53 protein-coding genes, 4 tRNA genes and 2 pseudogenes (1 of these 59 running past the window's edge) are annotated in these 57,671 nt (G+C 45.6%); 29 read left to right on the top strand and 30 right to left on the bottom strand.

Translation table 11 applies throughout. The features are described 5' to 3' along the window. A protein-coding gene (miaA, locus tag F4V45_RS06240) for a tRNA (adenosine(37)-N6)-dimethylallyltransferase MiaA (RefSeq protein WP_150337537.1) crosses the window boundary here: on the top strand, positions 1-907 show its 3' portion. Its footprint begins 50 nt before the window's first position; the window shows 907 of its 957 coding nt (coding positions 51-957); its start codon lies off the left edge, out of view; its stop codon occupies positions 905-907. A gap of 198 nt (positions 908-1,105) precedes the next feature. On the opposite strand, the gene F4V45_RS06235 is transcribed toward miaA, so the two are convergent. Next, the gene (locus F4V45_RS06235) at positions 1,106-1,444 is read right to left on the bottom strand and encodes a hypothetical protein (RefSeq protein ID WP_150337536.1); all 339 of its coding nucleotides are present in this window, start codon (positions 1,442-1,444) and stop codon (positions 1,106-1,108) included. 81 nt (positions 1,445-1,525) lie between these two features. Here F4V45_RS06235 and F4V45_RS06230 point away from each other — a divergent pair, with 81 nt between their 5' ends. Both F4V45_RS06230 and F4V45_RS06225 read left to right on the top strand, forming a co-directional pair. Next, the gene (locus F4V45_RS06230) at positions 1,526-2,554 is read left to right on the top strand and encodes a S6 family peptidase (protein ID WP_170235195.1); all 1,029 of its coding nucleotides are present in this window, start codon (positions 1,526-1,528) and stop codon (positions 2,552-2,554) included. 23 nt (positions 2,555-2,577) lie between these two features. Further along, entirely contained in the window at positions 2,578-5,655 is a 3,078-nt protein-coding gene (locus F4V45_RS06225; RefSeq protein ID WP_150337534.1) for an autotransporter outer membrane beta-barrel domain-containing protein, read from the top strand. On the opposite strand, the gene F4V45_RS06220 is transcribed toward F4V45_RS06225, so the two are convergent. Then, positions 5,652-5,837, bottom strand: coding sequence for a hypothetical protein (locus F4V45_RS06220; RefSeq protein WP_150337533.1), 186 nt, complete (start codon positions 5,835-5,837; stop codon positions 5,652-5,654). The genes F4V45_RS06225 and F4V45_RS06220 overlap by 4 nt on opposite strands. Positions 5,838-6,147: 310 nt before the next feature. On the opposite strand from F4V45_RS06220, the gene F4V45_RS06215 reads away from it, so the two are divergent. The 4 genes from F4V45_RS06215 (at position 6,148) to thiF (ending at position 9,776) form a co-directional block, all read left to right on the top strand. After that, positions 6,148-6,456: an ATP-dependent Clp protease adaptor ClpS gene (locus F4V45_RS06215; RefSeq protein ID WP_150337532.1), complete on the top strand. Its 309-nt coding sequence runs from the start codon at positions 6,148-6,150 to the stop codon at positions 6,454-6,456. Positions 6,457-6,460: 4 nt separating this feature from the next. Then, positions 6,461-8,683, top strand: a complete 2,223-nt coding sequence (locus tag F4V45_RS06210) for an AAA family ATPase (RefSeq protein ID WP_150337531.1) — start codon at positions 6,461-6,463, stop codon at positions 8,681-8,683. Positions 8,684-8,754: 71 nt separating this feature from the next. Continuing rightward, entirely contained in the window at positions 8,755-8,946 is a 192-nt protein-coding gene (gene thiS, locus F4V45_RS06205; RefSeq protein ID WP_150337530.1) for a sulfur carrier protein ThiS, read from the top strand. A gap of 29 nt (positions 8,947-8,975) precedes the next feature. Then, positions 8,976-9,776, top strand: a complete 801-nt coding sequence (thiF, locus tag F4V45_RS06200; RefSeq protein ID WP_246145244.1) for a thiamine biosynthesis protein ThiF — start codon at positions 8,976-8,978, stop codon at positions 9,774-9,776. A 22-nt stretch (positions 9,777-9,798) separates the two neighbouring features. Here the strand turns inward: thiF and F4V45_RS06195 are convergent, their stop codons facing one another. Further along, positions 9,799-10,215 (bottom strand): restriction endonuclease subunit S, encoded by a 417-nt coding sequence (locus F4V45_RS06195; RefSeq protein ID WP_150337528.1) that lies wholly within the window; start codon positions 10,213-10,215, stop codon positions 9,799-9,801. On the opposite strand from F4V45_RS06195, the gene F4V45_RS06190 reads away from it, so the two are divergent. Both F4V45_RS06190 and F4V45_RS06185 read left to right on the top strand, forming a co-directional pair. Next, positions 10,209-10,796 (top strand): cytochrome b/b6 domain-containing protein, encoded by a 588-nt coding sequence (locus F4V45_RS06190; RefSeq protein WP_246145230.1) that lies wholly within the window; start codon positions 10,209-10,211, stop codon positions 10,794-10,796. The two genes, F4V45_RS06195 and F4V45_RS06190, sit on opposite strands and share 7 nt — an antisense overlap. Positions 10,797-10,906: 110 nt before the next feature. After that, positions 10,907-12,013, top strand: coding sequence for an SLAC1 anion channel family protein (locus tag F4V45_RS06185; protein ID WP_150337527.1), 1,107 nt, complete (start codon positions 10,907-10,909; stop codon positions 12,011-12,013). Here F4V45_RS06185 and F4V45_RS06180 read toward each other — a convergent pair. The 11 genes and pseudogenes from F4V45_RS06180 to F4V45_RS06135 all read right to left on the bottom strand — a co-directional run bounded on the left by F4V45_RS06180 (position 12,010) and on the right by F4V45_RS06135 (position 19,450). Continuing rightward, positions 12,010-13,083 (bottom strand): glycosyltransferase family 9 protein, encoded by a 1,074-nt coding sequence (locus F4V45_RS06180; RefSeq protein ID WP_150337526.1) that lies wholly within the window; start codon positions 13,081-13,083, stop codon positions 12,010-12,012. The genes F4V45_RS06185 and F4V45_RS06180 overlap by 4 nt on opposite strands. A gap of 11 nt (positions 13,084-13,094) precedes the next feature. After that, positions 13,095-14,138 (bottom strand): 7-cyano-7-deazaguanine synthase, encoded by a 1,044-nt coding sequence (locus tag F4V45_RS06175; protein WP_150337525.1) that lies wholly within the window; start codon positions 14,136-14,138, stop codon positions 13,095-13,097. Continuing rightward, positions 14,135-15,766, bottom strand: coding sequence for a DNA primase (gene dnaG / locus F4V45_RS06170; RefSeq protein ID WP_150337524.1), 1,632 nt, complete (start codon positions 15,764-15,766; stop codon positions 14,135-14,137). The genes F4V45_RS06175 and dnaG overlap by 4 nt, the downstream gene beginning before the upstream one ends. Before the next feature lie 118 nt (positions 15,767-15,884). Next, complete coding sequence (locus F4V45_RS06165) at positions 15,885-16,463, bottom strand: HNH endonuclease (protein WP_150337523.1); 579 nt, start codon at positions 16,461-16,463, stop codon at positions 15,885-15,887. 129 nt (positions 16,464-16,592) lie between these two features. Then, positions 16,593-16,745: pseudogene (locus F4V45_RS09770) on the bottom strand (site-specific DNA-methyltransferase); the annotation flags it as partial. A 31-nt stretch (positions 16,746-16,776) separates the two neighbouring features. Further along, positions 16,777-17,484: a type II restriction enzyme NmeDI-related protein gene (locus tag F4V45_RS06155; RefSeq protein WP_150337522.1), complete on the bottom strand. Its 708-nt coding sequence runs from the start codon at positions 17,482-17,484 to the stop codon at positions 16,777-16,779. A 9-nt stretch (positions 17,485-17,493) separates the two neighbouring features. After that, the gene (locus F4V45_RS06150) at positions 17,494-17,901 is read right to left on the bottom strand and encodes a PD-(D/E)XK nuclease superfamily protein (RefSeq protein WP_246145221.1); all 408 of its coding nucleotides are present in this window, start codon (positions 17,899-17,901) and stop codon (positions 17,494-17,496) included. After that, on the bottom strand, positions 17,877-18,017 hold the full coding sequence (locus F4V45_RS09765; RefSeq protein WP_246145214.1) for a hypothetical protein: 141 nt from the start codon (positions 18,015-18,017) through the stop codon (positions 17,877-17,879). Before F4V45_RS09765 ends, F4V45_RS06150 begins: the two co-directional genes overlap by 25 nt. 20 nt (positions 18,018-18,037) lie before the next feature. Next, positions 18,038-18,184: pseudogene (locus F4V45_RS06145) on the bottom strand (adenine-specific methyltransferase EcoRI family protein); the annotation flags it as partial. 129 nt (positions 18,185-18,313) lie between these two features. After that, complete coding sequence (locus F4V45_RS06140; protein WP_246145212.1) at positions 18,314-18,544, bottom strand: hypothetical protein; 231 nt, start codon at positions 18,542-18,544, stop codon at positions 18,314-18,316. A 6-nt stretch (positions 18,545-18,550) separates the two neighbouring features. Continuing rightward, positions 18,551-19,450, bottom strand: a complete 900-nt coding sequence (locus F4V45_RS06135) for a class 1 fructose-bisphosphatase (protein WP_150337521.1) — start codon at positions 19,448-19,450, stop codon at positions 18,551-18,553. A 120-nt stretch (positions 19,451-19,570) separates the two neighbouring features. Between F4V45_RS06135 and rpe the strand changes: the two genes are divergently transcribed. From rpe to F4V45_RS06110, 5 genes are read left to right on the top strand one after another with little or no spacing between them, the layout of a single operon-like run. After that, the gene (rpe, locus tag F4V45_RS06130) at positions 19,571-20,212 is read left to right on the top strand and encodes a ribulose-phosphate 3-epimerase (protein ID WP_150337520.1); all 642 of its coding nucleotides are present in this window, start codon (positions 19,571-19,573) and stop codon (positions 20,210-20,212) included. A 9-nt stretch (positions 20,213-20,221) separates the two neighbouring features. Further along, positions 20,222-20,983: a 3'-5' exonuclease gene (locus F4V45_RS06125; protein ID WP_246145210.1), complete on the top strand. Its 762-nt coding sequence runs from the start codon at positions 20,222-20,224 to the stop codon at positions 20,981-20,983. A gap of 51 nt (positions 20,984-21,034) precedes the next feature. Continuing rightward, positions 21,035-21,727 (top strand): RICIN domain-containing protein, encoded by a 693-nt coding sequence (locus tag F4V45_RS06120; protein ID WP_150337519.1) that lies wholly within the window; start codon positions 21,035-21,037, stop codon positions 21,725-21,727. A gap of 15 nt (positions 21,728-21,742) precedes the next feature. After that, positions 21,743-22,597 (top strand): cytolethal distending toxin subunit B family protein, encoded by an 855-nt coding sequence (locus F4V45_RS06115; RefSeq protein WP_150337518.1) that lies wholly within the window; start codon positions 21,743-21,745, stop codon positions 22,595-22,597. Continuing rightward, positions 22,587-23,120 carry an RICIN domain-containing protein gene (locus tag F4V45_RS06110; protein ID WP_150337517.1) on the top strand — a complete coding sequence of 178 codons (534 nt, stop codon included), beginning with the start codon at positions 22,587-22,589 and terminating at the stop codon, positions 23,118-23,120. The genes F4V45_RS06115 and F4V45_RS06110 overlap by 11 nt, the downstream gene beginning before the upstream one ends. Here F4V45_RS06110 and F4V45_RS06105 read toward each other — a convergent pair. The 7 genes from F4V45_RS06105 to F4V45_RS06075 form a co-directional block, all read right to left on the bottom strand. Further along, positions 23,117-23,911 (bottom strand): histidinol-phosphatase, encoded by a 795-nt coding sequence (locus tag F4V45_RS06105; protein ID WP_150337516.1) that lies wholly within the window; start codon positions 23,909-23,911, stop codon positions 23,117-23,119. The genes F4V45_RS06110 and F4V45_RS06105 overlap by 4 nt on opposite strands. A 3-nt stretch (positions 23,912-23,914) precedes the next feature. Continuing rightward, entirely contained in the window at positions 23,915-24,247 is a 333-nt protein-coding gene (gene rsfS / locus F4V45_RS06100; protein ID WP_023930165.1) for a ribosome silencing factor, read from the bottom strand. 19 nt (positions 24,248-24,266) lie between these two features. Next, positions 24,267-24,905 (bottom strand): nicotinate-nicotinamide nucleotide adenylyltransferase, encoded by a 639-nt coding sequence (locus F4V45_RS06095; protein ID WP_150337515.1) that lies wholly within the window; start codon positions 24,903-24,905, stop codon positions 24,267-24,269. A 12-nt stretch (positions 24,906-24,917) separates the two neighbouring features. Beyond that, complete coding sequence (nikR, locus tag F4V45_RS06090) at positions 24,918-25,352, bottom strand: nickel-responsive transcriptional regulator NikR (protein ID WP_150337514.1); 435 nt, start codon at positions 25,350-25,352, stop codon at positions 24,918-24,920. After that, the gene (gene murI, locus F4V45_RS06085) at positions 25,353-26,156 is read right to left on the bottom strand and encodes a glutamate racemase (protein WP_150337513.1); all 804 of its coding nucleotides are present in this window, start codon (positions 26,154-26,156) and stop codon (positions 25,353-25,355) included. It abuts the gene before it with no gap. An 8-nt stretch (positions 26,157-26,164) separates the two neighbouring features. Further along, positions 26,165-27,466, bottom strand: coding sequence for a transcription termination factor Rho (gene rho / locus F4V45_RS06080; RefSeq protein ID WP_150337512.1), 1,302 nt, complete (start codon positions 27,464-27,466; stop codon positions 26,165-26,167). Between the two features lie 164 nt (positions 27,467-27,630). Further along, positions 27,631-28,266 (bottom strand): superoxide dismutase, encoded by a 636-nt coding sequence (locus F4V45_RS06075; RefSeq protein WP_150337511.1) that lies wholly within the window; start codon positions 28,264-28,266, stop codon positions 27,631-27,633. A 187-nt stretch (positions 28,267-28,453) separates the two neighbouring features. On the opposite strand from F4V45_RS06075, the gene F4V45_RS06070 reads away from it, so the two are divergent. The 6 genes from F4V45_RS06070 to F4V45_RS06045 all read left to right on the top strand — a co-directional run bounded on the left by F4V45_RS06070 (position 28,454) and on the right by F4V45_RS06045 (position 31,285). Then, the gene (locus tag F4V45_RS06070; protein WP_150337510.1) at positions 28,454-29,650 is read left to right on the top strand and encodes an MFS transporter; all 1,197 of its coding nucleotides are present in this window, start codon (positions 28,454-28,456) and stop codon (positions 29,648-29,650) included. 67 nt (positions 29,651-29,717) lie between these two features. Beyond that, positions 29,718-29,795, top strand: a tRNA-Pro gene (locus F4V45_RS06065). 41 nt (positions 29,796-29,836) lie between these two features. Continuing rightward, a tRNA-His gene (locus tag F4V45_RS06060) sits at positions 29,837-29,913 on the top strand. 6 nt (positions 29,914-29,919) lie between these two features. Next, positions 29,920-29,996: transfer RNA gene (locus F4V45_RS06055), tRNA-Arg, on the top strand. Positions 29,997-30,006: 10 nt separating this feature from the next. Continuing rightward, positions 30,007-30,083 (top strand) — tRNA-Arg (locus F4V45_RS06050). A gap of 20 nt (positions 30,084-30,103) precedes the next feature. After that, positions 30,104-31,285: a glycosyltransferase family 9 protein gene (locus F4V45_RS06045; protein WP_150337509.1), complete on the top strand. Its 1,182-nt coding sequence runs from the start codon at positions 30,104-30,106 to the stop codon at positions 31,283-31,285. Here F4V45_RS06045 and F4V45_RS06040 read toward each other — a convergent pair. The 5 genes from F4V45_RS06040 to F4V45_RS06020 form a co-directional block, all read right to left on the bottom strand. Next, positions 31,274-32,587 carry a sensor histidine kinase gene (locus F4V45_RS06040; protein ID WP_150337508.1) on the bottom strand — a complete coding sequence of 438 codons (1,314 nt, stop codon included), beginning with the start codon at positions 32,585-32,587 and terminating at the stop codon, positions 31,274-31,276. The two genes, F4V45_RS06045 and F4V45_RS06040, sit on opposite strands and share 12 nt — an antisense overlap. Before the next feature lie 2 nt (positions 32,588-32,589). After that, positions 32,590-33,306, bottom strand: a complete 717-nt coding sequence (locus F4V45_RS06035) for a response regulator transcription factor (protein WP_150337507.1) — start codon at positions 33,304-33,306, stop codon at positions 32,590-32,592. 4 nt (positions 33,307-33,310) lie between these two features. Continuing rightward, entirely contained in the window at positions 33,311-33,775 is a 465-nt protein-coding gene (locus F4V45_RS06030; protein WP_150337506.1) for a DUF1104 domain-containing protein, read from the bottom strand. A gap of 161 nt (positions 33,776-33,936) precedes the next feature. Beyond that, complete coding sequence (ftnA, locus tag F4V45_RS06025) at positions 33,937-34,431, bottom strand: non-heme ferritin (RefSeq protein ID WP_150337505.1); 495 nt, start codon at positions 34,429-34,431, stop codon at positions 33,937-33,939. Between the two features lie 121 nt (positions 34,432-34,552). Then, on the bottom strand, positions 34,553-35,869 hold the full coding sequence (locus F4V45_RS06020; protein ID WP_150337504.1) for an MATE family efflux transporter: 1,317 nt from the start codon (positions 35,867-35,869) through the stop codon (positions 34,553-34,555). 509 nt (positions 35,870-36,378) lie between these two features. On the opposite strand from F4V45_RS06020, the gene F4V45_RS06015 reads away from it, so the two are divergent. The 4 genes from F4V45_RS06015 (at position 36,379) to F4V45_RS06000 (ending at position 39,551) form a co-directional block, all read left to right on the top strand. Beyond that, on the top strand, positions 36,379-36,693 hold the full coding sequence (locus F4V45_RS06015) for a hypothetical protein (protein WP_150337503.1): 315 nt from the start codon (positions 36,379-36,381) through the stop codon (positions 36,691-36,693). Continuing rightward, positions 36,641-37,333 (top strand): hypothetical protein, encoded by a 693-nt coding sequence (locus F4V45_RS06010; RefSeq protein ID WP_246145209.1) that lies wholly within the window; start codon positions 36,641-36,643, stop codon positions 37,331-37,333. Before F4V45_RS06015 ends, F4V45_RS06010 begins: the two co-directional genes overlap by 53 nt. A gap of 63 nt (positions 37,334-37,396) precedes the next feature. Further along, entirely contained in the window at positions 37,397-38,773 is a 1,377-nt protein-coding gene (gene coaBC, locus F4V45_RS06005) for a bifunctional phosphopantothenoylcysteine decarboxylase/phosphopantothenate--cysteine ligase CoaBC (protein ID WP_150337502.1), read from the top strand. Next, positions 38,766-39,551, top strand: coding sequence for a hypothetical protein (locus tag F4V45_RS06000; protein ID WP_150337501.1), 786 nt, complete (start codon positions 38,766-38,768; stop codon positions 39,549-39,551). The genes coaBC and F4V45_RS06000 overlap by 8 nt, the downstream gene beginning before the upstream one ends. A gap of 189 nt (positions 39,552-39,740) precedes the next feature. Here the strand turns inward: F4V45_RS06000 and F4V45_RS05995 are convergent, their stop codons facing one another. The 3 genes from F4V45_RS05995 to F4V45_RS05985 are packed head-to-tail and all read right to left on the bottom strand — an operon-like array spanning position 39,741 to position 47,382. Then, positions 39,741-41,012, bottom strand: coding sequence for a DNA cytosine methyltransferase (locus F4V45_RS05995; protein WP_150337500.1), 1,272 nt, complete (start codon positions 41,010-41,012; stop codon positions 39,741-39,743). Then, complete coding sequence (locus tag F4V45_RS05990) at positions 41,002-42,114, bottom strand: hypothetical protein (protein WP_150337499.1); 1,113 nt, start codon at positions 42,112-42,114, stop codon at positions 41,002-41,004. Before F4V45_RS05990 ends, F4V45_RS05995 begins: the two co-directional genes overlap by 11 nt. A gap of 33 nt (positions 42,115-42,147) precedes the next feature. Next, positions 42,148-47,382, bottom strand: a complete 5,235-nt coding sequence (locus F4V45_RS05985; protein WP_150337498.1) for an alpha-2-macroglobulin family protein — start codon at positions 47,380-47,382, stop codon at positions 42,148-42,150. 134 nt (positions 47,383-47,516) lie between these two features. On the opposite strand from F4V45_RS05985, the gene pbpC reads away from it, so the two are divergent. From pbpC to pta, 5 genes are all read left to right on the top strand, one after another. Continuing rightward, entirely contained in the window at positions 47,517-49,685 is a 2,169-nt protein-coding gene (pbpC, locus tag F4V45_RS05980) for a penicillin-binding protein 1C (RefSeq protein ID WP_170235194.1), read from the top strand. A gap of 160 nt (positions 49,686-49,845) precedes the next feature. Next, a complete protein-coding gene (locus tag F4V45_RS09605; protein WP_211362729.1) occupies positions 49,846-51,174 on the top strand; it encodes a polyprenol monophosphomannose synthase in 1,329 nt (442 codons plus the stop codon). Further along, positions 51,171-51,608, top strand: coding sequence for a GtrA family protein (locus F4V45_RS05970; RefSeq protein ID WP_170235193.1), 438 nt, complete (start codon positions 51,171-51,173; stop codon positions 51,606-51,608). Before F4V45_RS09605 ends, F4V45_RS05970 begins: the two co-directional genes overlap by 4 nt. Then, a complete protein-coding gene (locus F4V45_RS05965; RefSeq protein WP_150337495.1) occupies positions 51,599-54,382 on the top strand; it encodes a glycosyltransferase family protein in 2,784 nt (927 codons plus the stop codon). The genes F4V45_RS05970 and F4V45_RS05965 overlap by 10 nt, the downstream gene beginning before the upstream one ends. 104 nt (positions 54,383-54,486) lie before the next feature. Then, a complete protein-coding gene (gene pta / locus F4V45_RS05960; protein WP_150337494.1) occupies positions 54,487-55,515 on the top strand; it encodes a phosphate acetyltransferase in 1,029 nt (342 codons plus the stop codon). Between the two features lie 289 nt (positions 55,516-55,804). Here the strand turns inward: pta and F4V45_RS05955 are convergent, their stop codons facing one another. After that, positions 55,805-57,010: a hypothetical protein gene (locus F4V45_RS05955; protein WP_150337493.1), complete on the bottom strand. Its 1,206-nt coding sequence runs from the start codon at positions 57,008-57,010 to the stop codon at positions 55,805-55,807. Positions 57,011-57,671 lie beyond the last annotated feature (661 nt).

The raw sequence follows: 57,671 nt of genomic DNA, 5'->3' as shown, positions 1-57,671 counted from the left end.
TAAGCCCAAGATTCTAGCCCTAGTCGCCCCCACCGCAAGCGGCAAAACAGATCTCGCCCTAGAGCTAGCCACTGCCTTAGACGCAGAGATTTTCTCCATAGATTCTCTAAGCATTTATAAAGAGATCAATATCGCCTCTGCCAAGCCTAGCCAAGCAGCCCTAGCCCAGATCCCCCACTATGCTATCAATGTGCTTGAGCCAAGCGAGCACTGCAGTGCTGAAGTCTTCCGCACACTTTTTGCACAAGCACTCAAGCAGTGTAAAAAAGAGTTTTTACTCATTGTAGGTGGAAGTGGATTCTACCTAAGCTGCCTATATGAAGGGCTATCTGCTATGCCTAGCTTAAGCCAAGAAGAGCAAAGTGCTATACAAAAGCGCATAGAAGCCCTGCCCAATCCCTACGCATTTTTAGCAGAGATTGACCCACAAAGCGCACTACGCATAGCACCTACTGACACCTATAGAGTGCAAAAGCTACTCTCTCTCTACTTTGCCACACACATCGCCCCTAGTGTGTATTTTGCCACCCACGCCAGATCCCCCCTAATCCAAAAGCCTAGAATCTACACCATACACACGCCCAAAGCTGAGCTACACGCACGCATACAAGCGCGCACAAAAGCTATGCTAGATTCTGGGCTACTTGATGAAGCAAGATATTTGCTAGAGAGCTATGGGCGCGCCATTGAGCCATTTAAAGCCATAGGGCTAAAGGAATGCCTGCGCTACTTTAATAGAGAGCTAGAATCTAGCGAACTAGAGCCACTTATCACCACCCACACGCGCCAGCTAGCCAAACGCCAAGCCACCTATATCCGCGCCAAATTCCAAGACGCACAGATAGAGTCTAGGGAGCAGCTTTGTGAGCGGATTTTGCACGATTGTGCGCAAAAATATCGACTATAAACAACCTCCCTAGAATCCACTTTTGGCAAATGGATCGCCACGCCGCTAACGCGGCTCGCGATGACGGAGGGGCTGTCATTGCGCGCGGTGCTTGTGTAGGTGTTGTTTTTCTGTCATTGTGAGCGAAGCGAAGCAATCCACTCTCCACACTCTCACTCCCCCACTAGAATCCACTTTTGCGTTTTTTTGTGCTTTTCTTTATATGGATTGCCACGACTTCCTTGCGGAAGTCTCGCAATGACAGAGAAACAAACGCAAAGTCGCAAAAGTGGATTCTAGGATTAAAGCAAGAATTGTAAAAAAACTAGCAAAGGATTCTAGGATTTCTAAAGAAACATCGGCTAACGCCGAGCGGTGTCCCTTGTTTTGCGATGAGAAATTGGGGTTTTTCAAGCGCGTGCAAGGGCGCATACTAAAGCGTATGTAACCGCAGCACGCGCGCAGAAATCCACGATTTATCGCGCAAAGCCGAATCCTTACCCCTAGAATCCACCACCCTAGAATCCACTTTTTATACTTCACGCTTTTTTCTGTCATTTTATGCTTGGCTTAAATTTGCGTGTGCTAGGATTGCGGCTCTCTAACGACAAACAAGGAATATCAATGCAAGGATTATCAATGAAAGCAAAGGTGCTATGTGTCTCTCTTGTGGTGGCACAGGGCTTGTGGGCGATGAATGTGGATAGATATAACTTCTACACGCGCGACTACCTAGACTTTGGGCAAAATCTAGGGCAATTTACTCCGGGGGCGAAAAATCTCACAATCACTAAAAAAGATGGCGTAGTAGTTGATCTGCCAGACTTACCTTTCCCTGATTTTTCTAAATTTAATGGTGCAAATAAAACTTCAGTCGGTGGGGCTTATATGGCTTCATCAAAGCATATCGTGCATCCAAATGGCAGACCACAAGTCCTAGACTCAAATATTAGAATCGGCGATTCATCGTATGCTGATAAAAGCGTTACAACATACGCAAATGACTCGGCATATACAAGAGTTAATAAATTTATCGTAGAGGGGGGATATAAAGTTATAAGTTTTAATGAGTTGAAAAACAATGCAGAAAATTATATGACTCGCTATAAAGATGACAATCGCATTGTTATTTATAGAAGTGGCAGTGGGATTATGAGCTTTCAACATTGGGATGGTAGCCCTAATGCTAAAGAGATGGTAAGAACAGGAGCTAGAGCAGGAAGCTTATTTTATGTCAAGCCAAACGATATTGGCGGCAATCAATTAGTGGTAAGACCAAATGGCAATCATTATGGACCTATTAAGGGCGTGATTAACTCAGGCGATAGCGGAAGCCCTATTTTTGTCTTTAATAACAAAACGCAAGAATGGGAGCTTGTAGGGACTACTCACGGCGGGACACCAAGCGGACAAAAAGTTGTAAATACTTTTTGGGCTATTACTGATCCTAGTCGGCTTGATAATTTTAAAAAACAATTTGAAGTGCAAAGGGTTGCAAATGGTGAGACATATCAAAATGAACAAAATAAAGACAGCGTATATACTGAGAGTGGGACAATAGTTATCAATAACGAAGTGCAGCAGGGAATGGGGGGAATAATCTTAAGGGGGGGGGGGGTAAAACGCTTAACATTACAGGCAGCGGCTCTTTTAAAGGTGCGGGGATAGATATAGATGAGAAAGATTCTAAAGTGGTATGGGATATAGAAGTCAAAGGGGATTTACATAAAATCGGCAAGGGGGAGCTAGAAGTAACTAAGCAAACAAATGGTGCTTTGCGTATGGGCGAGGGCAAGGTAAGGCTAAGGGCTGAAAATAGCTTTAAAAGCGTATATCTAGGCAATAGAGAGGGTGAGCTGATAATTGAGAATGACAAGGCGATAAGCGATTATAATCAAGTGAGCTTTAGCAAAAGTGGAGGCACACTCAATCTCAATGGCTTTAATGCTACGATGAGTGGGGTTAGAGCTTATAATGCCGCAGCATTGATAACTAATAGCAATGAAAACACACTCTCTACACTCACACTCAATAACACAAGCAAAACGATGATACACGCCCATATTGACGGCAATACCACCATACAAGCACAGGCTGCTAGCAATGGCACAAATGGTAAAAGTGGGAGTAATGGGGATAGTGCAAATAGAGCAATCATCTTTGATGGGGGCTTTGCTATAAAAGAGCTAAAGGGGAGCGGTCAGCATATCGCTTTGCAGGGCAAACCTGTGCCACACGCGACTTGGAGAACAGGCTGCCAAGGTCCTGAATTCTTGGGTATTTGTGAAGTAGGGTATTACATCAATAAATACGATAGGAAAGATCCCAATAAAACAAGAAATGAAACCGTCTCTTTTGAGCAGCCCGATTGGCTGCAAAGGGAGTATCGCGGGAATATCAGCCTTGATAACGGCTCAAAGCTCTATATAGAAAAAAATGCCGATGTCAAAGCAAATATCACACTTGATAACTCTACCCTAGAGTTTAATAGTAAAACGCTCTATCTTGATAGCAACGATAGCAAAAACCTTAGCCAAAGCATACAAAGCAAAAGCCTTAACAATGGCGATCCAAAAGACACTATCACCTATAAAGGCGATATAATCGCAAAAAATAGCTCAAAGATAGAATCTAAAAATAATGGCATTAAAAGCTTTGAAGCAAGTGTGTATTTAGATAGCAACTCCACCTTTGACGCCAAGCAAGATGACATCAAGCTCCTAGCAGGAGGCTTAACTCTACTTAATGGCAGCACCTTTACCGCAAAGTCCTTGAGTGTTGATAAGGTAGAAAGCTTGATATGGATAGATAAAGATTCTAGCCTAAGCGTAGAGAGCATTAGTATCAAAGACAGCCCCTTTACTGCGCTCTACACCGCTAAAGAAGACTTTGGCAAAAGCAACACCACAACACCTACTGCTAGAAGCACGACTCCTAGCCAAACTACAACACCCACAATCACTGTCAGCGGCTCCACACTCTATATCGCTAAAGACTCTCAAATCCCTAGCATAAGCTTACAAAACAACTCAAAAGTATGGTTTGAGTATATGAACGATAGCACAAGCTTAAACAATATCAATTTCTCTAGCAATGGCGGTAGCAACAACATAATGGCACAAACGCTCCACCACGAGCAAGGCAAATCTATCGCGTGGAATGGAAATGGTAACACAGGCAGCGGTAGCAATGGCACGATAGCAAGCCTTACAATCACAGATATGCTACACCTTAGCAATGTCGGCAGCACAAATAACACAAGCACAAGCAGCAGCGATCAATCAAGCAGCGGCGCAACCACTAGCGATGACAATCGCTTCCTAGCCCTAGATTTGAGTAATACGAACTTGACTTTTGAAAACAACGCCCGAGTGAATGTGAAGTTTGCTAACTCACACGATGAGCTTTTTGCCGATACGACTTTAAACCACGATGGCAGTAAATCCTACCCAATGGTAAAGGCAAAAAAGCTAGAGACAAAGGGCGATCTCATCGTGGGCTTTGAAGGGCAGACTAGCCGCAGCATACGACAGGCTGTGGCTACGCACACAGATAAAGGCATAGACATAAGCTTCACAGATATAAACCAAGTCGATCCTAGTAAAATCCTAGCCGACATCAGCAAAACACTGCCAAGCATAAATGACATAGATTCTCGGCAGAAAACACTGCTAGATAGCCTGCTGCAAGCACAGAGAGATCATTATCTAGTGCTTGATGCAGCGTTTAACAAGCATAGCGTAGCCGCTGCTTCTCAGCTGCTGCAAGGTGTCCAAAAGATTGATGACAATGCCAAGCAAATCGCCAAAAATGTCAGCCAAGATGCCAACCTAGCCCTAATCAACGAGCAGCACAATGTCATCACAAACCGCATAAGCCTACTGCGACTTAGCCGCAAAGACGCGCCGCTAAATCAAGCTGTCCGCCTTGCCGCGCTTAAAAGCGATGTGCTAGATAAATCGCTCACAAGGGCGGCTTTAAACAAGCTGCCGCGTAATAATGCGTGGATCAACGCTGGGGGTGGGTATTTCAATGGCGCAGGTGGTAGCACAAGCAGCGGCTATCTCGCATATGCTAGCACGAGTATGGGCTATGACAGGAGCTTTGGCAGTGGGGAGAGAAGCTGGGTAGCAGGGGGGCTACTAAGCTTTGGCGCAAGCTTTGGGAGCAATAGCGCGTATAGGGAAAATGCGATGAACTATGGGGCTGGGCTGTATAGCGCGATGAAGCTTGGGGCAAATGAGCTGCAGCTTGATGGCAGCTATGTCGCAAGCCTAAGCCAAAAATCCGCACAAAATGTGGATAGGATCGAGACGCTTAATCATAGCGTGGGGGTCAATGCGACTTATAAATACGCACTTGAGATAGACAGAGGCAATGCGATAAAGCCGGTGCTAGGGCTAGAGTATGTGGCAAATATGATGGCTGGGTATGCGCTAGATCTACTAAGGGTCAATGACTATACCTACTACGCGCTAAGTGGGCTAGCAGGGCTAGAGTATGCCTACACAAATAAGAGCTTTTTCTTTAGCATTCGGGGGGCTGGGAAAAAGGCTTTTGCAAGGGCTGGCGATGTGCAAGTGGGGATAGATGGGGCGAATCGCTTTATCGGCTATGCCTTGCAGGGTGATGAGATGATATATAAGCTTGATTGTATGGGGGACTATAAGGTGGGTGCGCTGACTTTGGGAGCTGCGGCGAACTTGCAGGCGACTATGAGTGGGAGAATGGGAGTAAGCGGGCTGGTGAAAATAGAATATAGATTTTAGGGGTTGGTAGGCGTTGGCTTTGCCGCGCTTTTTGGGGATTCTGCGCGGTGGGCTTGCTCATTACCGACTAGGTAAATCCCTGCGCCCACCGCTTGAAAACCCCAAAAATCATCGACAAATCCTGCCGCCTGCGACTCTCCTAATTTTTCAGGCTTTTTAATTTTCAGCCGTTTCTCCGTCATTGCGAGCGGTGCTTGCACCGCGTGGCAAAGCAAGGCGCAGCCGCAGCTTCTTTAGTAATCCATAAATTTTGCGATAGCAAAATAGTCTTTCTTAACATTCCCTAGAATCCACTTTTTGAAAATGGATCGCCACGACTTGCTAGCGCAAGTCTCGCGATGACAAGAAAAAGGCAAGGCTCGCTAGATGAAGCGACCTACGATTCTAGCCCACAAGCTGAATCCCTTTAGAAAAAGTGGATTCTAGGTAATTAAGCATAGTTTGTGCTACTTTTTGGCTACAATTAGCCCCAAAATCACAAAGGATCGCCCAATGCCAGAAGCAAACGCACAGCAAGCCTGCAATACTTTTACCAATATTGAGCTAGAGACGCCAAAAATGGTGCGTGTGGTGCTGCTCAATGACAACTACACGACACAGAATTTTGTCATAGAAATTTTGCAAAGTATTTTTGATAAGAGCCTAGCAGAAGCCCAGCAGATTATGCTAGAGGTGCATAACCACGGCAAGGGTGTATGCGGGATCTACCCTTATGACATCGGCGAGACCAAAGCACAAGAGACCATCCAAGCCGCTCAAAAAGCCTCCTACCCGCTTAAAATCTTCACAGAATCTATCTAGCATAATGACAAGCCCCACTTTTAAAGACATTATAAATCGTGCGGTAGAGATTGCTAGAGAGCTGCAGCACGAGTATTTAACGATTGAGCATATATTTCTAAGCCTATTAGAGCACCCTAGTGGCAAGGAGTTTTTGCAGCCCTTTTGCGAGATTAGCACAAGCGAGCTGACAAAGCCCCTGCGCGCTTATCTAGCCAGCCATATCCCCACTAATGCCAATATTTCTCTGCCCAAAGAAACTCTAGCCTTACATCGCGTGTTTGAAGCGATGCTACATCACGCGCGCTCCTCTGGAGATGAGCATATAGAGCTATGGGACTTCCTAGCCTTTGCCATTGAAGAGAAGGACAGCTATTGCGCCAAGCTCCTTAAAGCCGCCAATATCACACGCCTTGATATTTTGCAACATATCCCAAGCAGCACCCCACCTAGCCAAGACATCATCCCCAAACGCCAAAAAGCCCTAGAGACATTTGCTAAGGATCTAAACGCCCTAGCAAAAGAGGGCAAAATCGATCCACTCATCGGGCGCGATGATGAGCTTATAAGAATGTGTGAGATCCTCTGCCGCAGGAAGAAAAATAATCCCATTTTACTCGGTGAGCCCGGAGTCGGCAAGACTGCCATAGTAGAGGGGCTAGCCCTTGCCATTACGCAAAATCGCGTGCCCAAAAAGCTTGCAAATGCGCAAGTGTATGCGCTTGACTTAGGTGCGCTGGTAGCTGGAAGCAAGTATAGGGGAGATTTTGAAAAACGACTAAAGAGTGTGCTAACGGAGCTAGAAGGCTTGCCTAATGTGATTGTCTTTATCGATGAAATCCACACGCTTGTAGGAGCTGGCGGGACTATGGGCGGCACAATGGACGCAGCAAATTTGCTCAAACCCGCACTAGCAAATGGGACATTTAAGTGCATTGGTGCTAGCACCTTTAGCGAGTATAAAAGCTCCTTTGGCAAGGACAAAGCCCTTTCACGCCGATTTTGCACCATTGATGTCAAAGAGCCAAGCCTAGAATCTTGTTTAGAGATTTTACAGGCACTTAAGCCATTATATGAGAGCTATCATAATGTGCGCTACGATGAGAGCGCGCTGCAAGCCTGCCTTGATCTATCCCACCGCTATATCAATGACAAATTTCTCCCAGATAAGGCGATTGATCTGCTTGATGAAGTAGGGGCTAGCCTCACGCTTAATGCCCCCTTAAAGCGCGTCATCACAAAAAAAGAGGTCGAGCACACCATAGCCAGAACCTACCATATCCCAAAATCCCAGATAAATGCCAGCGAGCGAGCGCAGGTCAAAACACTAGAATCCAAACTCAAAAGACGCATTTTCGCCCAAGAGCAGGCAATAGAAAAGCTCGCGCGCGCGATCAAAATCGCCAAGGCAAACCTCACAGAATCTAATCGCCCCATTGGCAGCTTTCTTTTTAGCGGTCCTAGTGGGGTGGGCAAAACAGAGCTAGCAAAAGAGCTTGCCAAGCATTTAGGGATGCACTTTGAGCGATTTGATATGAGCGAGTATTCCCAAGCCCATAGTGTCGCCACGCTTATTGGCGCACCTGCTGGCTATGTGGGCTATGAAAATGGCGGGATTCTCGTAGATAAAGTGCGTAAAAATCCCCACTGCGTGCTAGTGCTAGATGAGATAGAAAAGGCGCACAGCGATATTTATAATATCTTGCTGCAAGTGATGGACAATGCCACGCTTACTGACAATATGGGCAATGTCGCGCATTTTGAAAACGCTATTCTTATCCTTACTTCTAATGTCGGCAGCAAAGAGGGCAATGCCATAGGCTTTACCAAAGATAGCTCCCTGCGCCAAAATGCCGCGCTAAAGGACACATTTAGCCCAGAGTTTCGCGGCAGGCTTGATGCAATTGTGCATTTTAAGCCTTTGGATAAGGCAGCCTTTAAGCAAATCGCACAAAAAGTGCTTAGCGATATGAACGCCCAGCTACACGCGCGCAATATCGAGCTCAAGCTAGAATCTAGCGCGCTTAATGCCATTATCAACCAAAGCTTTGAGAGCGCGCTTGGGGCTAGAGAGATCAAAAAGATCATAAACACGCACATAAAATCCGCTTTAAGTGATCTTATCATCAATGGGGAGCTTGATAATGGCGGGGTCGTATCAATCGCCTATAAGCACAATCACTTTGTGCTCACACCCAAGCTAGCCACCAAGCGCACACCCAAACCCCCTAGGCAGACAAAGCCTTGATAGATTCTAGTAAGCATAGATTGCTAGAATCTATGCTTTAAAGCTTTTGCAAACCCATTGTAAGGAACACTATGACAATAAATGGAGAAAAATTCACACAAGACTCGCTACCACTCCTTGACTACCTTAAGCAGCGCGATCTGCAAATCACACACATAGCCATAGAGCTAAATGGCAAAATCGTGCCTAAAGATGAGCTTGCCACGCTTGTGTTTAAACAAGGCGATGTCGTAGAAATCGTAAGCTTTGTAGGAGGAGGGTGATGCCAAGCCCCAAAGATCTAGCCCCACTTTTGCATATCACGCTAAATGGACAGCCCTTAGCCACGCAAGCAAGCACAAGCCTAGAGCTTTTCCAAAGTCTTGGGGGCAAGGATAGTGATGTGTGGATTGTCAATGGCTTTGCTACCAAAGAGCCTGTGGCACTGCAAAATGGCGATGAGCTCTTTTGCATACAAAAGGGCGTGCTACCGCCAGAAGATGCGCTAGACTCTATGATGAGAGCGCGGCACACGCCAAAGCTGCACGACAAACTAAAGCAAGCAAAAGTCGCTATCTGCGGGCTTGGCGGGCTTGGCTCTCACATAGCCATAATGCTTGCTAGAAGTGGGGTGGGCGAGCTAGTTCTCATAGACTTTGATGTGATAGAGCCTAGCAATCTCAACCGCCAAGCCTATGAGATAAGCGATCTAGGCAAATACAAAACCCACGCGCTAAAGCAGCATATCGCCCAAATCAACCCCTACACCACCATACATATCCACACGCTAAAGATTGATGAAGCTAACCTCCCCACGCTTTTTGAGGGCGTAGATATTGTGTGTGAAGCCTTTGACAACGCCCTAGCTAAAGCAATGCTAGCCCAAAACTTCCACAAGCACTACCCGCGCACCTTTCTCATCTGTGCTTCTGGGCTAGCAGGCTATGGTAATAGCAACGCAATCCAAACCAAGCAGTTCGCGCCCTATCTCTACATCTGCGGCGATGGAGTGAGCGCGGCGCAAGTGGGACAGGGGCTAATGGCACCAAGAGTGAATATCTGCGCGGCACATCAGGCAAATCTCGTGCTAGAGCTTATCGCGCAAGGCGAGTAGCTTCAAATCCTAGAGCTAGAATCTACTCTACCCTTAAGCCCTTTTTGAGTGTGAAAAGGGTGTCTAAAGTTTGCACGATGTGTTCTTGTTCGCATAATGGCGGCAGGGGGGTAGTGAAGTTTTTTAAAATATCTAGCGGTGGAATATTTTTAATAGCTGAACCTTTGCTGTTTTCTTGAGATTTTTGCTTAATAAGAAAATCAAAAAAAATCATAAAATATGGTATCCACTCTTCATTGACTAGCTTGATTTTCATTAAGGCTTGATTGATAATTCCTTTTGGTGCATTTTTTGGAATTCTAAAAATTTCGCCTATCGTCCCCGCACAACTTACAATAATGTCATTTTCAAAAACTTCAAATTGCTTTAGTTTTTCAAAATGTTCTAATGATATTGCGTCAAAGTCTGCAAAATCGTATCGTGCATTGGGGTGTGGCATTTAGCACATTTATTTTGATTGCAAGTGGGATTTTCCAAATGCCTGTGTCAAAGCGATATATGATAAATGAGCTGCCTTTAATGGCGTGGAGTGGGGACTATCATATAAGCTTAATGCTGCATTATGTAGGGGCGTTTGGACTAATCTTTTTTGTGGCGTTTCACTTGTATTTTCATATCGCAAGGGCGGAGTTTGATATTTTCCCTAAAAAAGGCGATGGAGTGAAAAGTCTTAAAATCATCAAGGCTATGCTATTTGGAGGAGTTGAGCCAAAGAGTGAAAAATATCTGCCTGAACAAAGACTAGCGTATTTTTTCATCGGGCTTGTGCTGCTGCTTTTAATCGTTACTGGTTTAGTAAAAACAGCGAAAAATCTTGCTGGGTGGAATATAAGCGATAGTTTATATCTATGGAGTGCGCAACTGCATAATCTTGGAATGTTTCTTATCATACTTGGAATCATCGGGCATTTAGCGGCATTCATTTTCAAGGCAAATCGCCCGCTTTTACGCGCAATGTTTAGTGGCAGGGTAGATTCAGCTTACATTGTGGAGCGACATAGCTTGTGGCAAGAGGGGTGAAAATGGCTAGGGATAAAGTAGCGGAAAATAATCTAGATTCTATAAGCTGTCATACTAAGCCTTTAGGCGAAGTATCTCACATAGAATCTACACAAAATAAGGACTAAGCTATGCAAAATGTAAATACAGAATCTAGCCTAGATTCTACAAGCCAAACACAAGACAAAGCAAAATCTAAACTTGCTAATTTGCCTATCGCATTATTTGCTTCAGTTATGGGGATAGGCGGACTTAGCCTTGTATTAAAAAAAGCAAGTGTGGCATTTTGGAGTGGGGCAGAATCTACTTTAGATTCTACATTAGAATCTAGTTGGCAAGGGGCAGTCGCACCATTTCTATGGTGGGGAGCGTATGGCTTTGCGGTGTTGGCAGTGGTTGTTTTCGCCCTTTTGCTTGTGTGTTATGGTGCGAAAATGCTTTATCATTTCAATGCGTTTAAAGCAGATTTAAAACATCAAGTAAAGATTAACTTCCTATCAAGCATTCCTATTAGTATGCTTATCATCGTAGCATTTTGGAGTGATTTAAGTAGCGGGGTAGATGTGCTATGGCAAGGGATTTTGGGGCTTTTTTATGTGGCAAGTGCCTTGCAGCTCGTGCTTAGTTTATATGTGATGAGCTTTTGGTTTAGGGAGAGTATGAAGAGTGCTTTGCTATCCCCTGCGTGGTTTATACCGATTGTGGGCAACTTAATCGTGCCTTTAAGTGGTGGCTTAATCAACGCTCCAAAGGAATTATTACTCTTTTTCTTCTCAATTGGTTGCTTTTTTTGGATACTTTTGAGTGCGATGATAATGCAGCGGCTCATCTTTGAGCAGAGTTTGGAATCTAAATTTATCCCTACACTTTTTATTTTTATCGCTCCACCTAGCATTTTTGTGGTGGATTTTCATAGCCTTTTTGGATTCCATAATGCGTTGAGTTTTGTGGGCTTTAATGTGGCGTTGTTTTTCGTGCTATTGCTTTTAAGTTTAGGGAATATTTTTACTAAGCTTAGTTTTGCGCCATCGTGGTGGGCTTTTACCTTTCCGCTGTGTGCCTTTGGGATAGCGAGTTTTGATTTATATATGATTGATTTTAAGTGCTTTTATGGGCTTTTAGGGATTTTAGGGATTTTAGGGATTTTAGGGCTTGTGATGGCATTTTTTGCGGTGGTGTTTATCTCATATAAGACCTTAAGGGCTGTTGCAAGTGGAGCGATTTTTAGAGAGCCTTAAGTTTCCCTTAGGCATTGCTTAAGCAGGGCTGTGGTAGCTTGGATAATTTTTTGGCATTGGGCTTTGGTGAGCTGATCCCTTGGAGCTTCTAGGGTGATGTAGTGGAGATCTTTATGCCCCCAGCGCGGCTTGTCATACTCGGCATAGAGCCCAATGCTTGGCACTCCTAGATTTAGTGCTAGGTGCGTTGTGCCTGTGCTTGGGCTAATGCACAAGCTCGCGCGAGTAATTAGCGCGATAAGGTGGGGGAGTTTATTGTTGGCAAAAATGATGAGATTGCGCGAGTTAAGCTCCCTGCATCGCTTGTGGTCTCTCAAAGCTTGCATAAACTCTCTATGCACGGCAGGATAGGTGATCACTAGCACTTGGTGGGTTTTGCACACTTGCGCTATAAGCTCTAGCCACGCGTGCTGTGGGAGTGAGTAAGCGTTATTGACATTAAAGGGATTGATCACAATTAGCCTAGAATCTTCTAACCCCCCCCCCAAACACGATTTGGCAAAACGCTTTTTATAGATATAGCGCAGGATTGTATCAGCTTGGGCTTGGATAGGCTCTGGCGCACAGAGCCTAGCAGGAGAGAAGTCAAGCCTTGCGATACTAGTATCAAAGGCTTTGGGGTTAATGAGTCGCACCAAATGCAGCAGTATATTTTCAAAGCTCATTTGCTTATAGGTCTTGCTTGCATAAATAGGCAGAGTCCTTGCACGCCACGCAAAAAGGCTCACAAACTTCCTAGCGCATAGCACACGCCTAGCATTGGTAGCAAGCCCAAAGCGCAGAAATGAGCTTTTGCTATCACTTAGGATAAGATAGTCGCAAGCAAAGCTATTGATTGCAGCAATTTGCTTACTAATACTCTCTTTGGGGCTAGAATCTAGCTGCCATACATCAAGCCCAATATCTAGCAGTGTGTCAATATGGCTTGCTTGTGAGTAGAGTGCGGTGGTCGTGGCATTGCCAAAGACTATAAGCCTGCAAGAAAACAACGCCTTAATCGCATACAAAGCTTTAGCATAGATGACATTTGAGCCAAGCTCCCTTGAAGCGCAAACAAACCCCACAACCACGCCAGCGACCCCTATGCTTTGAAAAACAAAAACTCTTGCGCTTTTTGCTTATCAAGCGGCTCTACTTCTAGGATAGATTCTCCCACTTGCACGCGCTCCTTTGCCCCACTATGCTTAGCATAAGCAAGCGTGAGCCTAGCTGCTAGGATTCTATCTTCATCACTTGCGCTAGATTCTACAAGCCCAAGCGGTCCTTTAGAATCTAGCAGGGTAATATGCGACATTTTTGGGTTGGGGGCGGAGAGCTTTTTGTTTTCTTCTTCGTTGCGAGCGATCACACAGCGTGCGCCATCTGGCAGCACCATATATCGCCCCACTTTTACCAACGCCACATCTTCTAGCACCATTTTTCTATGCGCACTTAAATCTTTGATTTTATTTGCCACGCTTATATCTGTGAGCAAGCAGCCTCCGCCGGGGTTTTCATAGTATTTAAAGTCCCATTGCTTCACTAGCTCAAGCTGCCTTGTGCGCCCCCTGCCGCTTATATCAAGGAGTTTTTCTCTATCGACCCAGCCCATTTTCTCTGGGAAGCTTGGCTCTAAAAGCTTGGCGCACATCGGGCGCAGGAGTAGCTCATCTAAATACTGCGGCTTGCTAGAATCTTGCCCCTGTGCTAGCAAATGCGCAAATCGCTCATCACTCCCAAAGCCTCGCACAAGCCTTTTTACTTGATCTAGGGCTTCTTTGCGCTGGGATTTTGGACGCTGCCCTAGCACTTCCCCGCTTACTACAAAGCTAGCTCCCAGCTCTTCAAGGCGCAAAAATGCTTGGGCAAACATATTAGCGTGGCAGTCGATACAGGGGTTAAAATACTTACCATAGCCATATTTAGGCGCAAAAAGCACATTGTCAAAAAACTGCTTTCTAATGTCGATTAAAACAAGCTCCGCGCCGACTTGCTCTGCAGCATTGCGCAAATACTCACTCTTGTCTTTATTGCCTCCAAAGCCTATATTAAAATGCACGGCTTTGACTTTGATCCCTTGGAGTGTGAGTAGCTTCATTGCAATGAGACTATCACACCCCCCACTAAAAAGTGCCAATGCTGTCATATTGGTTGTAGTTTCCTTTCTGTTGATTTGGTAGTTTTAAGGCGTAGAATTTTAGCGCGAAGTTGCGTGATTTGGGCTATATCTTTGGTCTGCTTGAGCTTAGATTCTAAAAAGCGCAGGATAAAAATGCGCAGCTCTGCTTCAAAGCCCCCTTCACACAAGGGCAGCGGGTCAAGGGCTATGCCCAAAAGCTTTGGGTGGCTAAGGTTATTAGCACATAGAGCGTCAAAAGCATCTTGATAGTCTGTGAAAATACTTCTATCAATATAGAGCAAGGCTTGATTAAGCAGGGTTTCATCTTCAAGCATATAGCGCAAAATGAGCCGCTCGAGTTTATCGCCGCTGGATTCTGGAGCGTGTATGGGGGCTGGCTTTTTCGCCCCCTTTGTAGCGCGTAAAAACTGCAATGGCACTTGGATCAAATCTGCGCTAAATTGGGCGTATTCATCTTGCATAAGGGGACTAAGTGTAGTGAGAAATGCTTTGACTTCTTTGAGTGCGTCCTCTTTGCTAAGAGGGTTGGCGAGATTGTGCTTGCTAGCAATCATTGTAAGACAAAATTCAATAAAAGGCTTAGGTCTTGCAAAAAGCTCTTTTACTTCCTGCTCTCTGCCTGCTAGGATCATATCTGCTGGGTCTGCACCATCAGGGAATATCACCACCCCACCCTTTTTGCTTAAAGGTGCTAGCATACTGCTTGCACGAAAAGCTGCGTTAATGCCAGCTTTATCGCCATCATAGCTTAGGATAATCTCTGGCTCGCCTTTGTTAAGTAGGGGAATATGCTCTTTGGTAAGGGCAGTGCCAAGCGTGGCTACGGCGTTGTTAATGCCAGCTTTATGGAGCATTATTGTATCAATATAGCCTTCTGTGATGATGATTTGCTTGCTAGCAAAGATTGCTTGCTTGGCAATGTGGTAGCCATAAAGCAAGCGCGATTTATTAAAAAGTGGGCTTTGGGGGGAGTTTAGGTATTTCGCTGGCGCGCCATCTTTGAGACTGCGCCCACCAAAGCCTACGACCTTGCCATTTGGCGAGTAGATAGGGAACATCACTCGCTCACTAAAGCGCGCATAAAATGGAGCAGACCTAGGCTGATCATTCTTACCAATAATGCCATTTTTTAGCAGCTCATCTGTGGGGAGATTGTGAGCGTTGATAAAGGCTTGGTGTCTAGCGTGGCTTCCACAAAGCCCTAGATTCCACTGCGCAATGAGCCTATCATCAATGCCACGCTTATGCAAATACTCTAGCACAGAGCTAGAATCTAAAAGGCTTGTGTGGTAAAAAGCCGCGACTTTCTCTAAGGTATCGGTGCGCTTTGCACGCTCTTTGTTGTCGTATTCTAAGCGGAAGTCAAGCATATCGGCGATTTTTTCAATCGCTTCTACAAAGCTTAGCTTCTCATACTCCATCACAAACTTTATGCTATCTCCGCCTATGCCGCAGCCATAGCAGTGGAAGATCCCCTTGCTAGGTGAAACCATAAAGCTTGGGGATTTTTCATTATGGAAAGGACAAGTAGCAGCATAGTTGCTCCCCACGCGCTTTAGCTCAAGGTAGTGGGTGATGATTTCAAGAATATCAATGCGGTTTTTTAGATTCTCAATTGATGCGCTTGTGATCATTGTATGCCTTTGTTAAAAAGTGGATTCTAGCATAATCTTTCTTATCACTTATCGCACTCCAGCCTAGCTAGGGCTACTTAGATTCTAGCTAGCTCACAAAATCGCACTTATGTAGAATCTACTTAGCACTCTTTGCCCTATTGCACTTTACACAAAGCATTTGGCAGTTTTCTTTCTCTGTCTTTCCGCCTTTGCTCCACGCTAAAATATGATCAGCCTCCATTTGCTCTAGCTCTAGCTTTTCATTTTCGTGCGGACATTTCACGCCCTTTATATGTCCATCGCTATTGGCACACACGCCCCCTTGCTTCTCATACACCGCCCTTTTGATACTATCGCTAAACGCCCTTAGACTTAAATGCTTTTCATCACCACTTAGCACATACGCATACACGCCCTTTTTACTTCCCACCTCATCATCTTGCATAAGCTCTATAATTTTAGATTCTAGCTCTTTGGCATCTAGTGGCTTATCTTTATATGTATTATAGAAAAGCCCCCATTCTAAGCCTTTCATCTCTTTGCGATATTTTTCAAACTTCATCTCCACCCAGTCTATCACCTTTGCAAAATACTCCCACAGCTCATCAGCATTTTTAGAATCTTTGGCATTTTTAGCCATATACTCGCAAATCTTTTCATCTTTCCTAGAATCCACTTTCCAAGCAATAGCACTCTCTAAAAACTCCTGCCGCAATGCACTGCCATTTAGATATTTAGCTCCCTTTAATATATTCGCATATACTTATAGTCCTTTGCTGTCCATCTAGCACTTCATATTCACACTCCGCACTAGAATCCACATTTTTCACCCCTTATCGCACCCTTAATGCCGCAGATCTGCTACTCTAAGATAAATCTCTTTAAACTTAGAATCTAATTCGCCTTTGCGTTTTATGCTTAAATTTATAAAGCTAGATTCTCTCTCAATGCCTACAAACCGCCTGCCTCAAAGATTTGCGGCAATCCCTGTGGTGCTATAAATGGATCGCAAATTATAAAATTTGCTATTAAATGCCCATTTCATATTTCATACTTTCATTTTCATATTGTTTTACAATGCTTTCATAATCTGCAAAATTCACAAAATCTTTAATGGGTTTATAAATAGAATTTTCCATTATAGAAAGAAATTGTGCCTTGCGTTTTTTATCAGCGACAATATAAAATTTTGAGCGAAAATCTTGTAGCTCAAAAAATTTATTTAAAGAATTTTTAAAATCTGTTGAATGCTCCACCTCATAAAATGCGTGAGGCATTTTGCGTTCATTAAACCATATACTATCAATAGTCTTTGCCTTATTTACTAGCTCCAAATAAGTGAAGGTATGGATTGTATCCAAAGTGGCTATGTCTTTTAGCGGTTTATTGATAAAGAGCTTGTTTTTATCCTGTGCTGGTATAAATGTTTGAAATCCTCTTAAAGCCCCTAATTCAGTAATAATTCCTTGATAATATGCATGAGTAAAATGCGGGTTTTCAGTAGTATTTGTAGTGATGTGTAGATTTTTTATAATCATATCTTTTTGGTGAGATAATCCCCAAAGTCCGGGCTTAATTTTGAAAAACTCTTTGTTTGTTTGCACTATTCTCCTTATGGAAGCATAAGGCGTTTTAGTTTTCCATATTGAAGTATCTACAAGAGCATAGAGCTGTCCTAGTGTTGCCACACCCTGTAATGTTTCAAATATGTGGATTACACATTCTTTTTGCGACATAGTAAGCCTTTATAAATTTGATATTGGTAAGCCAAAAATTTGCAATGGAATATACTCAAAATAATATCTACAATTCACGCTAATAATATAATCTAAAACATCTCTATATTCCGGCTTTCTAAACCAATCACTTAGCAAATACACATACTCCACTTCCATATTAAGACTAGAGAGAAGTTTTTGATATTGTTTCTTTTTAAAATCACAAGTTTGTAATTTCTCATCAACCGATCCTGCAACTCGCTGAAATTTACACTCAATGATAAAAAATGTGTTATTGATAATAATATAAATACTATCATCAGGCAAAAGCTTTTTAGAGATAATATCTCGCCAATTTAATCCACGCTCTTGTAAAAAGCTATAAAACTTATGCTTTTTAAAGATTTGCGCTACCAATTCATCGCAATAAAACACTTTTCCATCGCTATCAACGACATATTTTGCTGGGATAAAAATGTCGCTAAATCCACTTTGCCTTCAAAAACTAGCCCCGTTCTTGTATTTGCTCCACCAATGCCATTTGCAATCATTTACACTCCTTGTATGATTTTTCATCACAATTACAATAGACAATTTTATCTTTAAAATGCTCTTTGTAGTGTTGCAGCTCGTTTTCTATATCGCTTAGTTGCGTGTAGAACTCATCTTTTTTATTTTTCTTGGCATCGTGGAGGTTTGTGTTGGCTACTTTTTGCATTGTTACTCCTTGTTGTATTGATAGCTTAGGATCTACTTTTGTCATTGCGAGCCGACAACGGCGGCGTGGCAAAGCAAGGCGCAGCCGCAGCTTCTTTAGTAATCCACCCTATAATCCACACTAGAATCTTTAAAACGCGAAGTCCCCGGCTTCGCCTTTGTTCATACTTCTATACACCGCCTTGACATAGCTCTGCCGTATCTCGCACTGCTCCATATCCGCACAGCCAAAGCAGCCTTGCTTGTGTGGGTCGCTTGCATCTGGCAGCAGCCCCCTAGCCTCTTGGCACTCTTGTAGCAGCTTAAGCTGCTCCTCTAGCTCTCTTTCAAACACATCTTCACTAGGATTCGCACTCATCATTTCTCCTTATTTCATATAGGTTGTGCGCACTTGGGCTATCTCCTCCTTGCTTCCTAAAAAGCAAGGCGTGCTCTCGTGCAGACTATCACAAGGCAGAGAGAGCAGCTGCCTTTGCCCATCTATCGCTTCTCCGCCAGCTCTTTCATAGATAAAGGCAAAGGGGAAAACTTCAAAGAGCTTCCTTAGCTTGCCACTTGGCGCATCGCTTGTAGCAGGGTAGCTAAAAAGCCCGCCCCTTTTGCATAAAATCTGGTGCAAATCTGGCACCATACCCCCAGAATAGCGCAGGCGATACCCTTTGGCAAACAAGCTCTCCACTAGCTCTTTGTGCCTTGCCTCCCAATTCTTTTGCGTGCCGCCGGGGGCATTAAGCTTGCCCCTAGATTCTAGCTGCAATGCGCCCTTACTGCGCCACTGCTGCTCATTACAGACATAGTGCTTTGCTTCCTTGTAAGCTAGCACGACTTCTAAGCGTGGTCCATACACGATATATGCAGCTGCCACAAGTGCGCTCGCACCAAATACGCTATCATAAATCCCAAATATGCTCCCCACGCTTAAATTTGAGTCAAAGAGACTTGAGCCATCAAGTGGGTCATAGGCTACAAGCAAGCCGCTCTCTAAAGCGTGTAAAGAAGTGGATTCTACGATGTTTGCGCCCTGCTTATAGAGTGCGCTTGATTTTTCTTCCGAGCAAACACCCTTTACACAAGGGAGCTTTAGCAAGGCTTGCTCTAGTAGCATATCTGTGCGCACATCAACGGCTAGCTGTGTATCGCCACTAGCATTGGTGCTAGCTAGGTAGCCACTATCATCGCGTTGTAAAAGCTCTTGCACTCTAGTAGCGCACTCTTGTATGCTGGAGAAAATCTCTGTAATCATAGATTCTAGCTTGGATTCTGTCATTGTATGTCCTTGGTTGCTTGGGTGTTGTGAATTTCGCTGTGATTATAAACTAAAGCAAATTATGCTATGCTTTAAGCATATTTACTTAATCTACAACTCCATATTTTCTAAAGGTCTTTTATGCTTGTTTCTCCTAGTTTGTTGTCTGCGGATTTTTTGCGGCTTGGTGAAGAAGTGGATTCTATCTGCAAGGCTGGTGCAGATTATTTGCATATTGATGTGATGGACGGACATTTCGTCCCTAATCTTACCTTTGGGCTACCTATCATCTCGCAAGTCGCTAAGCGCGCGAGTATCCCGCTTGATGTGCATTTAATGGTGGAGAGAGTCGAGTGGTTTGTGGAGTATTTTTTGCCCTTGCACCCAGAATTTATCAGCGTGCATATTGAAGCAGTGGCGCATTTGCATAGGCTCATCACTCATATCCGCGCAAATGGCGTGCGCCCCGCAGTCGTGCTAAATCCACACACAAGCGAAGAGAGCTTGCGCTATATTTTGCCAGATGTGGATATGGTGCTTTTAATGAGTGTGAATCCGGGCTTTGGGGGGCAGAGCTTTATCCCAAGTGTGCTTGACAAAGCGCGGCGATTAAAAGACTTGATAGAGTCCAAAAACCCTAGCTGCTTGATTGAAGTTGATGGCGGGGTCAATGCAAGCAATATCAAAAGCCTGCAAGAAGCGGGCGTTGATGTCGCTGTGGCAGGGAGCTATATCTTTAATAGTAGCGATTATGCTAAAGCTATATGCTCGCTAAAGCCTTAAAGATTCCCATTGATAGCCAATCTAACACCACTTGCCAAAGCCCTAGATACAAGGCTACATAGCCACGCGCTCGCACACGATGATATGCAAGCACTCCTAGAAAGCTTTGGGGCAGATATGCTAGAGCTAGAGCTGCTAAAAGCCCAAGGCTTCCCACTAGAATCTAACGCGCAAGCCTACTTCCTCCACACTGCTAGCACGCCTTATACCAAGCAGAAATTTTGCTTTGTTGATATAGAAACCACAGGCGCGCGCCCACAAGAGTCCCAAATCATAGAAATTGGTGCGATTATGTATGAAAATGGCGCGATTGTGGGGGAGTTTGATGAGTTTATTTACGCGCCATTTGTGCCAGAGATTATCACAGATATTACAGGCATTACTGCTGATATGCTGGCAAATGCGCGCAAAGTGCAAGCGGTTTTAGAAGATTTCCGCGCATTTTTGGGGCAGAGTGTGTTTGTCGCGCATAATGTGGGCTTTGACTATAGCTTCATTAGCCACGCGCTAGAATCCTGCGGACTTGGAAGCTTGCTCAATCACCGCCTATGCACAATCGATTTAGCCAAAAGGACTATTCTCTCCAAGCGATATTCCTTGCAATATTTAAACGAATTTTTAGGGATCAACACGCCAAAGGCACATAGAGCCTATGCCGATGCACTCACCGCGCTAAAGGTATTTGAGATCGCGTGCCTCTGCCTCCCTAGCTCCATTTGCACAGCAAAAGACCTAATCACTTTCTCACGCAGCAAACATAAAGGATTCTAGGCATAGTTTTTGCTTACTTAACTAGAATACCATAAGTTATAAGGAGTTTGTGTGCCGCATCTACCATTTTCACCTACTCTTATGCGATCGCTATTTGCGCTAGCATTTGGCGTGCTTACCCTAGCTAGCTGCGCCAAAAATACAGCAAATCCGCTTGCAGCAAATATCAATGGCAAAATCCCTGATCAAATCGATGACCCACTAGGGATAGGCACAAAGCCCACCGCCCCAGCCAAGCAGGCAGCCCCAAGCTTTATCCACAATGCAAAGTCTCGCCTTAGCCCACTCTCAGGCGATGCTAGAGACTTTGTCGCACTGCTCAATCAAGGTGGCGGCGTGGTGAGTGTCTGGGCTAGCGCACCTGCTAGCTGGGTCTGGGCGCACTCTGCGGCATTAAATGCAAGCTTTGGTGATGCGTTTAACTGGGCTATGCAGCCCATTGGCGATGGGCTTTTCCGCTTTGTTAATAAGCTTACGCGCACTTGCTTAAATGCCTATGGGCAAGGTGTGATACACTATCCGTGCGACCCCAATAACCCTAATCAGTTTTTCCGCATACTGCCTATGGATAATGGCGCAAGTGCTATCCAAAGTGCTAGCACAAATCTCTGCTTGCAAACAAGTATGCACACCAAGGCAAACCACCCAATCACGCTTAATAAATGCCTACAAGTGGCAAACTCCGAGCAGCAGTGGTTTATTATCCCGCCTTTTCTCAAGCCCACGCCAATTATCTACCCATAGTTTGAAGGAGATGCTATGCCCACATCATCGACCATATCCCACAAGATTCTACTTATAGCCCTAGTGGCGTGCTTTGCCATTACACACGCGCTAGCTGATATGCGCAGATACAAAATAGGCTCGTGGAATCTAAATGACACACAAATGCCCATCGAAGAAAAGTGGAACAACACAATCCGCAGCCTACTTAGCGGGAGCAATGGTGTAGATATTTTAGCACTACAAGAAGTCGGCGGGCTTCCTACAAATGTGGAGTTTCTCAATACCTTCACCCTGCCTTATGCGACCACACTTCCTATCCAAGAATACCAATGGGATCTAGGCAGGGGACAAGGGAGAGTGTATGTGTATTTTATGCGCACAGATACTGATATGCGTGGGATCAACCTTGCCATAATCACCAAAAAGCGCGCGAGTGAGATCTTTGCCATTAAGCCAAGCAGTAAAATCTCCTTACCAATGCTAGCCATAGCTTTGGGTGATGATGTCTTTATCACGATGGATTCTATCGATAGAAAGGGGGCAGACACTCTAGCTAATATCACTAATGTGTTTGACTACTTTAGCAAGCACCAAAGAGCGCAATCGCTGCAGTGGCTTATCCTTGGAAGCTTTAATATCCACCCCCAAGCCCTGCAATCATCTATCCCACCAAAACTACAAGAGCGCATAGCTATCATCGCACCATCTGTGGCGACTAGGAAAAGTGGCGGCATCTTAGAATACGCCCTTAGTGGGAACTCTGGTGAGTCTGCATACCTAGCCCCCACGCTTAATGCCTATCTAGGGTATGGCAATGTAAGGCAGCAGTTTGACTCCGTGTTTATCCCCATTATCTTTAGCAAGTTAAGGATTATCTATGACTTTTAGCAATCTCTCTAGGCTGTGGATTCTAGCTAGCGTGCTAGTGCTTACCCCATCACTTTATGCTAAAAAGCTTATCACCAATCAGTCTGTCTCTATCCGCACTATGAGCACAGGAGAGTCTCTCTATGCTGGCGGTGGTGTCGCAGAGCTAAGCTGGAATCTTGTAGAAGTAATGCTGCCGGGCTATTTGACTAGGAAATTTCCCTTTGGCGCGGTGCAGTTCCGCCATATTAGCAAAGATGATAAATGCCTTATGAGCAATGGGTTTTGGCTTAGTGTGGGTGAGTGCTCGGCAGTTAGGCTCGGTGATCACCGCACGCTATTTTCCCTACTGCCAACTTCTAGCGGTGCCTTGCAGATACAATCAATCGCCACTGAAGGCTGCTTAGTAGTAGAATCTAATGGCAAAAAAATCGCCCAAAGCATACGCCTACAACCTTGCTTCACTAACGCACACGCACCGATAGATTTGCGCTGGCTCTGGGTGCTAACTCCCCCAGTCATTGACGCCAAGCTAGCACCCTAGCCTTTAAGCCCCAAAGTGATCGCGCGCTTTTTGCGATAGATCACACACTCTGTATAGCCCACCGATCTAGCCAGCTCTAAGCACTGCCCATAGCCAGCCCCCACCTGCTCTATACTATGCGCATCTGAAGAAAATGTAATAGGGATTTGATATGCAAAAGCACGCGATAAAATCTCCTTGCTAGGGTAGGCTTGCGCGATTGTCTTACGCAGTCCTGCGCTATTTATCTCAATGCTCATTTGTGCTTTTGCGATAGATTCTAGGGCAGATTCTAGCTCATCGCCCACGCACTCTGGCATTGTGTGTCCAAATACTTTTAGCAAGTCCAAATGCCCCACGATTTGAAACAGCCCGCTATCAGCCATAGCCTTTATCGCCCTCAAATACTCTCTCCAGCATTGCACCATATCACGCTTGGCATACTCTGCTATAAAGGCTGGATTATCAAACCCCCAAGTATCTAAAAAATGCACCGAGCCTATGAGATAATCCACACTAGCTTGCAGCACACGCTCTTCTAGCAAGCTCTCCTTGCCCTTGATAAAATCCACTTCAAGCCCGCATAGCACTTCAATCGCGCCTTGCTCTGCTTGGGCTAGCTCTCCAATCTCTGCAAAATAAGATTCTAGCTCATCACTACCCATACGATAGGCTTCATCAAACTTCATTGGCGCGTGGCAGGAGAATCCATACACATCAACCCCAAGCTCCTTAGCACGCGCGATAAACTCACTTGGACTTCCACTTGCGTGCTTGCAGCGCGGCGTGTGGTTATGCAAATCTACGCGCATAGCCTACCCGCGCACAAAGTGATTGCGCAAGAACTCTTCAAGGTTAAAGCGTTTGCGAGTATTGTCTGTAAAAATATGCACCATAATCTCCCCCAAATCCGCGACAATCCAGTCTTCACTCTCATCATCAACATAGTAAAACTCTTCATCACTACACGCAGTCTTTAGATGATCAAGCAAGGCATAAGAATGCTTGCCAGCTAGTGCTGTGGCAATCACCACGCTATCGGTGATATACTCGCTCTCTTCTACATCAAAGATCTCAATATCTTGGGCTTTTTTCTCATCAAGTGCTTGGACTATGGCTTGTGTGCGCTTGGATAATGCCTGATTCATCTTGCTCCTTTTAGCAAAGTTAGCGGGTATTGTAGTATATTTTTCGCATACAAGGAACAATGCTTGGCGGGACCCAGTGTGCTACTTGCTCAAACTCGCCGCGTGCAATTGCAGCACGGATTTGCGTGGAAGATATGGGGAAGCCTGTGATATGCAAGGGCTTGGTGGTGCTATACCTAGAATCTAGCTTTTGTGTTTGTGTGGCTATCTCTGTTTGGGAACTGCTTGTTTGAGTAGTTTCACAAGCCCCAAAATCCCGCATAAGTGGCACAATCTTAGCAAGCTGCGCTAGCTCGCTAGCTTCCTTCCACCTAGGCAAAGACTCTAGCGCATCACTCCCTAATGCCAGCCCAATCTCCCCATATTTACTAGCATAATAGCGCACATACTCAATGGCATATACCACGCGATTAGCTCGTGCCTCAAAGTCGCTAATCTCCACACGCAAATAATCTGCGCAAAGCTCTTCTAGCCACGCTATGCGCGTATGTATCGAGGCTAATGGCATAGATTTAAATGGATTGCAAAATGCAGGGATTACAATCACGCGCTTATAGCTAGAATCTAGCCTTTTTATAATCTCCAAATGCCCTAAATGTGGTGGGTCAAAGCTGCCGCCAAAAAGCACTACCATAGAGTGCTGCGAGCTAGAATCCACCTTTACACCCCGCTACTGCTGCATATCAAATGTGCTAGCGCGCGTAAGCTTACTAAACTTCACACCTTTAAGCCCAGAGAGATCAAGTGCAAACTGCTGTATCTGCCCGCCCATTCCACGCAAGATAATCGTCTCAAGGCAATTATGCGCATCGATATGGATATGCGTTGTGCAGAGGATCTCTAGTCCATTGTGGCTGGCGTTATGCCCTATGTCGATGATCTTTTGGTTCAGCTCTCTTTGATGGTGGTCATAGACAATGACTAGCACTGCTGTTTGTAGATTGCCATCATCTTGCCACTGCTCTTGGGCGAGCTTCTGGCGGATTAGATCACGCACAAGCTCGGAGCGCGAGGTATAGCCCTGCTTGATAAAGCGCATATCCATAGCTTCTAGCAAGCTTGGCTCTAAAGACACAGAAAAGCGCACTACTTTACGATCTCTCACTTACTTCTCCTTGTCATAGAGCCAAATTTGCGCGCGCTTTTTTAGTCCATTCACATCGCTTGAAGCAAAAAACTCTATCTCCGTTTTTCCATAAGTATTGGGCTTAAGCTCGAAATGCTCCACCAAATACTCCACAATCGCATCGCCTGAGTGGATCAGCGTGCTTTGGTGCTGAAAATACGCGCTAATTTCTTTGGCGATAAGTGGGAAATGCGTGCAGCCTAGGATAATTGTATCAGGAGCTTCGCCGCCAAACTCACTTGCTTGCAAAAATGGGTGCAAATAGTGGTGCAAACACGCTTGCAAGATGGGCGCGCCACTTGGTGTGCGATAGCTGCCCTCCTCTACAATTGGCACAAAGAGCCCTGTCGCCACCGCGCAAAGACGCGAGAATCCAGCTTTTTGCAGCAGCGTTTGATAACGCGCTGAAGTGATAGTCGCCTGTGTGCCGAGGATTAGCGTGCTAGAATCTAGGGCTGGATTAGCATTGATCCTAGCTAGCACGCCCGGCTCTATCACACCGATAATGGGAAAGCTCGCATAAGCGCGCATAGATTCTAGCGCGTAAGCACTCACAGTGTTGCACGCCACAAGCAGCATATCCACTTCTTGCGCACGGAAAAACTCTAAACACTCTAGCGCAAAAGCCACAATGGTCTTCTCATCTTTGACACCATAGGGCACGCGCGCTGTATCACCAAAATACACCGCACTCTCAAATAGCTTAGATTCTAGCACGCTTTTTGCGACACTAAGCCCCCCCACTCCACTATCAAAAATCCCCACACGCTTAAGCGACCCCATAGGCTTGCCTACTCTTTTTCATTCATTTTGTTTAAAAACTCTTCATTGTCTTTTGTTTGCTGCATTTTGGCGTAGATAAAAGATAGGGCTTCAATATCGTCCATCTGCTGCATTACATTGCGCAGCATCCATACTTTTGTGAGCTTATCTTTGCCAAGCAGGAGATCGTCTTTTCTTGTGCCAGATTTTAGAATATCAAAGGCAGGATAGATTCTGCGATCTGCGATATTGCGCGCCAAGACTATTTCGGCATTTCCTGTGCCTTTAAACTCTTCAAATATCACCTCATCCATTCTTGAGCCTGTGTCAATGAGTGCAGTGGCGATGATAGTAAGGCTACCACCTTGCTCGATATTGCGCGCCGCGCCAAAAAATCGCTTAGGCTTATGCAAGGCATTGGCATCAACGCCCCCGCTTAGCACCTTGCCGCTTGCTGGAGTTACCGCATTATAAGCGCGAGCAAGACGCGTGATAGAATCTAGTAAAATCACCACATCTTTGCCATTTTCTACTTCGCGCTTAGCGCGCTCTAGCACAAGCTCTGCTACGCGGATATGGCTGCTTGATGGCAAATCAAAAGTCGAGCTATATACGCTACCTTTAACACTGCGCTGCATATCAGTAACCTCTTCTGGTCGCTCATCGACAAGCAGCACCATAAGCTCTACTTCTGGGTGGTTGGCACTAATGCCGTGCGCTAGCTCTTTCATAAGCTCAGTTTTACCTGTGCGAGGAGGAGCCACGATCAAGGCGCGCTGCCCCTTGCCAATGGGACTAAAGAGATCAAGCATTCTACCTGTAACCTTTGTGGGCTGGTATTCTAGGCGTAGCTGCTGGGTGGGAAAAAGTGGGGTGAGATTATCAAAAAGCGGGCGATTTCTCATCTCTTCAAGCGACATATAATTAACTGCTTCAATCTTTAGTAGCGCGTAATACCGCTCCTGCTCCCTAGGCAGACGCACCTGCCCTGTTACAATATCACCATTACGCAAGGCGAAGCGATAGATTTGTGTTTGACTGACATAGGTGTTGTTTTTGCTATCGGTAAATGTCTCATCAATAGCACGCAAAAAGCCGTAGCCCTCGTTTGTAATCTCTAAAATCCCGGTGAAGAGTATGTAGCCACCTTGGGAGACTTGTGTCTTTAGGATTTCAAACATCAAATCTTGTCGCTTAAACTCTTGGGGGTTGTCGATTGAGAGAGATTGCGCGATTGCGATGAGCTCGGCTATGGGCTTGATATTGAGCTCTTCTAGCTTATAAGCTTCCACAGGGATATGTTGCTGCCGTTTATGAGAGTGATCTGCCATTAAAAATCCTTATAGTTAGGTTCAGTGTGTGGGCGTGAAAGCAAGCACGAGAGACACAAACTGCTGGAATCTTTGAAGATAATCAAAAAGTAGAGTGAGATTGTAGCGAAAAATAAGAAAAAATCAAGGTGAAGCACATTGGGCATACACCCAATGTGTAGGGGCTATTTCTTATGTAAGCCGTTGATATAAAAGCGGATAGAGCTAGTGCCTTCTTTTTGCGCCCATTCAAATGCGCTAGAGACAAACGCCCAATTGATATGGCCAAAAAACTTCTCCAAATACGCAGGGCGCGCATTTTTATGATCAATATAATACGCGTGCTCCCACACATCACTTACAAGCAAAGGCACTTTATCTTCTGTGATAGGTGTAGCTGCATTGCTTGTTTGGACAATTTCTAGCTTGCTAGATTTTGGGTCAAACACCAGCCAGCACCAGCCAGAGCCAAAGAGTGTAGTAGCAGATTGGATAAACTTTTCTTTAAAGCCATCAACGCTGCCAAATTCTTTCTCTATCGCAGCTTTTAGCTCGGCACTCATTTCGCTTGACTTTGGCGCGATGCAATCCCAGTAAAAATCGTGGTTATACACTTGGGCTGCATTGTTAAAAATCCCGCCGCTAGACTTTTTGATAATGTCATAAAGCTCGGCATTTTCAAACTCATTGCCTTTTGTTAGGTTGTTGAGATTATTGACATAAGTTTGATGATGCTTGCCATAGTGGAAGTCAAAAGTTAGCGGGCTTAGAAAATCTCCAAATGCGTCTTTTTCATAAGGTAATTTGCGTAGTTCAAACATATCATCTCCTTTGGTTGTGTGTAATTATTGAGCGATCTCTCGCAAGGCTCTATTATAACACAACTACACTTAACCCTAGATTCTAGCTAGAATCTAAATGCACTAGCGCAATATCTGCTACAATGCCTTACTCCTTAGAGCCGACAAACATCACTAAAAGCTTTAGATCCTACATTATGGAGAGATTATGACACAGCCACTACGCAGCCCGACCCTTATCACTAAGCTTGCTATTTTTACCATCGCCTCTACCACCGTGCTTGGTCCTACTATCATCGCACCAAGCTTGCCTGAGCTTGAAGCGCATTTTGCCAGCACGCCACACGCGGATATGCTCTCTAAGCTTATCCTTACGCTACCAGCACTATCGATTATGATTTTTTCTCCTTTGGCTGGGTTTGCCTATGCTGCTTATAGGAAGCTGCCTATTATCCTTGCTGCACTGCTTCTATGGAGTGTGGCTGGGGCAAGTGGTTTTATGCTCGATAATCTCTATGCCTTGCTTGTATCGCGCTTTTTCTTAGGCGTTGCTACGGCGTTTTTAGCCACAGGTGTGGGCGTACTGATAGGGGATTACTACAAAGGCAGGGTAAGAGAAAAGGTCCTTAGCACGCAAAACTTCGCTATGGCTATTGGCGGGGCGATCTTCCTTGTAGGCGGGGGAATGCTCGCAGAAATTAGCTGGAGATTTCCATTCCTTGCGTATTTGGGTGGGGTGCTTATCTTTATCTATGCTAGAAGTGCGCTCTTTGAGCCAAGCCCCACACCCCGCACACCAAAGGTGGCTTGTGATTCTATCGCGCAGCGCGCGCAGGCTATGTGGGCTTGGCTCTACAAATTTGCTCCTGTGTATTTTCTAGGATTTTTTGCGATGATGATGTTTAATGTCGTGCCCACACAAATCCCCTTTTTCATCTCCCATATCCTAGATAAGCCTAATTCTCAAATTGGCATTTCTATGGCGAGCACAAGTTTGGCTATGGCATTTTTCAGCTTGATGTATAACCGCGTGCGCGCATTTCTCTCTATCAAGCATATCGCCTCTGCTGCACTTATGCTCATAGGCACGGGGCTGCTCATTATTGGGGTGTTTCATAGCTATGGGGCATTACTTATCGCGCTTGTGTGTGTGGGTGCTGGGCTAGGACTCATACTCATCAACAATAGCTCGTGGCTCTATATGCTTGCAAGCGATAGCGAGCGTCCTAAGGCGTATGGGTTTTTGGCAAGCTTTTTGTTTATGGGGCAGTTCTGCTCGCCTTTTCTCACCCAGCCCATTGTCAAAGCCTTTGGGCTTATTGAAATGTTTGTGATTATGAGTGTTGTTTTATATGGGCTAGCTGCTGTGTTTTTCTTCTACAAAGGCGCGCCGCTAAAGTCCTAGCCTAGCTTGACATTATTTGCAGCCTTTGGCTATAATGCGCGTTTCTAAAGTGTTTGGGATATGTGATCGGGGCGTAGCTCAGTCTGGTTAGAGTACTTGGTTTGGGACCAAGGGGTCGAAGGTTCGAATCCTTTCGCCCCGACCATTTTAGAATCTTATTTTTCTTTCTTTTCGTTTTTTATTATGGTGGGTGTAGCTCAGTTGGTTAGAGCATCAGTTTGTGGCACTGAGGGTCGTGGGTTCGAGCCCCATCATCCACCCCATTTTGTGCGTTCGTAGCTCAATTGGATAGAGCACCAGACTTCGGATCTGGGGGTTAGGGGTTCGACTCCCTTCGGGCGCACCACCCAGCTCCTGCGCCCATAGCTCAGCTGGATAGAGCAACGGCCTTCTAAGCCGTAGGTCAGAGGTTCGAATCCTCTTGGGTGCGCCAGCTTGATTCTGGACACACTTATGATACACAAGCAATCTCACGCTAATGATACTAATAAGCCTACGATAATCTTTCTCCACGCAGATAATGTCAATGGATTGGGGGATAATGTCATCGCCCTTGATACTCTGCTCGCATTAAAGAGAATCTACCAAGCCCGCCTTGTTGTCTTCGCCCGTGATACCCTACAAGAGCTGCTTGAAGGGCTAGATTTTGTCGATGAGTTTTGCCTGCTAGAAGGTGAGCTTGCCACCGCTATAAATAGAGAGAAAATCAACGCCTATAATGCCACCTACCTGCTCTCCCTTAGCTGCAAGACGAAAGCTTTGCGCTTCTTTGCCTCTACAAATGCCACTACCATCATCACACGCGCCAAGCTTGCTAATATCCTGCGCAAAAGATTCCGCCCTGTGCTATTGCTAAACCCTAGCATAACCCACAGGCAAACGCTCCTACTCCTAGCACGCGCTATCGATAAAGCGCGCTTTGATAAGCATATAGACTCTATCGATTTCCTAGATTCTAGGGTCAAAAGCAGCGATAAGCAAAAGCAAGAAATAGCGCACTTCCTTGCCACAGAGCTTACGCGCTTTTGTCGCAGTGATTTTAATGCCAACGCCACCCTAGAGAGCAAAATCGCTTTCACCAAAGCCCACCGCGCCCGCACACCTAGCAGCCCCCCAAATCCCCTTGCCCTAAGCCTAAGCAGCTCGCAAACCCCACTATATCTAATCTGTATCAATCCTTTCACCATAGCAGCCACGCACTCTCTCCATCTTGAAAGCTATCTCACACTCATTGATAAAGTCGCTGCTTTGCCTAATTGTATCCCTTGTATCTGCACCTATGGCAAGACACACGCACTGCTCCAAGAAGCCTTGCAAGACTACAACGCCACGCACTCTTGCACCCTGCAAGATCGCTGTATCATCTACCACAATCAAGGCGACCTCCACAATCTCGCAGCATTTTTAGAGATGATGAGCTGCATTATCACAGGCAGCACTGGGGCATTGCATTTAGCAGAAAATCTCTTCACCCCAAGTATCGCTCTAGTCTCACACACTGATACCAAACGCTGGGGCAGCCAAGATAAACGCTATGTGATCATACAAGAGCCGCTATCAAGCATTAGCAAAGAGCTAGAATCTAGTGTGATAGATTCTAGCATTGCCAAGCTGCAAGAGCTACTACCACGATAGAGAGAATCTACTCCCCACTCCCACTTCACTCTCCACGCTAATGCCTATCCCATAGCGCGTGGCGATTTCTTTCACAAGGCACAGCCCTATGCCAAACCCGCCTTGGCTCTCGTGGTAGCGTGTATAGCGTGTGAAAATCTGCTCTATCTCGCTAGGCTCTAGTCCGCAGCCGCTATCAGCGATAGTAAGAGTGGATTTAGATTCTGCATTGCGCATAAGGCTTATGCAAATGCTCCCGCCCTTTTTGTTGTATTTCATCGCATTGCTTAGGAGATTATCAAGCAAAATGACGATTTCATCATAGTTTGCGTATAAAAAGGCTGGGGCTAGGTCTTTGGTAATGGTAAGGGATTTTTGCGCAAAGAGCGCGCTAAAATACTCCAATCTTCGCTCTACAAGCCCCTGCATATCAAGCTTTTGTATCACGCCCTTGCCTTGGTAAAAATTTAGGAAAATAAGATTCTGGTAGAGGTGGTTGAGATTCTGGGCGGAGAGCTTGATATGCTGGAGTTTAGTGAGATTACTCGCGCTAAGATTTTTGGTATCAAAGCTCTGCACACTCATCAAAATCACGCTAAGTGGGGTGTTGATCTCGTGTGTGGAGTCTTTAATGAAGCGTTCAAGCGTTTGGATTTTTTCTCGTATGGGTGCTAGGGCTAGGCGCGTAAGGTAGTAGGCGATTATCCCCATAAGCACAATGGCGCAGGCAAAGTAGAGCCAAATTTCTACCTTGAGCTTGCGCACTTCTTTTGGGACATCGATGGCGGCTAAAGAGAGCTGCTCTATGGGCTTTGGCGCAAGCAGGGGGAAGCTATCATCGATATTGTAGCCTTGCAAAATAATGCGGATATGCAGGCTATCGACATAGTGGAATATCTTTTTTGGGAATTTTTGACTAGGGGGCGGAATATGGCGCAAAAATCGATGATCGATGAAAAATTGCTCCCCAAAGCGTGCGGGACGCTGTGTTTTTAATGCGCTTATGATCGCGCCAATATCAAACGCAATGGTGCTAAACACAACTCCACCGCTAGAATCCACAATCGCAAATGGCGTATTTATCGCGCTTTCTAGCTCATCTATCGCATTTTCTATGCCCTTTTGCTCATAGATAATTGCCGCGATTTTTATGGAGTCATCGCGCATTTGCGCCATTTGGTTGGCTTTAAGATTCTGCAAGCCTTTGTGATACATCACAAAGCATATCACCCCAAGCAGCACAATACTTGTGCCAAGATACAATGCCAAGATAGACAAAATACTCTTATGAAATTTCACGCTTTTATAGAAATTTGTGCGCACTCTTATGCCTTGTAGCAGTAGCCGCAAAATCGCTGGGTGATAATGCTCTCTTTTCCCAAAATTTTGCGCAAGTTTTTCACATATACGCGCAGTGCCATACTTGTAGGACTCTCATCATAGCTCCATACGCGCTCAAATATCTCATCTTGAGAGACAAACTGCCCTCTTTTTTGCACAAGCAGGGCTAAAAGCTCGCGCTCTTTGTTTGTCAGCGCGATTAGCTCGCCTTGTGGGGAGTAGAGCGTCTTTTGTATGCAGTCAAAGCGCACGCCGTTATGCAGCGTGATTGTGGGAGAGTCTTGGTGGTAAAATGGTCGCTTTAGCAAGGAGTTGATACGCAGCAGCAGCTCTTCTACATCAAAAGGCTTGCGGATATAATCATCACAGCCAGACTCAAAGCCCTCTTTGACATCGCTAGCTTGGGCGAGAGAAGTGAGCATAATCGCAGGGCTAGTTTTGCCAGCTTCGCGTAGATAGCGCAGGAGAGTAAAGCCATTGGACTCTAGGCTAGAATCTGCCCTAGAATCCACTTTTTGCACATCACCGCTTGGGAGCTTTACATCAAAGATATAGAGGTCAAAATGCTCTTCATAGCCCTTTTCCATAGCACTTTGCACATCTTCGCATAAGCACACGCTAAAGCCCTTCTCCTGCAAAATAGAAGTAAGCATACTAGAGAGCAGGACATCATCTTCTACAAGCAGGAGTTTTGCTGCCATTGTGCTATTTGTCCTTTTTGGGCTTATCGCTAGGCTTTTCTTTGGGCTTATCTTTATGATTGTGGCATTTTGGCTCTTTGCGTTTGGACTCTTTTAGCCTCTCGCAGTCGGCGTGGATTTTCAGCCCCGCTTCTCTAATCTCCTTGCCACTCATAGAATCTGTCTTTTTCTGCATAGCCTTGCACGCTTCTACTGCGCGGCTTTGTCGCTGCTCTTTAGATAGCTTATCGTGCGCGGCTTTGCGTGCTTGGTGGATAGCGTCTCTAAATGCTTTCGCCTGCGGCTCGTCTTTTGCCTTTAGTCGCTTATGCACTTCCATTACAAACTCTGGCTCATCTTGCGCACTTAGGCTTGCGACTTTCTTTACCAACGCCGCATCATCTAGCTTGCTAAAATCCGCGCCAAAGCTTGTGCTAAACCCACAAGCCACAAAACTTGTCGCTACGATAATCGATCGCAATGTGGTCATTTTCAATCCTTTAAAGTGGTGTAGTTTATAGAAAAATCCATAAACACTGCAAGTATAGTGGAGCAAGATAAAATCAGCGTGAAAGTAGAAAGAGATAAATAATGAAGCTAGATTCTAGGGTTTAGCCCCCGCCCAAAGACGCGGAGACCAGCCTGCCAAGCCTATTTGCCAAGCAGAGTTTTAATGTATTGATCGACAAGATATAAGCTATTGCCACTATCGCCTACAAGCTTGATTTTATCCACAATACCGCGGAATAGTGCTTCTTCTTCGTGCTGCTCGGCGACATACCATTGCAAGAAGTTAAAGGTAGAGAAGTCCTTTTGTGCTAGCGTAAAATCCACAAGCTCATTGATAGACTGCGTGATACCAACCTCGTGCTCATAAGTTTGTGTAAAAACATCAAGCAAGCTTGCAAAGCTAGATTCTGGCTCTTTGATCGCTTGTAGCTTGAGATTAGAGTCTGTCTCATTTAGGTAGGTGATAAGCCTTTTTGCGTGCTCACTCTCCTGTCCTGCGTGCTCGAACAAAAACGCCCCAGCCCCATCGAAGCGGTGCGTATAGCACCAAGAGCTCATACTCAAATACAAATTTGAAGCGAACATTTCCTTAGCGACTTGGTCGTTTAGACGCGCGATAACCTCTTTTGATAGCATTGTAGCTCCTTTTCATTTTTAAGTGGATTCTGGGAATTATAAGTGAAAATTCTTAAATCATTCTTATAATTTATAAAAAAGTGAGAAAAGCCAACTGCAATCGCGCGAGAGTGCGCAAGTATTAAAGCTTTTTCACCTGCCAATAGCCCCTTTTATACACGATATAAAACACCAAAGCACGGATATAAGTCTCTACAAAAATCATCACAAACACCCACCACAAAGGCAGCCCAAGCTCTATGCCTAGCCACATCGGCGCGATACGCGCACACCAAATGCTAAGGGCGTTGATTAGCAAGCTAAGGTTTGTGATCCCAGCACCCCGCAGCACACCATCAAGCACAAACACCACCACCAAAGGCACTTGCGAGAAGCCAACTGCTAGCAAATACCACACAGCGATTTTTACCACCTCTTCATCGCGGTAAAAAATCTCGCTCAAAGGAGCTGCAAACACCGCCATAAGCACGCCAAGCACCCCCATAACCACGCACGAAATCTGCAAGATAGTCTTATGCAAATCTCTTGCCACTTCTATGCGATTTGCCCCAAGACTCTGCCCTGTCAAAGCCATAGCTGCGACCATAAACCCAAACCCAGGCATAAAGGCAAACGCCTCTATCCGCGCGCCAATTTGGCTGCCCGCTACTGCCAAATCTCCAAAGCCTGCGATAAACTTTGTCGTAAGCACTAAAGACCCAAGGGTCAATAATCGCTCAACCCCAGCAGGTATGCCCACAGATAGCCCCACGCGCACATACTCTCCCACAAGCATAGGCTTTTTGGCGGAGAAAAACTGCCCCCTTTTCCACACAAGCAGTGCGAAAATCACAAGCTCTAGCACGCTAGTAAGCACACTAGCAAGTGCTGCACCCACAATATCTAGCCCAGCCCAAAAAATAAGCGCGACATTTGCCAGCAAGCAAAATGCCGTCGTAGCAAGACGCACGAGAAATACACTAAGCGTATCGCCAATGGCTGCAAAAGCGGAGGTGATGATGTTTTTTAGCAGCATTGTGGGAAGTGTCCAAACCACGATATACAAAAACTTCGCCGTAAGCGCGCTAGAGCCATCGCTTATATCCATCCACGCGATAAATGGCATAACAAGCGCACTAGCAAGCCCCAAAAGTGGCAGCGCACACACAAGACAGAGTGTGATAAGCGTGCTAAAGACTCTCTTTGCCGCTACTTCATCGCGCGCGCCATAAAGCCTAGAGATTTGTGCATTTGTGCCGATATAAAACACCGCATTGATGGCAAAAAACAGCATCACAAACTGCATGCTCACCGATAATGCCACTAAATATTCTTCACCAAATTTGCCCATAAAGAACATACCAAGAGCTAGCATTATAATATCAAGCAAGGAGTTCGCGCCAGAGGGCACAGCTATACGGAGAATCTTGCGCGCTTTTTGTGCGTAAGTGTAGGACATACTCTGCCTTAAAATCTTTTAGCAATCATACTTTAATAAAGCTAAATTCTAGCACTACTAATCCTACCCATAAATCCACACCTAAAACACAGGCTAGATTCTAGCTTTTATTATGGACTACCAAAGAAACTACGCTTTGCCACGCCACTGCTGGCGTAGTGTCTCGCAATGACAAGGAAGCCTGATGTTCTTCTTCTTAGGATTGCGGAGCTAACATTGGGAGCTAAAAAGTAGATTCTAGAATAACTTGCTCGCGGTTGGATTTGGGTGATAAAAATGGGGCTTTGCAAGGCGAGTCAAAGGCGCGCACTTGGGCGTGCGTAACTGCAGGCTCGCCGCAGTAATCGCCATTTTTAGCCCCAAAGCCTACGCGTTTAAGTTGCTCCTCCGCAAGCCCTAGATTCTAAGCCAGCTCTTATCCCGCACACACTACAATACAAGCTCTCAAAGAATCATAAAGAAACCTCAAGGACTCCTATGCAAGATCTATCACACAAGCTTGATAGCTTATGGAAAGTTATCCGCCGATGGGCGAACTTCACCTACGCAAGCTTCAAACTAGCCCTAAAGACAAAGCTCTCTTCTACCAAGCTTGTAGCACACTCATTGCCCACACACAAACACACCCAGACATCTGCCGCGCATATAGCCGCTGCGTGAAATCGCGTGTGCGCACAATCGCACATCTACAAAATCTCAACTCCTACTTCACGCTAATCCAGCCTGTGCGCTCCCCTAGCTTAGAAATCGTGCGCATAGGTGGTGCAGGCGATGGCGGATATTGTATGCTTCTTCCCCCCCCCCCCGCAAAAGCTAGATTCTAGCCTAGAGAAGCCCATAGCTATCTCACTTGGTGTATCGCATTATGCGCCTTGGGATTTAGAGATGGCAGATAAGGGCTATACAGTGCTAGAGTTTGATGGCTCTATTGATGACACGCCCTACCCCAATCACCCAAATATCCACTTTTACAAAGCCTTTGTCGGTGTAAGCGATGATGCTAGCACTATAAGCCTAGCGCGGATTCTAGCAGAATCTAAGCTAGATCCTAGCGCGCATAATATCCTGCAGTGTGATATAGAAAATGCCGAATGGGAGATTTTAGATGCGATTGTTATGCAGGATCTTTTGGCATTTGCTCAAATTATCTTTGAGTTCCACGGGTGCGATCCAGATGATTTACAAGGCAGCATTCTACGCTTGCGCGTGCTAGAGAAGCTAAGGGAGCACTTCACCCCTATCCATACGCACTACAACAACTGCGCAGGCATTTGCCTTGGTGTGATTGATAGCATAGCCTATCCCTTTTGCCACTCTTTAGAGATAAGCTATCTGCGCAATGACCTTGTGCCAAGCGATGCGCGCTTAGTCTCTGGCTTGGCTAGTATCGCGCTTGATAGCCCCTGCTCTGCTAATAAAGCCGATATTCCAGTGATTTTCCCAAATCCCACACCTAAGAGCTAGCCCAAACATTGCCAAAATCGGCTACAATGCACACTTCCAAAGTGCTCTTATATAAGGATTGTGATGCTGGATAGTCAAATTGTAGCCCCAAGTGCAAAGCCTAGCACGCTTGCTGAGCTTTTAGAGCAGACCCCCTTGCATAGCAATATCCTACTTTGTGTCAGCGGCTCTATCGCTGCGTATAAAGCTCTGGAGCTAGCAAGTATGCTTAAAAAGCTTGGTGCGCAAGTGGCAGTGGTGATGAGCCAAAGCGCGCAAAGATTCATCACACCCCTAAGCTTTGAGGCAATCACGCACAACAAAGTCTTATGCGAGCATAGCGAAGAGTGGAGCACTATGGACACAAGCGTGCAAAAGCTAGATTCTAGCTCTAGCAAGGCAGATCGCCCGCACTCTTGCAACCACATAGCCTATGCCAAATGGGCGGATTTATGTATCCTAGCTCCTGCCACTGCTAGCTCGATTGCCAAACTCGCCCACGGCATAGCAGATAATCTTCTCACCCAAACGCTACTTGCCACAAGCGCGCCTATTTTATGCGCCCCAGCGATGAATACCGCTATGCTAGAATCTAAACAAACTCAAGCCAATCTCACCACCCTTGCAGCAATGGGCATACAAATCATAGAACCAAAAAGTGCCCTACTAGCGTGCAACACAAAAGGCATAGGCGCGCTAGCAGATGTTGATGAGCTAGTGTTCGCCCTGCTTAAAGCAAGCAAGGCAGATAGATTCTGGCTTGATAGAGAAGTATATATCACAGGTGGCGGGGCTAGTGCTATGCTTGATCCTGTGCGCGCGATCACCAACCACTCTAGCGGCTTGCAAGCTAGTGCGCTAGCTATCGCGCTCTACACGCTTGGCGCGCGCGTTAGGCTTATTAGCAGTAGCTTCCCCACTCCACTGCCTAAAGCCATAGAAGTAGAGCAAGTGCGTAGCAATGATGACTACAAGCAAGCACTTTTGCGCCTTAACAAGCAGCGCAAAAAGCATAGCAAGCAGCGTGCGATCCTCCTTATGGCGGCAGCTCTAGCAGACTTCGCGCCAAAATACAGAGCCACTAGCAAGATCAAAAAGTCTAAAACCACGCAGCTACACCTAGCCCTAGAGCCTACCCAAGACATCTTAGCAAGCTTAGATTCTAGCGACTTTGTCAAAGTGGGCTTTAAGGCTGAAGACTCGCTTGAAATAGGGCTTAGTAGTGCTAGGGCTATGCTCTTACCCCGTGAAAATGGCGGTAAAGATTGCGAGATCGTATGCCTAAACACGCTAGATTCTAGCCCATTTGGTGCAAGCCACAATGCCTTCACCTTACTCAATCGCCAAAGCCTGCAAGACTCTAGCGCGCGCACTCTCCCCCATAGCACCAAGCTTGCTCTAAGCTATGAGATCGCTAGCTTTATCAAAGCTAGCCTAGAACACCTAGAATCTAATGCTTAACAAGCTTAGCCAGATCGACAAGCTAGCAGCTCCCAAGCTAGCTTCTGCTCTAGAATCTAAAGGCACAAAGCACTTTAATGCCAATCTCCCCATCTTGCTAAAAGTCCTAGCCAAATCACAAGGTAGCTCCTATCTCCTAAAGCTTGGGAACACCACCTTGCAAACCACCTCGCACACCAAGCTTGAAGTGGGCAAAAGCTACTGGGCAAATATGCAAAGCAACCACGCAGGGCAGATTGTGATAAGCAAGCTTGTGAAAAAGCCAGACATCGATGAGCTAGTGAAAAATATGCCCCTAAAGCTTAATGCGCAGGATCTAAGCCTGCTTACCGCAAATCCCAAGGCATTTACCCAAGAGCTTAAAGACTTTCTACTCTCCCAGCTTGCCAATGCGGCGCATAAGGAGGATTTTAAGGAGCTGGCATTCCTAGCACTCTCTCTTGCGCAAGGTGTTTTATCGCTTGTAGTAAGTGAAGATGGCAAGGACCAGCTCTTGCAGCTCTGTCCTAAAAAATCACGCAATGCGCTGGATTTTTACGCGATTTTCCCGCGACTTGGACCAATTAGCGGCTCTATTTGGCAAGAGGTCTCCCCCAAGGGTGCGAACAATGAAGCAAGGCTGTGCGCGCAGCTTGCTGTGATGAATGAGCGCGTGGAAGAAATCTTGCAAGAGCATAGCGATGAGCTAGGGCTTGATAGCGTGCAAATCTCTAGCGCAAATACGCCCAAGGAGCTGTTTTCTCTCTCTTCACTCTGCCTGTTAGATGTGAAAGGCTAGAATCTACTTTTTATGTGCCTATATGGCAAAGCTTGCAATGACAAAGAAAGCTAGAATCTAAGTAAAGCCCACAAGCGGCATTCTAATAAGTCTTACACATCTCTTCTTCTAGCTTGCATTGTTTGGCGATGTCAAAAATCTGCATAAAACACACTTGCACTACTTCAAGAGAAGTTCTGTGGGGCGTTTTCAATCCGGTATTTGCCTAAATTGTCTATCTAAAAATTCCTTCGCACTCTTTGCTATCGCTTTTGCTAGTGGCGGTGGGACGGCGTTGCCTACTTGCTCACAACGCTTGGTGTGAGAGCCAAAAAACTTATAATTAAGCGGAAAGCCTGTAATAGTCGCTGCCTCTCTTATAGTAATGCTTCTATGCTCCTTTGGGTGCAAGGGGAAGTTGCTATGTCCGGGCACTAGTGTAGGGGCAAGCTTGTCAAAATGCAGCCGCATTGTATTGCCCCTTGAGTAGAATTTAGAAATTTGCAAATGCTTAGGCAGTAAATCTAGGGAGTCTGCGATATTACAACCCTCTTTGATATACTTAAATCGCTCAATGGTCTTGGCATTGTGCTGCATAGGGAGATTATCTGTGTCGTTTTCATTTGTGTAATCAATCTTGCTTAACACTTCGCGTAAAGTTAGCGGCTTTTTAAACTTGCATTTAGCTAGCTCATCATCGCTAAAATCAAGCTTCGTACCTATGCTTTCATCATAGAATCTAGGCAGTGGGTAGTGAAAGTCGCCTTGTAAGTCAGCCCTTGTGGCGACGATGATAAGCCGCTCTCGTTTTGTCGCTGCTCCATACCACGCCGCATTTAAGACTTTATGCTGGACTTTATAGCCCATAGCTTCATAGATTTTATATATATCATCTAGCACAGAGATTTGATGCAGTTTGATTTGCTCTAATAAATTTTGTTTTCTTTCTCGCAATTCTAAGCCATAGTCTAAAATTTTTTGTGTTATATTATTTTCTTTTCTAAGTTGCGATTTTTTACCCTTGAAATTTTCTAATTCTTGCCATAATTTATCCACTTCATCAAGCAGTTTTTTGGGCGCGTTTGGATTTAGGATTCTAGCATTTAGCATTCCTTTGACATTTTCTATCACGCTTACTTTTGGTCTAAGCTCTTTAACAATATCTAAATAGTAGCGGTAAAATTGATTTCTCTCATCAGCTGGGCTTCGCTCCCCTGCTAGAGAAAAGCCCTTGCAAACAATGCCGCCAAACATCACATCTACACTAGAATCCACTTTTTTCTTTAGCTCTTTTGGGTTAAGCTGCGTTATATCTGTGCTATCTAAAATGGCATTTTGCAAATGCTTTTTATTGTTGTGCTCTAAGGTTTTTAACGCATTGCTATCAAAGTCATTTGCATAGAGCGTGCTAAAGCCCTCTTGCATAAAGCCCAAATGCGACCCACCAGCCCCTACAAAAAACTCTACTATGTTATATTTCATCACAAAGCTCCATAAATTTAGCTTCAAAATCATTCCACTTTGAATGTTTTGCGATATGTTCTTTAAATGCCATTTCACTAGAAACACAAGGATTAAAAAGTATTTTTCTCTCATTTGAGCGTGGAGCAAAATCAATAATCCCAAAATCATCTCTAGCGATATTTAACCAGCTTGAAATATATCTACCATTAGATTGTGTGAGAAATAGCACATCATTTTTGCAGTTAAAATGTTCCTTAAGTTTAGCGCATAAAACTTGATTGCTTTCGTTAAGATTGTTTGGCAAAACAGCAAATATTGCTTCATAAAATGGACGCAAATAAGAGGCAAAAAGCATATAGGCAAATTCATAAAAAGGCTTATTTGCATAAGTTAGCCCTATTTGCGTGGGGTAATTGTCTCTATCAATAAAGCCCAAAGATGAAAGAGAGATAAAAGCATTACGCCAATTGGCATTATTTATTGTATTTGTTTTTCGTAAAAATCCATTTTCTCCGTGTAGGGTAAATCTATGCACTTTTTTCTTTTTGATTTTTAAAAGCATTAAAACTTGCAGTAAAAAATACAGCTCAAAAAGCCTATTATCTCTTATGTAGTATTGTGAAATGATTGTAAGATTATTAAGCCTACTTTCTTCAAGCCTTAAAAGCTCATTTTCATCAATCAAACGCACTGCTAGAGAGTGGGAATTGACTTCTAAAATTTTCTTAGTTTGTGGGTATTTAAAAAGCCCTATATTAAACTCATTATTTCTTAAAACAGAATCTGGGAAAATATACACACTAGAAAACTCGCACAAAGGGTAAAACTCATAATCTCTTATAGATAAGCCCTTTTCTGCAAAATACTCATACTGAAAAATCTGCCCTATGCCCCTAACATAATCCGTTACATTGATAGCCCCACCTTTGCACTCCATAAGGGCTTTGATTCTATCGTTTTCAAAAAGCGTGAAATCCGCCGTGATTCCGTTGATAAACTTTGTCTCTTTATGGAACTTGGTTTGATAAAAGTCCATATCAAGCACGGAGCAAATATCTCTTTGCAAGCTTTTGTTGTTAAAAATCTCATTTTGCAAGTCTTTTTCTTGTGTAAAGTCCATAAGCTCTCCTATACTACCTTGTGCCTATCCCGCTCACTCTACGCGCACGGCAAGCGCGCTTGTCTTGGCGAAAAACTCGCCATCATACATAGCTTCTGCCAAAGCCTGAGATAAAATATACTCCCCAGCAAGCGTGGCGGTGCATTTGATAAAGACTTGGTGCGTGTTGTAGGTGGTCGCACCAGAGCCAAAATCTAGCCACTCATCGAAGAAAAACGACACCCTATCGCGCCCTATATCCACATAGCTTGCGCGGTTGTTCGCCTGCATAAAGGCACGATCAGGGTTAGCTTGTGAGCCTTGCTCATCATCATTAGTAATGCGCGTGTTTTGGATCTCCCAGCCAGATGGGATAATTTGCGTGAGAGCTAGGTTGCGCACGGGCTTTGCGCCAAGGTTGCTAAGCTTTAGTGCGATGTAAAACTCATCGCCCTTTTTAAGCGTAGCAGGGTCAATACTTACGCGCACGCCATTATCATCAATTTTGAAAAACTCCCTTTGCAGAGCTAGATTCTGCGAGCTAGCTGGGAGTGCAAGCGGGCTAGCACTAGGCACGCCCGTGCTTGCCAAAGAGACATAGAGTGTATCTAGGGCTTGCAAGCTCTCTGTGCCATCTCCTAGCTTGAAGGTTGTAGGCTTGGTGATACTATGCTCCTTGCCATTTAGGATAAAGCGCACCGCCTTAGAGTCGCTAGAATCTAGCGTGCTTAGAGCAAGCAAGCTTGTAGCAATATCCTGCGTGCCAAGCCACCGCTCATCTTGGAGAGATTTAGCAAGGGAGTTTAGCAGGGCTAAATGCGGCTTCTCATCAATGATAGATAAGAAATACGCGCTTAAAGCCTGATTGCTTAGCGCACTTCCATAGTAATAATAGCCGCCAAACACGCGATCAAAGTCATCGACATTTTTACGATAGTGGCTTGCTTCAAGCAAGTTGGCTGGGAGCTTGGCGCGGATCTCTTTGCTAATGCTATCTAGCCCACTAAGCTTATAGCTAGCAGCCAAAGCTAGCTTCTCTCGCATTGAGAGCTGTGCAAAGCTTTGCGTATAGACTTGATTCATCGCAGCAATATTTGGCGTGCCAGCTAGTGCTAGGACAAAGAGCGGCAAAGTCTTAAGCGGATCGAGCTCGCTTGGTGCTTGCACGCGCCTTGAAGCATAGTGCGCGTAGGATTTTAGGCTAGATTCTGGCACTTCATAGCCCTTAGCTTTTGCGATAGTAAGGAAAAGCGCGGCATAATCACTGCCAAAGGCATTGTCCTCTTTAGAATCGATCCAATACCCAAAGCCCCCACTACTATGCTGGAATTTGACAATGCGGTTTATGGACTTTTGCACCTTAGCTTTTCTGCTTTCTTCACTCTCAAATCGCGTGCCATCAAAGCCAAGCAGTAGCGGCATAGTCGCAGAGACACTTTGCTCAATGCAGCCATAAATATATGAGAGTAGATACTCGACCTTATCTTGATATGAGAAAAGCAGCGTAGGCGAGATGGTAAGCTTGCGTGTAAGAGATTCTGGCACATATACTGTGCTTGGCTTAAACTCCTTGCGCTCTTTTGCCTGTAAGGAAAAAAGCTCTTCTTGTGTCTGGGCTGGAGTAGGTGTGGTGGTGTGTAGGATATAGCGGTTGCTTTGGGTGATTTGCTTCTGGCTTATCTTGCTTGGGTCGCTAGAATCTACTTGCACTTTGCTTGTGATTGTAACTTCTGCTTCTCCTAGCTTTTTAGGGCTTATGGCAAGGTATTGCATAAAGCGCGTGCGCTTGTCGTTCATACTAGATTCTAGCTTTTTGATTGCAACTTCGCCGCTAGATTCTATCTCTACACTCTTTAGTGCCACGCCATCTTGGGCGATCACCTCAACAGGCGCGATAATGGTGTCATTGAGCTTAATTTCATCAGGGATATTGGAGTAGAGATTGGCAGCTTGGGCGATTTGGACGCTAGATTCTGCGCTGCCTACACTGCCCTGCTCACTTGCTACAAGCATTATGCGCGCGCTGCCTACATAGTTTGGCAGCTGGTATTCTATGCTTGCTTTGCCGCTATCATCACTTAGCCCACTTGTGAAGTAGATGAGATTTTCTCTGCGCTTTTTGCTAAAGTTAGCAGCTTGGGTTAGAGCCTCTTCATCGCCGCCGATTAGCACACTTTGATGCACTATGCCAAAGAGTCGCTCCATAAACTCATCAAAATTATCATAATGCATAATGCCGTAGTTAATCTTGGTGTAGAGCTTCATAGGATCTGGCGTGCGGAAGTTGATGATATTTAAGATCCCCTCATCAACGATTGCAAGCGTGTAAGCCATTTTGCGCTTGTTAGGATTGGCGATCTCTATATGTAGCTTTGAGCCGGGCTTGATAGATTCTGGTGCATTGATCACTGGAGCAAGCTTAAGGCTAGGGTCTTGCACAGGGATAGTGATCACCCCAAAGCTTCGCTTAATGGCAGCACGCTTTTTATCCGCGCTAGATTCTAGCCCACTAGAGGGCGCATCTTTTGCCACAAGAGTTACGCTCACATCGACATTAGGAGCGTATTTGGCGATGATGGGGATCGTATAGCTCATCTTAGGCGTGGTGCTTGGCGTATTGATTGCTACAAGCTCGCTGCTAAAGATCAAATCCCCCTGACTTAGCGTGATAAGCGCGTAGTTAAAGCCTTTGGCATTGAAGCGTATCTGCGCACTCTCCCCTATATCATAATGCGACTTATCAAGCTCTATGGGCAGCTGCATAGGATTTGCCTTAATGGCGGCATCGCCATACATATCTGCCACAAGCCACACGACCTTAGGCGCACTTACTCCATCATCTAGCTCGATAAACACAGAGTCATAGTCTTCTACCAAAGAGCGTAGATCTTCTTCTAGCGCGATAGGCTTAGCAGCAGAAGTAATGCTGCCTTCTTTAATGAGTGTGGTGTTTATATCGCTTTTGATTTTGGCATTAAATCGCTCTTGCACATCATAGTCAAACCACCAGTAGCGATTGTTGCGGTAGATTTTATAGCGGATTGCTCTATTGGCTATGGGGGTGTCTTTTAGCGGATCTAGCACGACTATAGGCAGCGATAAAGGCTGGCTTAGATCCACATAGTGCGGGATCTGCCCCACACCTATCACACTACCAGAGCCAAAATATTCCACCGCCGTGCCGTTTATCACAGGGTGTCCGGTGGCTTCAAACACTTGCGCCTTAATCCCTAGCCGTAGATTCTGTGAGCTAGCAAGATCACTAAGTGGGAGTGAGAAGCTTGCTCTGCCACTCTCATCTAAAGTGCCTTGCAGATTTTTGTCATAGCCAGATTGTGTGTTTGGCAGTGTGAAGTCAAAGCTTGAGTAGGCTTTTGATTTGTATTGCAGTGGCGTGGCTTGGAGATTGACCCGATAGGCTAGCCCTGCAGACTTCGCGCCTGTAAGGTAGCTGCTCTCTAGGTAAAAGGCTAGGCTGTCCTTGTCCTTTGTGAGACTCTTTGGCGCATCAATATCTACGCGGATTTTATTGGGCGTGATGTGCTCGACTTGGAAATTCCTGCTAAAGCTCTCACTCCCTATACTCCAAATCGCGCGATAGCCGCCGGTTAGGGTAGTAGCATCAGTGTCAAACACATAGCTATAAAGTCCATAGCCTATGGGCTTTATAGGCTTATCTTTTAGCACCTTTTGTCCGCGCGGGTTGATTATAGTAAGCAAAATGGGCGCATCTTGTATCCGCTCATCGCGCACTAGGGCATTAAGCTGGATAGACTCTCCGGGATTTGCCAGCCCCCTATCTGTGTAGGTGAAAACCTTGCGCTTCCTGCTCTGCGCACCGCTTGTATCCACACCATCATAAAAGCGTCCATCATAGCGCAGGGGGATATAGGATTTATCATTATTAGATTCTGCGATGATATAGGCTGGACGCAGGGCATAGTCTTTTGAAGGCTCATTGTCTTTATCTTTTATGATCTTGCCCCCTAGTGCGCTTGATTTGTAGGTGCTAAGTGTGGCAAAGCCTTTAGAATCGCTCGTGGCAGAATCTATCAAGCGATGCGTGCTTGAAAACAAAGAGAGCTTGACACTAGAGAGCGGCTCGCTAGAGCTAGAGTCAAAGGCATAGGCATTGATCTTCTCTCCATCTTGCTCAGCGATTAAAGCGATATTTGAGATGATAAGCAGCTTGCTAGGGCTTTGGGAGTATGCTACCCACTCATCATCTCCCGCCCATTCATCCCATTCATCATCGCCCTCTTTATTTGGATACACAAGATCGCTGCTTTTTGTCCTAAAAGCTAGCACATACGCGCCTTTTTGTGTATCTTGCTTTAGGAGCTCTCTTAGATCAAGCACGCTTTGAGTTTGATCTTTACTAAGGTCAAAGCTAATTTCTTGCTCAAAGATCTTATCACCAAAAGAGTCATACCCAGACGAATACTGCAGGGCATTGGCTAGGTTTTCATCAGGGATTTTATAGATACTAAGCGTGCTTTTTCTCACTCCTGTGCTAAGCACACCGATTTTCACATCACCATCGCGGCTCATCATCGTGCCTGCTTGGGCAAACTTCAGCTCCGGCTGGAGGGCTGGGAAGCTTATGCTTATGTCTTTCTCATCGATTGGGTGGGTATATGCGATAGTATAAGTGGCATTTGGCTTAAACTCCCCGGTGATGATAAGCCTGCTGCCTTGCACCAGCACTTTATCAATCACATCTCTACTAGCAGAATCTAGCACTTTTACACTACTTCGCGCCTTTTGTGAATCTAGGTGCAAGTCTTTGTCAAGGTAGATTTCTAGCGTCTTTTGCCTGCTATATGCTTGTATGCCAAGCACTTTGGCACTCTTGCTACTAGAATCTAAAGTGATTGCTTTGCTAAAGTCCTTTGCCACTTGGATTTTATACTCTTTAGACTCTTTGGGCGCGCTAAAGCGCAGCTCCCACTCGTGCGGGCTTTGCTCTGTGAGCTGTGAAGGCGATATAGGAGCGGAATCTATGAAGATTTGCTCCGCTAGCGCGTGAGCTTGCATAGCGGTGCTTGTGAAAATTGGCAGGGTAATCTCTACGCTAGAATCTTGCACCATAAAGGTAGGAAGACCAAAGCGCACCTGCAGGGCTTCTTTGGCTTGCGTGGGGCTTTTAGAAGCAAAGATAGCAAATAGCCCAAGGGCTACAAGCACGCAAGCTAGAGCTATGATCAGCGGCTTTTTGCGCGCGAGAATGCTTGCTATGGTGTTGGACTCTAAGTTTGTTTGGCTAGGGGTTGAGCTAGATTCTGGCATTGTGTCTCCTTAAGATGTGTTGCTTGAAGTTTGCTAGTGTTTAGGCTACTTTTGGCTTAAGGCGTGTATTATAGCAAGTAATATATATATATATATATCGCCTGTTTTTACCATTTATGCCCCAAGGTGCTGCTATGCCAAAGCCCCAAAATATCCCTACAAAACGCTTAAGATTATGGAGTGTGGTGGGGCTTTGTGCGGCTTTTGTGGGCTTATTGTGGGTGCTTAGTGATACAAGCAGGCTTACCTTTGAACAAGAATCCTTAGTAAGCTTTGATAGAGATGATGAGCTGCTAAGCTTTTTTGTCAATGAGCAAGATAATTTCAAAGTCAGCATCAATACGGACAAAACCCCGCTGCCAGAGCTTGTGCAAAGCCTTGTCATACTCTATGAAGATAAGCGGTTTTATGAGCACTATGGGGTAGATTTGCTAGCACTTGCTCGCACGATTTGGGTCAATCTCACCCGCCAGAAACGCCACGGGGCTAGCACTATCACTATGCAAGTGGCAAAGCTTGGCAGCAGAGATAAGCGCACCTTGTGGAACAAATTCACCCAGACCCTCCAAGCCCTGCGCCTAGAATCTAGCACAAGCAAGCAAGAAATCTTGCGCCTCTATCTTGATAATACTCCCTATGGCAGCAATATTGTGGGCATAAAGAGTGCCGCCCTGCTCTACTTCCACCGCCAGCTAGAGAGCCTAACCCCAGCCCAAGCCGCCTTGCTCGCTGTGCTGCCAAACACGCCCAACCTGCTTTTCACCAATCCGCAAAAGCTCCTACAAAAGCGCGATATGCTGCTAAAAAGAGCGTTAGATTCTAGACTCATTAGCGAGATGGACTACAAGCTAGCTCTACTAGAGCCAGCCCCCACTTTAGAGCGGGCAAACTCCATAGCCCCGCACTTAACGCGCCACCTAGCCAAGCACTTAGGCAAAAGAGTCTTGCGCACCACGCTTAGCAAGCCGCTCCAGCTACACCTAGAATCTATGCTCAAAGACTACGCCCAAATCACACAAGATAAAGGCGTGGCAAATCTCTCCTGCCTTGTGATAGAAGCAAAAAGCGGCGATGTCTTAGGCTATGTCGGCTCGCAGGATTTTTATGATCTAGCGCAGCTTGGGCAAGTTGATGGCGTGCAAGCAAAGCGCAATGTCGGCTCAACGCTTAAGCCATTTCTCTACGCACTAGCCCTAGACTCTGGGCTGATAATCCCTCAAACCAAGCTCAAAGATACCAATCAATTCTACGGCAATTTCAATCCCCACAACAATTCACGCCAATTCTATGGGCAAGCAAGTGCGCTATGGGCATTGCGCAACTCACTTAATGCACCCTTTGTGGCACTGCTGCAGGAGTATGGCGTGCAGGAGTTTTTCTACTTTTTGCGCGAAAATGCACCCTTTAGCGACCGCGATTATGCCAAATATGGGCTTTCTCTAATACTTGGGACAAAGGAGCTTAGTCTCTACCAGCTTGCTACACTCTACCTAGGGCTAAGACGCGGCGGGGAGTTTATCGCGCCAAATCTTTTAGAGCAAGGCACAAAAAAGCCCACACAAGCACAAAAAAGCCCCCCAAAAGATCTCACACAAGAGTATATCCATACATCAGCTAGAGCCGGTATCTCCCAAGCAAGCGCGTATCTAACCCTAGAAGCTCTGCTCAATCTCCCCATAAATACTAGAAGCTCTGTTTTTGCGCATAAAGTGGCGTGGAAGAGTGGCACAAGCTATGGCAATGTCGATAGCTGGGCGATTGGGGTGAGCGATGAGTTTGTCGTAGCAGTGTGGGGCGGGAACTTCAACGCAAAATCTAGCACCAATCTCACAGGCAGAGAAATCGCTGGGGTGGCTATGTTTGATATTTTTGAGCTTTTAGGTGGCAATAATGCGCGCGAGTTTAAGGAGTGGAGACAAGTGGGCAAGTGGAGCAGCACGCCTAGATTCCGCCAAGTGCGTATCGATAGCGATGGCTATCGCACTTTGGAGAAAAATGCTAGGCTCGCTACTATGCCTTATTACGCCAAGCCCTTGCGCACCAAAGAGCAGCTAGACAAAGATAGCTCTATCATCATCTACCCCACCCAAGATCTGCGCTTCTCGCGCCTATCTCATAGCGATGATGGCATTGTGGCACTAGTGCGTAGCAAAGAGCTAGCCTACTTTTTTCTCAACAGCGAGTTTATCGGCACAAGCCACATTGGACGGCTAAAAATCTCGCCCAAAATTGGCACAAACACGCTCTATGTCATCACGCAAGGCGGCGAGCACTCTAGCGTGCGCTTTGAAGTGCTAGAGTGATAAATATATAGTATAATCACCGCTTTTAAAGGACTTGATATGGTTTTTTACTTTAAACGCTTAGGGGGGGGGGCAAGAATCTTGTAGGGATTCAGCTTTTTGGCTAAAAACAGCGATTTCATCGTCGCGCTTCGTCGATAGACCCCAAGTCTTATCTTCCTTGCGCGGCTTGAAAAACGCCGTTTTTAGCTCAAAAATCTTAGAATCCTATATCGATAGCCAAAAACACAAATCCCACCGCGAGCAAGTGGAATCAAAAGCGCAAAGCCCCGATTCTAGCTCCACAATCCTAGAAAAAGAGAGCCAAGCACAGCAATTTTCTTTAGCAAAATCCCACTATGAGAATGCCACACTAGAATCTAGTATAGATTGCCGCGCCGCCACTAGCGTAGCGGCTCGCAATGACAGAAATAACACCACTAGCAAGAAAGTGGATTCTAGCACCGCCACAAATCTAAGCAAGCCGCAGGCGGCAGCAAACAATGACGATGAAACTACACAAACCCAAACGCCCAGCGATTCTAAGATTTTTGAAAGCCAAGCTCAAAATGTGTTTTCCCAAAACGCAGCTAGGCGGCAGCTCAAAAAAAGAGAAAACGCAAGAAATCGCGTTTATGAAAACAGCTTACAGGATTCTAGGATTTTGGAGCTAGAATCGGGGTTTTTCAAGCGCGCGCAAGGGCGCATACTTGGCGTATGTAACCGCAGCACGCGAGCAGAAATCCACGATTCTAGCCCGAAAGCCGAATCCTCCAAAGAAACCAAACCACTCATCTGTATCCCCACTTATAACGAAGCCAAAAACATCGCACCCCTTTTGCGCGAGATTTTCTCCCTTTTTCCCAAAATCCATATCCTTATCATCGATGACAACTCCACTGATGGCACACAAGAGATCCTAGCTTCACTCTCCCGCTCCTACCCTAATCTCCATGTCCTAAAGCGCGCGGGCAAGCTAGGGCTAGCAAGCGCGTATATCGATGGCTTTTTATGGGGACTGAAAAGCGGCTTCTCGCACTTTATCCAAATGGATGCCGACTTCTCCCACCACCCCCGCTACCTAGCCCAGACTCTAGCTAATCTCCCCCATTTTGAAGTGGTGATCAACTCGCGCAATATTATTGGCGGCGGCGTTGTGGGCTGGGGGCTTTCACGCAAGATTCTCTCGCGCTTTGGCTCTTTGTATGCAAGACTCTGGCTTGGGGCTAGGGTTATGGACTTTACCGGAGGCTTTAATGCCTACTCCGCACGCGCTTTGAGCGCGATCGATCTGCACAGCATAAAATCTAGCGGCTACTGCTTCCAAATCGAGATGAAATACCGCGCCTACAAAGCTGGGCTAAGACTCCTTGAGCTGCCCATAATCTTTGAAGATCGCATAGCTGGCAAGTCCAAAATGAGCAAAACAATCGTGCTAGAAGCCCTATGGCGCACGCCATTTCTACGCTTGCAAGCCATCAAAGCCACCCACAAAAAGGTGTGCAAGTGAGAGAGCTTATCTCCTTTGGCTTTGTCGGCGCACTTGGGGCTTTGAGCAATCTTGTGTGCTTTTTCGTGCTTGATTTTTTCAATGTGTGGTATTTGCTCAATGCCTGCTTGTGCTTTGCCCTAGCAGTTAGCCAAAACTATGTGCTAAACACTATTTTTACCTTCAAGCATAGCCTAAAATGGCGCGCATATCTAAGCTATGTGGGGGCGAATCTCTTTGGGTTTTGTATCAATCTCCTAGTCCTAGCTCTGTGCCAAAAGCTCCTGCTAAACCCCTGCCTAGAGCTGCTTATGCCTATATTTGTGGAGCTAGATTCTAGCGCGCTTAGGCGTGGCATGCTTATGTGCTTCCAAGCCCTTGGCATTATCTGCGCATTTATTAGCAACTTTCTCTTTGCCAAATTTCTCATCTATAAGGAGTCTCAATGCGACTAACACTACAAGCTTACTTTGTCATCTCTCTAGTCATAGCTATTGCTGCGATCGTGCTTAAGCCAATCTATACTAAAGCTTATGCCAATGTGCCAAATGCCTTTGCCCCGACACATATCGCAATCGCTACTACCAGCCCTTGTGAAGCCTACGCGCTTAGTGCTAGCACTAATAAAATCGCGCTAGATTACGACAAAATGCAAGAGCCTTTTAGATTCTACACCATTGCAAATCCTAGCGCACTAGAATCTAACGAGCTAGATTCTAGCTCACATATCTGCGCCCTAGCGAGAAACGCTATCACCGCGCCACTTACGAGCCTAAAGCTTAGTGCAAATGCAAGTGATATGGAGAATGTAGAGTTTGTTGCTCTTACTATGGGGAGTGAGAGCTTCTATATCCCTAGAGATTCGGTCTTGGGGCTTGAGCGCGTTAGCTTTTTGGCTAAAAATGGCGATTGCTGCGATGAGCCTGCGGTCATTACCGCTCAAGGTAACTCCCTTGTCTCACCTTGCAAAGCCCCATTTTTATCTCAAAAATCCTGCCGCGAGCAGCTTGAACTAGAATCCTCGCTTCAGCAAAGCCCAATTAGCACCACCGCAATTCCTAGAATCTTGGATTCTAGCACTGCCACTCCATCGTCATCGCGAGCCGCGCCAAGCGGCGTGGCGATCCACAAATCCGCGCAAGTGGATTCTAGGCAAAAAGCTCAAGCTCTAGAATCCAGCCAAACACTCACCCTAGATCTATCCAGCTACAAGCTCCACCCCTCTAGCGAGATCCTAAACCTCTATGGCTCTACAGTGTTTGACTCCATTTATCTTGGATTTCTCTACTACTTTCTCTCGCCGCAATTTTTGTTTATATGGCTTATGTGTGCTTGGGTATTCATCGCGCTAAAGCCCAAACGCCAGAATCTAACAGCAAAGTATAAAGAGCTTATCGCGCTAGCTTTGCTTCTCGCACTTGCCTTAATCTTGCGACTCTATCACTATGATAGCTTTAGCTTATGGGGTGATGAGCTCTACTCTGTGGGCGTTGTAGGCTATCCTGATGGAGACTTTGCAAGCGTGTTTAAAGACCCGGGGAATCCGCCCTTTTACAACTTCTTGCTAAAGCTATGGCTACACTGCTTTGGCTACACAAGTGGGGCTGCTAGGAGCTTGGGGGTGGTGATTGGGGCGATGGGAGTGGTTGGGATCTACTTACTTCTACGCTTTGGGGATTCGGCTTTGGGTGAGCAAAGCGGCGTGGCGATCCATAGCACAAACGCGGATTCTAGGGCAAGGGTGGTGGATTCTATGGATTGCCACGATTTTGCTAGCGCAAAATCTCGCAATGACAGAAAATTGGATTCTACAAATGCAACAATCCCAAACGAGCTAGCCAAGGATTCTAGGATTTTTGATAACAACGCTCAAAATGTGTTTTCTCCAAACGCAGCTAGGCGGCAGGATTTTGGAGATAAAAATGGGGCTTTGCAAGGCGAGTCAAAGGCGCGCACTTGGGCGTGCGTAACTGCAGACTCGCCGCAGCAATCGCCATTTTTAGCCCAAAACAAGCGAAGCACAGTTTCTTTAGAAAAGCCAACGCCCAAACCAATCAAAGCCGAATCCACCAAAAAATTACTCATACCCACTCTAGGGGCGTTTTTCTATGCTATATCTTTTGTCGCCATCGGCGCAGCACACGAAGTGCGCGGCTATGTGCTAGAGCTAGCACTGCTGCCATTTGTGTTTTACTTTTTGCTGCATTTTCTTAAAAACCCCAGACTCTCAAACACGCTAGGCTATGTGCTACTCGGGGCTATGGTGTGCAACACACATTACTTTGGCGCGGTGATGATCCTAGCTGGCTTTATCGCAAGTGCCATTTTGCTATGGCAAGCCACAGAGCTTAGCAGAGATCAAAAGCGCAAAAGGCTTGTAGCACTACTGCTGCTAGATATGCTTATCGCTAGCTCTTTAGTGCCGTTTTTTGCTATCACGGCTTTTTCACAAGCATTAAGCGATACAAGCTTTAACACTTGGATTCCAGCTCCTTCGCTTAATGGGCTGCTGCAGTTTCTCCCCCAAGCCTTTGGCAGCTCTAGCGGGGCATTTGTCTTTATCGTGGCGTTTTTGCTCACCCCTATGCTCAAAAATCGCTTCCTAAACTTCTGCGCGATTGTTATAGCTCTTGGCGTGCTGCTACCATTTATCGCTAGCTTTGTGCGCCCCATTTACTACCCTAAATACGCTGTGTATGCGACCTATGCCTTTATGCTAGCACTTTGCGCCACAGCTATTGTGCTTTTTGCTAGAAAAGTAGCAGGCAAGAATGCTAGCTTTCTCATCGCGCTGCTTGTGTGTATGCTTAGTGTAAGCCTGCTTGATCATAGAGTGCAGCCCATTGGCGTGGGGGACAATACACGCGCAAAATTCCGCTTCATCACACTAGATTCTAGCAATGAGTCCAATAAATCCAGCACAAAACCTAGAATCTATATCATCGATTTACACACCGCAATGGCTACAAAGCAGCGGCAGTATGAGATCTATGGGTTTAAGCCTAGTGCGGAGTTTTTACGCATAAGTGTGCCAGAGCTAGAGCAAAGACACTTCCACAAAGGCGATATACTCTACCTTGATGGCTACTTCATCGATAGCCCCACTATGCAAGCAATCTTAAGCGCACTTAGCGCAAAGGGAGCTAGAATCCAGCCCATTCCCTTTGGGATACAAGAAGAAAGAGACCTAAAAGAGTCCCAAGATCTCATCTACAAAGTCATCTTCTAAGTTACAATAAGAAAAGCTTAGGAAAATTTGCGCGTGAAAATGTAAGTGGCTTTAAGCAACTTTGCCTAAGATTAGTGAGAATCCACTTACACAAAGGAGAGAAAATGAGCTTTATAGAAGAAATCAAAGCAAAGGCAAAAGCGAGCAAAAAGACCATAGTCCTGCCAGAGACAAGCGATGAGCGCACAATAGAAGCGGCGATTTTGGTGCTTAAAGAAGACTTTGCAAACATCATCTTACTAGGCGTGAGAGATGAGATCCTAGCAAAAGCTAGGGAGCTAAAGCTAGCAGACATTGCACAAGAGCAGGCACTAGCCCACCTTGAAAAAGCCACTTTCATAAACCCTAGAGAATCTAGCCTGCTAGAAGAGTTTATCGCGCTTTTTGTCGAGCTACGAGGGCGCAAGGGAATGGACGCCACCAAAGCGCGCGAACTTTTGCGCGGGGATAAGTTGTATTTCGGTGCGGCTCTGGTGAAGTCTGGGCGGGCTGATGGTATGGTCGCAGGGGCGATCCACGCGACTTCTGATGTCTTGCGCGCGGCATTGCAGATTGTAGGCATAGCAAAAGATGCGGCGATTGTATCAAGCTTTTTTGTAATGGTAATGCCTGATAGCACTTATGGAGAAAATGGGATTCTAGTCTTTTCTGATTGCGGGCTATGCCAGAATCCAACGGCTAATGAGCTTGCCCACATTGCAATCTCTAGTGCGAAGAGCTTTCAATCTGTCATCAAAGCCACGCCTTATGTCGCAATGCTTAGCCACTCCACCTACGGCAGTGCCAAGCACGATGATGTAAGCAAGGTTGTAGAAGCGACAAAGATCGCCAAAGAGCTTGCCCCAGATATTGCCATTGATGGAGAGCTGCAGCTTGATGCAGCCATTGTCCCAAGTGTGGGAGCTTCTAAGGCGAAGGGCTCAAATGTCGCTGGCAAGGCAAATGTGCTTGTCTTCCCCGATCTTGATGCGGGCAATATCGGCTATAAGCTTGTGCAGCGGTTTGCTAAAGCTGAAGCGTATGGACCTATCTCACAGGGTATGGCAGCCCCTGTCAATGACCTATCAAGAGGGTGCAGCGCGCTTGATATTGTGGGGGTAGTGGCACTCACCGCCCTTCAAGCACAGGGCTAAATATTTATCGCCAGAGCCTAGAATCTACTTTTTCAAGCGATTCAGCTTTGGGTGAGCAATGCGGTTGATTACACGATTTTTAGGGCAGTCATTACCAATCTAGGTAACTCCTACCCTAAAAATCGTGTAAAACACCCACAGCCCCACCGCAATTCTTAGAATCGTTTATTTTCAAAATTAACTTAACTCCAGAATCCACTTTTACCAGCAATGTCCGTTTTCTCTCACTTACGAGCCGCCGCGCTAGTGGCAGCGCAGCAATCTAAGCTAGAATCTAAAAGCCTAGATTCTAGCTCTTAAATCGCTTGAAGACCTTTTGTGTATCAAGGGTTAGAGTAAGCATTTGCGAGAGTGCGAACTGCCTATCAAAGTTATAAAACGCAAAGCCGACATTTACACGCAAAAAGTCGTTTCTATACTCATAGTAGGCATTTATGCGATTAAGCGATGAGGCTTGATAAAAGGGCAGCCCATTATACACGCTCTCTCCATACTCCCCAAAATACCGCATTTGCGGCTTGCCAAAGTAGTAGCTCTCCTCTATGCCAAAGCCCTTATACTGCAAGCTTGCCCTTATCTCTCCCCCACTGCCGACATAGAAGTCCCCAAGCCCGCTAGCCTGTCTCTTGCGCTCTAGGCTTCCTAGTGCAGCTATGGCAATATCTGCTTTTTGCAAGTGCTCAACGCTTACAAACTTCGCAAAATCCACCCCAAAAGCCACTTCATACAAAATCTTGTCTAAAAGCTGTGTGTTTGGCAGGAGTGGGTTGGCTGGGTTTTTGCTACCATCTGCGCTAAGGAGCTCTTCATTTTTGATGTGATAAACAAGCCCATTTGCACGCAGATAAAGAAAGCGAAGCATATCAACTTCAGCGTGCGCAAGGGCGTAGAACTCATCATACCGCTTGCTTAAATTACCCCCATACCAATCAAATACAAACTCCCCCCTAAGAGCTAGCAGCACGCCTTTTGTGTAGATATTAAGTGCTAGTCCATTGACATTTGGCTGGAAAAACAAAAAATCCGGGCGGAAAAAGCTAAGCGGATAGCTCCCCTTAAGCTTTGTGCGTGGGAAAATCCCCACCAAGCTCCCAAAGCCTTCATTATTATACGCATAGTAAGCGGTGATATTTGCCTTTGTGGGGAAAGTGCGCGCGCCCATATTTTGCAGCACAAAGCCCCCAAACATTAGTGCGTGCTTGTGATTGATCCCAAGCCCTATCTCTGGGCTAAGGCGCAGAGCATAGAGCGTGCGCGTAGCCCAAAGCGCATTATCGCCCTCTAAGTTATCAAGGTAGGAGTCAAAGCCAATAAAAGCGCGCAGATCAAGCATTGTTTGCGCTGGCTTTTTGTAGGTGATGATGGTGAGCTGCTCTGGGGCTATTTGCCCCTTAGATTCTAGGGCTACACTATCTAAATCCCTAGGATCATCTTCAAGCACATTCACACCAAAGCATACGCTAATAGCACACAACAGCCCCAAACATACTCGCATACAATCTCCTACTTCTTTGTTCTAGCAATCTTATAAAGAAGTATTCTAGCGCATTTGTTATAAGGCAGCTATGGCAAATGCGAATTCTAGCCCCCTTTCTGTCATTGCGATCCAATGTAACCCCTAGAGCCTGCTTGCTCTGTCATTGTGAGACACTGCGCTAGCAGTGGCGTGGCGATCCACAATCCACGCAAGTGGATTCTAAGGGGGTGTTTTTGTTTATGAATTGCCGCGCCGCTAAAGCGGCTCGCAATGATGGATAAACGCTAAAAGTGTAAAAGTCTAAAATCTAATAAAAGTCTAAAATGTAAAAAAGTCAGCAATGGATTCTAGTGTGGGAGTTAGTTTAAGAGTAAAACGATTCTAAGATTTCTAAAGAAGCTACGCTTTGCGGTGTTGCTAGTGGGGTTTTTTAAGGATTTTAGGGGGGGAGCAAGAAATGTAAAAAGTGAAAATGCTAAAAATGTAAAAAGCTAGCAAAGGATTCTAGGATTTGCGATGATAAAGCAGGGTTGTGCAGTGGGGAGCAAGGGGATAAGACTAGAGGTCTATTGACGCAGTGAGCCACAAACTCCCTGCTTTATCGCGCAAAGCTGAATCGCCCTAGGCTAGAAAAAGTAATGCCACCTTACAGAAGCATTATGCGTAATCCCCAACTCCC

It is taken from the genome of Helicobacter canis (assembly GCF_008693005.1).
Lineage (GTDB): Bacteria > Campylobacterota > Campylobacteria > Campylobacterales > Helicobacteraceae > Helicobacter_B > Helicobacter_B canis.
The sequence above is the reverse complement of the archived record's forward strand: the minus strand, read 5'-3'. Positions and strand labels throughout refer to the sequence as shown.

Excerpts from the sequence above, each read along its gene's own strand:
- F4V45_RS06020 (WP_150337504.1), bottom strand. The coding sequence starts at position 35,869 with ATGTCCTACACTTACGCACAAAAAGCGCGCAAGATTCTCCGTATAGCT.
- F4V45_RS06175 (WP_150337525.1), bottom strand. The coding sequence starts at position 14,138 with ATGACAGCATTGGCACTTTTTAGTGGGGGGTGTGATAGTCTCATTGCA.
- F4V45_RS06075 (WP_150337511.1), bottom strand. The coding sequence starts at position 28,266 with ATGTTTGAACTACGCAAATTACCTTATGAAAAAGACGCATTTGGAGAT.
- F4V45_RS06135 (WP_150337521.1), bottom strand. The coding sequence starts at position 19,450 with ATGACAGAATCCAAGCTAGAATCTATGATTACAGAGATTTTCTCCAGC.
- thiS (WP_150337530.1), top strand. The coding sequence starts at position 8,755 with ATGACAATAAATGGAGAAAAATTCACACAAGACTCGCTACCACTCCTT.
- F4V45_RS09765 (WP_246145214.1), bottom strand. The coding sequence starts at position 18,017 with ATGATTGCAAATGGCATTGGTGGAGCAAATACAAGAACGGGGCTAGTT.
- murI (WP_150337513.1), bottom strand. The coding sequence starts at position 26,156 with ATGGGGTCGCTTAAGCGTGTGGGGATTTTTGATAGTGGAGTGGGGGGG.
- F4V45_RS06185 (WP_150337527.1), top strand. The coding sequence starts at position 10,907 with ATGCAAAATGTAAATACAGAATCTAGCCTAGATTCTACAAGCCAAACA.
- F4V45_RS06105 (WP_150337516.1), bottom strand. The coding sequence starts at position 23,911 with ATGCGCGTAGATTTGCATAACCACACGCCGCGCTGCAAGCACGCAAGT.
- F4V45_RS06070 (WP_150337510.1), top strand. The coding sequence starts at position 28,454 with ATGACACAGCCACTACGCAGCCCGACCCTTATCACTAAGCTTGCTATT.
- F4V45_RS06110 (WP_150337517.1), top strand. The coding sequence starts at position 22,587 with ATGACTTTTAGCAATCTCTCTAGGCTGTGGATTCTAGCTAGCGTGCTA.
- pta (WP_150337494.1), top strand. The coding sequence starts at position 54,487 with ATGAGCTTTATAGAAGAAATCAAAGCAAAGGCAAAAGCGAGCAAAAAG.
- F4V45_RS06035 (WP_150337507.1), bottom strand. The coding sequence starts at position 33,306 with ATGGCAGCAAAACTCCTGCTTGTAGAAGATGATGTCCTGCTCTCTAGT.
- F4V45_RS06015 (WP_150337503.1), top strand. The coding sequence starts at position 36,379 with ATGGAAAGTTATCCGCCGATGGGCGAACTTCACCTACGCAAGCTTCAA.
- ftnA (WP_150337505.1), bottom strand. The coding sequence starts at position 34,431 with ATGCTATCAAAAGAGGTTATCGCGCGTCTAAACGACCAAGTCGCTAAG.
- F4V45_RS06045 (WP_150337509.1), top strand. The coding sequence starts at position 30,104 with ATGATACACAAGCAATCTCACGCTAATGATACTAATAAGCCTACGATA.
- F4V45_RS06030 (WP_150337506.1), bottom strand. The coding sequence starts at position 33,775 with ATGACCACATTGCGATCGATTATCGTAGCGACAAGTTTTGTGGCTTGT.
- F4V45_RS06140 (WP_246145212.1), bottom strand. The coding sequence starts at position 18,544 with ATGATGAGTGCGAATCCTAGTGAAGATGTGTTTGAAAGAGAGCTAGAG.
- F4V45_RS06215 (WP_150337532.1), top strand. The coding sequence starts at position 6,148 with ATGCCAGAAGCAAACGCACAGCAAGCCTGCAATACTTTTACCAATATT.
- F4V45_RS06220 (WP_150337533.1), bottom strand. The coding sequence starts at position 5,837 with ATGACGGAGAAACGGCTGAAAATTAAAAAGCCTGAAAAATTAGGAGAG.
- F4V45_RS05985 (WP_150337498.1), bottom strand. The coding sequence starts at position 47,382 with ATGCCAGAATCTAGCTCAACCCCTAGCCAAACAAACTTAGAGTCCAAC.
- F4V45_RS06155 (WP_150337522.1), bottom strand. The coding sequence starts at position 17,484 with ATGTCGCAAAAAGAATGTGTAATCCACATATTTGAAACATTACAGGGT.
- rpe (WP_150337520.1), top strand. The coding sequence starts at position 19,571 with ATGCTTGTTTCTCCTAGTTTGTTGTCTGCGGATTTTTTGCGGCTTGGT.
- pbpC (WP_170235194.1), top strand. The coding sequence starts at position 47,517 with ATGCCAAAGCCCCAAAATATCCCTACAAAACGCTTAAGATTATGGAGT.
- rho (WP_150337512.1), bottom strand. The coding sequence starts at position 27,466 with ATGGCAGATCACTCTCATAAACGGCAGCAACATATCCCTGTGGAAGCT.
- dnaG (WP_150337524.1), bottom strand. The coding sequence starts at position 15,766 with ATGATCACAAGCGCATCAATTGAGAATCTAAAAAACCGCATTGATATT.
- rsfS (WP_023930165.1), bottom strand. The coding sequence starts at position 24,247 with ATGAATCAGGCATTATCCAAGCGCACACAAGCCATAGTCCAAGCACTT.
- F4V45_RS06235 (WP_150337536.1), bottom strand. The coding sequence starts at position 1,444 with ATGACAGAAAAAAGCGTGAAGTATAAAAAGTGGATTCTAGGGTGGTGG.
- F4V45_RS05995 (WP_150337500.1), bottom strand. The coding sequence starts at position 41,012 with ATGAAATATAACATAGTAGAGTTTTTTGTAGGGGCTGGTGGGTCGCAT.
- F4V45_RS05965 (WP_150337495.1), top strand. The coding sequence starts at position 51,599 with ATGCGACTAACACTACAAGCTTACTTTGTCATCTCTCTAGTCATAGCT.
- F4V45_RS06010 (WP_246145209.1), top strand. The coding sequence starts at position 36,641 with ATGGCGGATATTGTATGCTTCTTCCCCCCCCCCCCGCAAAAGCTAGAT.
- F4V45_RS05990 (WP_150337499.1), bottom strand. The coding sequence starts at position 42,114 with ATGGACTTTACACAAGAAAAAGACTTGCAAAATGAGATTTTTAACAAC.
- F4V45_RS06115 (WP_150337518.1), top strand. The coding sequence starts at position 21,743 with ATGCCCACATCATCGACCATATCCCACAAGATTCTACTTATAGCCCTA.
- F4V45_RS06195 (WP_150337528.1), bottom strand. The coding sequence starts at position 10,215 with ATGCCACACCCCAATGCACGATACGATTTTGCAGACTTTGACGCAATA.
- F4V45_RS06000 (WP_150337501.1), top strand. The coding sequence starts at position 38,766 with ATGCTTAACAAGCTTAGCCAGATCGACAAGCTAGCAGCTCCCAAGCTA.
- F4V45_RS06210 (WP_150337531.1), top strand. The coding sequence starts at position 6,461 with ATGACAAGCCCCACTTTTAAAGACATTATAAATCGTGCGGTAGAGATT.
- F4V45_RS05955 (WP_150337493.1), bottom strand. The coding sequence starts at position 57,010 with ATGCGAGTATGTTTGGGGCTGTTGTGTGCTATTAGCGTATGCTTTGGT.
- F4V45_RS06230 (WP_170235195.1), top strand. The coding sequence starts at position 1,526 with ATGAAAGCAAAGGTGCTATGTGTCTCTCTTGTGGTGGCACAGGGCTTG.
- coaBC (WP_150337502.1), top strand. The coding sequence starts at position 37,397 with ATGCTGGATAGTCAAATTGTAGCCCCAAGTGCAAAGCCTAGCACGCTT.